Annotated in this window: 53 protein-coding genes and 1 tRNA gene (1 of these 54 cut by a window edge); 34 read left to right on the top strand and 20 right to left on the bottom strand. The window is 60.3% G+C overall.

Annotated elements, in window-relative coordinates; all coding sequences use genetic code 11:
* The 8 genes from M5J09_RS11945 to M5J09_RS11910 form a co-directional block, all read right to left on the bottom strand.
* Nucleotides 1-462 carry the 5' portion of an ABC transporter permease gene (locus M5J09_RS11945; protein ID WP_042533386.1) on the bottom strand. Its footprint begins 297 nt before the window's first position, so the window shows 462 of its 759 coding nt (coding positions 1-462); it begins with the start codon at nt 460-462; its stop codon lies off the left edge, out of view.
* On the bottom strand, nt 459-1364 hold the full coding sequence (locus M5J09_RS11940; RefSeq protein WP_257158008.1) for an ABC transporter permease: 906 nt from the start codon (nt 1362-1364) through the stop codon (nt 459-461). The genes M5J09_RS11945 and M5J09_RS11940 overlap by 4 nt, the downstream gene beginning before the upstream one ends.
* On the bottom strand, nt 1361-2779 hold the full coding sequence (locus M5J09_RS11935) for an ABC transporter substrate-binding protein (RefSeq protein ID WP_257158007.1): 1419 nt from the start codon (nt 2777-2779) through the stop codon (nt 1361-1363). Before M5J09_RS11935 ends, M5J09_RS11940 begins: the two co-directional genes overlap by 4 nt.
* Nucleotides 2776-3537, bottom strand: a complete 762-nt coding sequence (locus M5J09_RS11930; protein WP_306558253.1) for a GntR family transcriptional regulator — start codon at nt 3535-3537, stop codon at nt 2776-2778. The genes M5J09_RS11935 and M5J09_RS11930 overlap by 4 nt, the downstream gene beginning before the upstream one ends.
* An 80-nt stretch (nt 3538-3617) precedes the next feature.
* On the bottom strand, nt 3618-4598 hold the full coding sequence (locus M5J09_RS11925) for an LLM class flavin-dependent oxidoreductase (protein ID WP_257158006.1): 981 nt from the start codon (nt 4596-4598) through the stop codon (nt 3618-3620).
* Nucleotides 4599-4601: 3 nt separating this feature from the next.
* Complete coding sequence (gene brnQ, locus M5J09_RS11920) at nt 4602-5939, bottom strand: branched-chain amino acid transport system II carrier protein (RefSeq protein ID WP_257158005.1); 1338 nt, start codon at nt 5937-5939, stop codon at nt 4602-4604.
* Between the two features lie 38 nt (nt 5940-5977).
* Nucleotides 5978-7075: a MalY/PatB family protein gene (locus M5J09_RS11915; RefSeq protein ID WP_070538586.1), complete on the bottom strand. Its 1098-nt coding sequence runs from the start codon at nt 7073-7075 to the stop codon at nt 5978-5980.
* A gap of 10 nt (nt 7076-7085) precedes the next feature.
* On the bottom strand, nt 7086-8918 hold the full coding sequence (locus tag M5J09_RS11910) for an ABC transporter ATP-binding protein (RefSeq protein ID WP_257158004.1): 1833 nt from the start codon (nt 8916-8918) through the stop codon (nt 7086-7088).
* Between the two features lie 90 nt (nt 8919-9008).
* Here M5J09_RS11910 and M5J09_RS11905 point away from each other — a divergent pair, with 90 nt between their 5' ends.
* Together M5J09_RS11905 and idi are read left to right on the top strand one after the other, a co-directional pair.
* Complete coding sequence (locus M5J09_RS11905) at nt 9009-9545, top strand: hypothetical protein (RefSeq protein ID WP_042531880.1); 537 nt, start codon at nt 9009-9011, stop codon at nt 9543-9545.
* Nucleotides 9542-10066 (top strand): isopentenyl-diphosphate Delta-isomerase, encoded by a 525-nt coding sequence (gene idi, locus M5J09_RS11900; protein WP_257158003.1) that lies wholly within the window; start codon nt 9542-9544, stop codon nt 10064-10066. The genes M5J09_RS11905 and idi overlap by 4 nt, the downstream gene beginning before the upstream one ends.
* Here the strand turns inward: idi and M5J09_RS11895 are convergent.
* A complete protein-coding gene (locus M5J09_RS11895; protein ID WP_257158002.1) occupies nt 10063-11349 on the bottom strand; it encodes a carboxylesterase family protein in 1287 nt (428 codons plus the stop codon). The two genes, idi and M5J09_RS11895, sit on opposite strands and share 4 nt — an antisense overlap.
* Nucleotides 11350-11372: 23 nt before the next feature.
* Between M5J09_RS11895 and M5J09_RS11890 the strand changes: the two genes are divergently transcribed.
* Entirely contained in the window at nt 11373-11537 is a 165-nt protein-coding gene (locus M5J09_RS11890) for a hypothetical protein (protein ID WP_168162221.1), read from the top strand.
* A complete protein-coding gene (locus M5J09_RS11885; RefSeq protein WP_168162220.1) occupies nt 11524-11679 on the top strand; it encodes a hypothetical protein in 156 nt (51 codons plus the stop codon). The genes M5J09_RS11890 and M5J09_RS11885 overlap by 14 nt, the downstream gene beginning before the upstream one ends.
* Nucleotides 11680-11701: 22 nt before the next feature.
* Here the strand turns inward: M5J09_RS11885 and malQ are convergent, their stop codons facing one another.
* The gene (gene malQ, locus M5J09_RS11880; RefSeq protein ID WP_257158001.1) at nt 11702-13792 is read right to left on the bottom strand and encodes a 4-alpha-glucanotransferase; all 2091 of its coding nucleotides are present in this window, start codon (nt 13790-13792) and stop codon (nt 11702-11704) included.
* A gap of 93 nt (nt 13793-13885) precedes the next feature.
* On the opposite strand from malQ, the gene M5J09_RS11875 reads away from it, so the two are divergent.
* Nucleotides 13886-15727 carry a long-chain fatty acid--CoA ligase gene (locus M5J09_RS11875; protein WP_070538581.1) on the top strand — a complete coding sequence of 614 codons (1842 nt, stop codon included), beginning with the start codon at nt 13886-13888 and terminating at the stop codon, nt 15725-15727.
* 188 nt (nt 15728-15915) lie between these two features.
* The gene (locus M5J09_RS11870; RefSeq protein ID WP_257158000.1) at nt 15916-16593 is read left to right on the top strand and encodes a hypothetical protein; all 678 of its coding nucleotides are present in this window, start codon (nt 15916-15918) and stop codon (nt 16591-16593) included.
* Nucleotides 16594-16693: 100 nt separating this feature from the next.
* Here M5J09_RS11870 and M5J09_RS11865 read toward each other — a convergent pair whose 3' ends face one another.
* Entirely contained in the window at nt 16694-17761 is a 1068-nt protein-coding gene (locus M5J09_RS11865) for a CNNM domain-containing protein (RefSeq protein ID WP_257157999.1), read from the bottom strand.
* Nucleotides 17761-19134 carry a hemolysin family protein gene (locus M5J09_RS11860; RefSeq protein ID WP_070538579.1) on the bottom strand — a complete coding sequence of 458 codons (1374 nt, stop codon included), beginning with the start codon at nt 19132-19134 and terminating at the stop codon, nt 17761-17763. The genes M5J09_RS11865 and M5J09_RS11860 overlap by 1 nt, the downstream gene beginning before the upstream one ends.
* A 142-nt stretch (nt 19135-19276) precedes the next feature.
* Between M5J09_RS11860 and hemW the strand changes: the two genes are divergently transcribed.
* The 10 genes from hemW to M5J09_RS11810 all read left to right on the top strand — a co-directional run bounded on the left by hemW (nt 19277) and on the right by M5J09_RS11810 (nt 28877).
* Nucleotides 19277-20413, top strand: a complete 1137-nt coding sequence (hemW, locus tag M5J09_RS11855) for a radical SAM family heme chaperone HemW (RefSeq protein WP_257157998.1) — start codon at nt 19277-19279, stop codon at nt 20411-20413.
* 290 nt (nt 20414-20703) lie between these two features.
* Nucleotides 20704-21738 (top strand): heat-inducible transcriptional repressor HrcA, encoded by a 1035-nt coding sequence (gene hrcA / locus M5J09_RS11850; protein ID WP_257157997.1) that lies wholly within the window; start codon nt 20704-20706, stop codon nt 21736-21738.
* 60 nt (nt 21739-21798) lie between these two features.
* Nucleotides 21799-22944 (top strand): molecular chaperone DnaJ, encoded by a 1146-nt coding sequence (gene dnaJ / locus M5J09_RS11845; RefSeq protein WP_042531861.1) that lies wholly within the window; start codon nt 21799-21801, stop codon nt 22942-22944.
* On the top strand, nt 22944-23684 hold the full coding sequence (locus M5J09_RS11840; protein ID WP_257157996.1) for a 16S rRNA (uracil(1498)-N(3))-methyltransferase: 741 nt from the start codon (nt 22944-22946) through the stop codon (nt 23682-23684). The genes dnaJ and M5J09_RS11840 overlap by 1 nt, the downstream gene beginning before the upstream one ends.
* Nucleotides 23685-23694: 10 nt before the next feature.
* Complete coding sequence (locus M5J09_RS11835; RefSeq protein ID WP_257157995.1) at nt 23695-24660, top strand: PhoH family protein; 966 nt, start codon at nt 23695-23697, stop codon at nt 24658-24660.
* Nucleotides 24657-25232, top strand: a complete 576-nt coding sequence (gene ybeY / locus M5J09_RS11830; protein WP_042531855.1) for an rRNA maturation RNase YbeY — start codon at nt 24657-24659, stop codon at nt 25230-25232. The genes M5J09_RS11835 and ybeY overlap by 4 nt, the downstream gene beginning before the upstream one ends.
* Before the next feature lie 50 nt (nt 25233-25282).
* Entirely contained in the window at nt 25283-26131 is an 849-nt protein-coding gene (pdxY, locus tag M5J09_RS11825; RefSeq protein WP_257157994.1) for a pyridoxal kinase PdxY, read from the top strand.
* 270 nt (nt 26132-26401) lie between these two features.
* Entirely contained in the window at nt 26402-27397 is a 996-nt protein-coding gene (gene era, locus M5J09_RS11820) for a GTPase Era (RefSeq protein WP_371440991.1), read from the top strand.
* Nucleotides 27398-28114, top strand: a complete 717-nt coding sequence (gene recO / locus M5J09_RS11815; RefSeq protein WP_257157993.1) for a DNA repair protein RecO — start codon at nt 27398-27400, stop codon at nt 28112-28114.
* Nucleotides 28115-28124: 10 nt separating this feature from the next.
* Nucleotides 28125-28877 (top strand): isoprenyl transferase, encoded by a 753-nt coding sequence (locus M5J09_RS11810; protein ID WP_257157992.1) that lies wholly within the window; start codon nt 28125-28127, stop codon nt 28875-28877.
* Nucleotides 28878-28962: 85 nt separating this feature from the next.
* Here M5J09_RS11810 and M5J09_RS11805 read toward each other — a convergent pair whose 3' ends face one another.
* Both M5J09_RS11805 and M5J09_RS11800 read right to left on the bottom strand, forming a co-directional pair.
* Nucleotides 28963-29376 carry a Fur family transcriptional regulator gene (locus M5J09_RS11805; protein WP_042531846.1) on the bottom strand — a complete coding sequence of 138 codons (414 nt, stop codon included), beginning with the start codon at nt 29374-29376 and terminating at the stop codon, nt 28963-28965.
* A gap of 37 nt (nt 29377-29413) precedes the next feature.
* Nucleotides 29414-29713, bottom strand: a complete 300-nt coding sequence (locus tag M5J09_RS11800) for a helix-turn-helix transcriptional regulator (RefSeq protein ID WP_042531844.1) — start codon at nt 29711-29713, stop codon at nt 29414-29416.
* 187 nt (nt 29714-29900) lie between these two features.
* Between M5J09_RS11800 and M5J09_RS11795 the strand changes: the two genes are divergently transcribed.
* The 3 genes from M5J09_RS11795 (at nt 29901) to M5J09_RS11785 (ending at nt 32215) form a co-directional block, all read left to right on the top strand.
* Entirely contained in the window at nt 29901-31280 is a 1380-nt protein-coding gene (locus M5J09_RS11795) for a glycine--tRNA ligase (RefSeq protein ID WP_257157991.1), read from the top strand.
* Nucleotides 31280-31798, top strand: coding sequence for a hypothetical protein (locus M5J09_RS11790; protein WP_257157990.1), 519 nt, complete (start codon nt 31280-31282; stop codon nt 31796-31798). Before M5J09_RS11795 ends, M5J09_RS11790 begins: the two co-directional genes overlap by 1 nt.
* Before the next feature lie 144 nt (nt 31799-31942).
* Nucleotides 31943-32215: a hypothetical protein gene (locus M5J09_RS11785; protein WP_257157989.1), complete on the top strand. Its 273-nt coding sequence runs from the start codon at nt 31943-31945 to the stop codon at nt 32213-32215.
* 514 nt (nt 32216-32729) lie between these two features.
* Here the strand turns inward: M5J09_RS11785 and M5J09_RS11780 are convergent.
* Nucleotides 32730-34811, bottom strand: coding sequence for a YgcG family protein (locus M5J09_RS11780; RefSeq protein ID WP_257157988.1), 2082 nt, complete (start codon nt 34809-34811; stop codon nt 32730-32732).
* Nucleotides 34812-34851: 40 nt separating this feature from the next.
* On the opposite strand from M5J09_RS11780, the gene M5J09_RS11775 reads away from it, so the two are divergent.
* Nucleotides 34852-35436 (top strand): YdcF family protein, encoded by a 585-nt coding sequence (locus M5J09_RS11775; RefSeq protein ID WP_257157987.1) that lies wholly within the window; start codon nt 34852-34854, stop codon nt 35434-35436.
* Nucleotides 35437-35447: 11 nt separating this feature from the next.
* A complete protein-coding gene (locus M5J09_RS11770; RefSeq protein ID WP_257157986.1) occupies nt 35448-36722 on the top strand; it encodes a deoxyguanosinetriphosphate triphosphohydrolase in 1275 nt (424 codons plus the stop codon).
* Nucleotides 36723-36728: 6 nt separating this feature from the next.
* On the opposite strand, the gene M5J09_RS11765 is transcribed toward M5J09_RS11770, so the two are convergent.
* A complete protein-coding gene (locus tag M5J09_RS11765; RefSeq protein WP_042531831.1) occupies nt 36729-36962 on the bottom strand; it encodes a hypothetical protein in 234 nt (77 codons plus the stop codon).
* 29 nt (nt 36963-36991) lie between these two features.
* Complete coding sequence (locus M5J09_RS11760; protein WP_257157985.1) at nt 36992-37507, bottom strand: ribonuclease domain-containing protein; 516 nt, start codon at nt 37505-37507, stop codon at nt 36992-36994.
* Nucleotides 37508-37629: 122 nt separating this feature from the next.
* Between M5J09_RS11760 and dnaG the strand changes: the two genes are divergently transcribed.
* A complete protein-coding gene (dnaG, locus tag M5J09_RS11755; RefSeq protein ID WP_257157984.1) occupies nt 37630-39558 on the top strand; it encodes a DNA primase in 1929 nt (642 codons plus the stop codon).
* Nucleotides 39559-39610: 52 nt separating this feature from the next.
* Here dnaG and M5J09_RS11750 read toward each other — a convergent pair whose 3' ends face one another.
* Nucleotides 39611-39895, bottom strand: coding sequence for a hypothetical protein (locus M5J09_RS11750; protein ID WP_257157983.1), 285 nt, complete (start codon nt 39893-39895; stop codon nt 39611-39613).
* A gap of 243 nt (nt 39896-40138) precedes the next feature.
* Between M5J09_RS11750 and M5J09_RS11745 the strand changes: the two genes are divergently transcribed.
* The 4 genes from M5J09_RS11745 (at nt 40139) to M5J09_RS11730 (ending at nt 43578) form a co-directional block, all read left to right on the top strand.
* Nucleotides 40139-40276 (top strand): hypothetical protein, encoded by a 138-nt coding sequence (locus tag M5J09_RS11745; RefSeq protein WP_156126962.1) that lies wholly within the window; start codon nt 40139-40141, stop codon nt 40274-40276.
* A 76-nt stretch (nt 40277-40352) separates the two neighbouring features.
* Nucleotides 40353-41627, top strand: a complete 1275-nt coding sequence (locus tag M5J09_RS11740; protein ID WP_257157982.1) for a phosphatase PAP2 family protein — start codon at nt 40353-40355, stop codon at nt 41625-41627.
* 54 nt (nt 41628-41681) lie between these two features.
* Nucleotides 41682-42839 carry a non-hydrolyzing UDP-N-acetylglucosamine 2-epimerase gene (gene wecB, locus M5J09_RS11735; protein ID WP_257157981.1) on the top strand — a complete coding sequence of 386 codons (1158 nt, stop codon included), beginning with the start codon at nt 41682-41684 and terminating at the stop codon, nt 42837-42839.
* 70 nt (nt 42840-42909) lie between these two features.
* Nucleotides 42910-43578, top strand: coding sequence for a DUF1707 domain-containing protein (locus tag M5J09_RS11730; RefSeq protein ID WP_257157980.1), 669 nt, complete (start codon nt 42910-42912; stop codon nt 43576-43578).
* Nucleotides 43579-43623: 45 nt separating this feature from the next.
* Here the strand turns inward: M5J09_RS11730 and M5J09_RS11725 are convergent, their stop codons facing one another.
* Nucleotides 43624-45024, bottom strand: a complete 1401-nt coding sequence (locus tag M5J09_RS11725; protein WP_257157979.1) for a putative rhamnosyl transferase — start codon at nt 45022-45024, stop codon at nt 43624-43626.
* A gap of 197 nt (nt 45025-45221) precedes the next feature.
* Here M5J09_RS11725 and M5J09_RS11720 point away from each other — a divergent pair.
* Nucleotides 45222-45294: transfer RNA gene (locus M5J09_RS11720), tRNA-Asn, on the top strand.
* Between the two features lie 97 nt (nt 45295-45391).
* On the opposite strand, the gene M5J09_RS11715 is transcribed toward M5J09_RS11720, so the two are convergent.
* Complete coding sequence (locus M5J09_RS11715; RefSeq protein WP_257157978.1) at nt 45392-46279, bottom strand: hypothetical protein; 888 nt, start codon at nt 46277-46279, stop codon at nt 45392-45394.
* Between the two features lie 187 nt (nt 46280-46466).
* Here M5J09_RS11715 and wecC point away from each other — a divergent pair, with 187 nt between their 5' ends.
* The 7 genes from wecC (at nt 46467) to M5J09_RS11680 (ending at nt 56927) form a co-directional block, all read left to right on the top strand.
* Nucleotides 46467-47732, top strand: a complete 1266-nt coding sequence (gene wecC / locus M5J09_RS11710; RefSeq protein WP_257157977.1) for a UDP-N-acetyl-D-mannosamine dehydrogenase — start codon at nt 46467-46469, stop codon at nt 47730-47732.
* Between the two features lie 68 nt (nt 47733-47800).
* The gene (locus M5J09_RS11705) at nt 47801-49108 is read left to right on the top strand and encodes a glycosyltransferase family 4 protein (RefSeq protein WP_257157976.1); all 1308 of its coding nucleotides are present in this window, start codon (nt 47801-47803) and stop codon (nt 49106-49108) included.
* Between the two features lie 602 nt (nt 49109-49710).
* A complete protein-coding gene (locus tag M5J09_RS11700) occupies nt 49711-51801 on the top strand; it encodes a glycosyltransferase (RefSeq protein WP_257157975.1) in 2091 nt (696 codons plus the stop codon).
* Nucleotides 51802-51879: 78 nt separating this feature from the next.
* The gene (locus tag M5J09_RS11695) at nt 51880-52812 is read left to right on the top strand and encodes an ABC transporter permease (RefSeq protein WP_257157974.1); all 933 of its coding nucleotides are present in this window, start codon (nt 51880-51882) and stop codon (nt 52810-52812) included.
* The gene (locus tag M5J09_RS11690) at nt 52796-53749 is read left to right on the top strand and encodes an ABC transporter ATP-binding protein (protein WP_257157973.1); all 954 of its coding nucleotides are present in this window, start codon (nt 52796-52798) and stop codon (nt 53747-53749) included. The genes M5J09_RS11695 and M5J09_RS11690 overlap by 17 nt, the downstream gene beginning before the upstream one ends.
* 72 nt (nt 53750-53821) lie before the next feature.
* Complete coding sequence (locus M5J09_RS11685; RefSeq protein ID WP_257157972.1) at nt 53822-54751, top strand: hypothetical protein; 930 nt, start codon at nt 53822-53824, stop codon at nt 54749-54751.
* A gap of 1 nt (nt 54752) precedes the next feature.
* On the top strand, nt 54753-56927 hold the full coding sequence (locus M5J09_RS11680) for a glycosyltransferase (protein ID WP_257157971.1): 2175 nt from the start codon (nt 54753-54755) through the stop codon (nt 56925-56927).
* Nucleotides 56928-57091: the final 164 nt, after the last annotated feature.

Below are 57091 nucleotides of genomic sequence, written 5' to 3'. Positions count from 1 at the left end.
CGCGGCGATGTAATCCTGCGTCATGATTTGCAGAGTGCCGGAGCGCGTGACGCGGATGAAGGAGGGAATGCCCGCAATACCAATGGCGATGGTGGCCGTGAGCGTGGACGAGCCCCACACCGCGCCGGCGACGATGGCCAGCAGCAACGCCGGGAAAGCTAGGAGGAGATCGGCCGCGGCCATGATGACCCCGCCGCCGCGCATCCCCGCGATGATGCCCAACGGCACACCGATGAGAGCGGCGATAGCCACCGCTACGACACCCACGAGCAGCGTGACCTGCGCGCCCGTGAGGATGCGGGAGAAGGTATCGCGGCCAAAGCGGTCGGTACCCATGAGGTGCTCGAGGCTGGGGCCGGCCAGGCGGTCGGGGGAGATGAGGTTCGGGTCATAGGGCGTCCACACCAGCGAGACAAGAGCCAGCAGGACGGTAAGCCCCACGAGAAGATAACCGGGTTTCATCGGGCCTCCTTGAGGCGCGGATCGATGACGCGGTAGGCCAGGTCCGTGAGCAAGTTGACGGTGAGGGTGAAGGTGACAAAGACCATGATGAGCGTTTGGATTGTGGTGAGGTCGCGGGTGGAGACGGCGTCGAGAAGCATGGAGCCCAAACCTGGGATGACGAAAACATTCTCGATGACCACCGCGCCCACCACGAGCGTGCTCAGCTGCACGCCCGTCACGGTGAGGACGGGCAGCGCCGCGTTGCGCAGGCCGTGGCGGATGAGCGCCCCAGTGCGGGACTCACCCAGGGAGCGCGCGGTGCGGATATAGTCCTTGTCCATCTCCTCCGTGAGGGTGGCGCGGACGTAGCGGGTGAGCATCGCGCCCTGCACCAACGCCAGGGAAATCACCGGTAGAACGAGATGGCTCAATCCCTCACGCGGCAGCTGCCAGCCATTGGCCGGCAGCCAGCCCAGATGTACGGAAAAGACCGCGACGAGGAGGATGCCGACTAAGAAACTCGGCACCGCGATGCCCAGCTGCGTCGCCGCGTTGAGCACCGGGAGGCGGAATCGCGCGAGGAGGATGCCCATGGGGATGGCGCCCAAAAGAGCGAGGGCGATGGCCAGGCCGATGAGCAGCAGGGTTACCTGTGCGCGGTCGAGGACGAGCGGGGTGATGTCCTGCTGGGAGGATAGCGAGATGCCAAAATTGCCCGTGAAAAGGCCCTTCATCCACTCCAGGTACTGCACGAGGAGCGGGCGGTCCAGGCCCATGGAGTGGGTAAGCTTCTCCACGGCCTCGTCGGTGGCGTTAACGCCCAAGGCTACGCGCGCCGGGTTGCCGGGCACAGCCCGCATGAGCAGGAAAATGAGGACGGAGGCCGCGAAGAGCGTGCCGATAAAACGCAGGAACCTCATCGCACGTCTCGCAATTCGATGGCATCTGTAATCTGGTTGGGCTGAAGGCCGGTGAGGCCGTCACGGTAGAGCACAATGTTGGGCATATTCATCAAGGTTAGGGCGGGCATATCGGCCATAATCTGGTCTACGGCCCCGCTCATGTCGTCCTGCTGCAGCAGGGTCCGGGCACGCTCGGAATCATAACCAATGTAATAGTCCGGGTTGCCAAAGATGGTGGGGATATCCCGGGGTTCGACGTGTGCGACGAGGGACATCTGATAGTCCTTGGCCCCCATGACTTGGCTCAGCCACACGGCGGGGAACTCGGCGGTTTCCAGCTGGACGTCGAAGCCGATGTCAGTGAGCTGGGAGTAGAGAAATTCCGAGAGAGTTTGGGCATAGGGCAGGCTCGGCACCGTCAGCGTCAAGGGGGTGCCCACGGCCCCGGCGTCCTCCATGAGCGTGCGGGCACGGGCAGGGTCGAAGGGGTAGTAATCCTGGCCGCTAAACCACGGGTCGCTCGGTGGTACGGGCGCCCCACCGGTGTCGCGGGCGCGGCCCTGCCACAAGATGTCATTGGCTGCCTGCCGGTCAATGCCATAAGCCACAGCGCGGCGCACGCGGGGGTCATCGAAGGGCGCAGCCTGGTTGTTCATAGAGAGCAGCACCTCACCGTTGGTGGTCCCGACGGCGGTGTGAATGGAGTCCTCAAGGGTGTCGAGCAACTCAGGGTTTTGCACGCCCCACACCGCGTCGACCCCTCCGGAGCGCAGCGCGTTGACCGCGGTGAGGGAATCGGGGAAGTAACGGATGGTGATGTCCTCGGCGGCTGGCGTTCCCCAGTAGTCGCTGCGGGCCTCGAGAGCGATGTATTCACCGGGGGAGAACCCCGCCACGGCGAAGGGGCCAGTGCCCACGGCTTCGGTAGGGGTGCGCATGGCACCAATGGCGGTGCCCATCGACCATAGCCAGCCGGCCGATGGCCGGGAGAGCTCGACGATGAGCGTGTGATCGTCGACAGCCGTGGCCTGCTTGACGACGTCCATCTGCGCACTAATGCCGTTGGTCCACTCCGTCTTCACCGCGTTGATGGACCAAGCGGCGGTGTGCGCAGTAAAGGCCTCGCCATTGGAAAAGGAGGCCTCGCGCAAGTGGAAGGTGTAGCGCGTAGGTTCGGCCTCCCAGGATGTGGCTAGGCCCGGAACGATGTCACCCTCCGGAGAGATACGCACGAGGGTTTCGTAGACGTTGCTCATGAGTGCAGCAGGGATGGCTGCACCACCCACGGTGGTGAAGTCCAGGGACGTTGCGGGCGTGGTGGTAGCTAAGGTGAGCGCGGTGGAATCAGCATCCACAATCGCGGTGGAGCCTGCAGAGCATGCGCTTAGCGACGCCACCCCCAGCAGCCCCAACAGAGTCAGTCGGGTTCTCATCCTTCCGAGAGCTTGACTTCAAGCGGGGAGGTAGTGCCACGCACGCTGGTCATGCCGAGCGTGAGGCGGTCACTGAGGTACAGGATTTCGGTGCACTCGACGGGGTGGCCAGAGTGATCGGAGATGTCGAGGTGCAGGCGCCACAGCGGGGTGCCCGTGTCGATGTTGAGGGAACGCGCATCCTCCTCCGTGGCTTGCGCCATGGAGAGCTCGCGGTTGACATTGTCGAACTCGACGCCTTTGGCGCTGAGGTGATCGTGAATGGAGCCGTTGTCCGCATCAAAGTTGAGGATGTGGCTGCCCACCTCCAGCGGGAAATACATGCGCTCGATGGAAATGGGAAAGTCGTTGGCGCTGCGCACGCGGTGCACGAAGACGACCGGGGCACCTTCGTCCACCTGCAGGAAGTTGGCCACCTTCTTCGGGGCGGGGCAGCGAGCGAGCCACAGGGTCTTCGCGCCGGGCTCGAAGCCGCGCTCGCGGAGCCAGTGCGTCACGGAGAAAATCGAGTCGAAAGACTCGGAGGTGAATCGGCCCAACACGACGGAACGCCGGCCGCGGCCGGAGGAAATGAGGCCCTCCGAGCGCAGGGCGGCAACGGCTTGGCGGACGGGCCCACGGGAGGAGGAGAATTGCTCGCAGAGCTCGGCTTCACTGGGCAGGAAGTCACCTGGGGCGAGTTGCTTGCTGCGAATGAGTCCGCGCAGATAGTCAGCAATCTTGCTGTGCTGCTGGGTACCGCGAAGTGACACGGCCATTCTCCTCAATGTTGATACTGTTATAACAGGTCTAATATTAATTCACGCGCATGCAAAAAGTCTTGCACGTTGGGGAAACATTACAACTCCCACGCGTGCGCCAGTGTTTCCATGTTACCCAAGACCTTCTCGTGATTGGTCGACTGCAGTGAAATCATGAGCTCGTCCGCCTGTGCTAGCTCTTGGAACTCTGCAAGGTACTCGCGGACGTGCTCGCCGTTGCCCACGGCGGAGTACTTGAGCATGTCGAGGATCTGCTGGCCCTGGGCGGTGGAGATGATCTGCTCCACGTGGGCGTCAGAAAGCTGCTTGCTCCTGCCCACAAAGGCCTTGACGCGGCGGAAGCACACGCGCTCGAACTCCTCCTCGGCGTTTTCACCTGCGGTGACGTTGACGCCGGCGATGACATAAGGTTCGGGGAAGGACTCGGAAGGCTGGTAGTTCTCGCGGTAGTAGGCGGTGGCGGACTCGAGGTGCTGCGGGGCGAAGTGGGAGGCAAAGGCGTAGGGCAGACCGTACTTGGCTGCCAGTGAGGCGCCGAACATGGAGGAGCCCAAGATATAGATGGGCACATTGGTGCCAGCGCCTGGGATGGCTTGAACGCCCGGGATGATGGATGTGCCGGCGAGGTAGCCCTGCAACTCCCTGATGTCCTCCGGGAAGCGCTCCGCGGCGTGGCCATCGCGACGCAGCGCGCGGCCCAAGGTCTGCATATCGGTACCAGGGGCGCGGCCCAGGCCCAGGTCGATGCGATCGGGGTAGAGCTCGGCCAAGGTGCCGAACTGTTCGGCGATGACATAGGGAGCGTGGTTGGGCAGCATCACGCCGCCTGAGCCGAGGCGGATGCGCTCGGTCTTGGCGCCAATGTGGGCGATGAGAACGGCCGGGGATGAGGAGGTGATGGAGGGCATGTTGTGGTGCTCGGTGTACCACATACGTTTAAACCCCAAGGCTTCCGCGCGCTGTGCCAGCTCGACCGACCTGGCCATTGACTGGGCGGGGGACTCTCCGTCGTAGATGGTGCAGAAATCGAGGATGGACAAGGCGGCGCGCTGCGTCATGAGTTACTCACTTCTTTCTTCAGAGCCTGTAGATACAACATCGATGATAACGCCGATGATGAACGCAAGGAGGGTGGGAACAACCCAGCCCAAGCCCACGTCCTGACCAGGGGAGAAGTCTAGCGGTGCACCAAAGGAGGTAGCCGCAGACCACAGGACGGATACCCACAGTGCAAGTCGGAATGCCCAGTGGAAGGTCACCCAGCGCTTGACCACTGGCTGCAGCAAGGTGAGAGCGATGAGCGAGATGGCCGGCGGGTACAGGAAGATGATGAAGGGCACGGCAATCGACAGCACGGTCTCCAGGCCTTGGAAAGCAAAAGCGATGGACAGCGCTGTAAAGAGGCAGGCCCAGAAGTGGTAGGAGGTCTTCGGAACCAGCATGGCGAAGAACTCTGACGTGGCGGAGATGAGTCCCACCGCGGTGGTCATGCAGGCCAAGATGACGATGGCGGAGAAAACGGCCTGGCCGGTGGTGCCGAGGGTGAGGTTGGAGGCGTCGGCAAGCAAGGCGGCGCCTGAGTCGTAGGAGGAGCCGTTCGGCATGGTCTGGCCAATCCACGCCAAGCCCAAGTAGATCGTGGCGAGCAGAATTCCGGCAATGACCGCGGAGACCACCGTGCCGCGCAGCAACTCAGTGTTCTTGGAAAAACCTTTGGAGCGAAGGGAGTTCACAATGACGATGGAGAAGGCTAAGCCGGCGATGGCGTCCATGGTGTTGTAGCCCTCAAACAGGCCGGTGACGAACGGCGAGGTCGCGTACTCCTCCGTTGGTGTGCCCGGGACGCGTGGGTTGCTCACGGTTGCCACAGTGATCAACACGACGAGCAGGGCGACGAGCGCTGGGGTGAGGAATTTTCCCAAGGTGTCGATGATGTTGTTCGGGCGCCACGCGAGCACCAGAGCGATAAGGAAGAAGACCACGTTGAAGGCGCCGTTGGCGGCAGTACCTTCCCAGCCCAGCAGTGGGGTAATGGCGGTTTCCATCGACACCGCACCCGTGCGCGGCAAGGCGTAGAAAGCGCCGATGGCGAGGTAGGCAATGACGGAGAAGGCAACGCCGAAAACGTTGCCGCCGTGGTTGCCAATATCGCGCACAGACTGCCCGGAGATGGCCACCGCGATGATGGCGAGAACCGGCAACGCCACGCCGGCGGCGAGGAAGCCCAAGGTGGCGGGCCAGAAGTTGGTGCCGGAGGAGACACCGACCTCCGGCGGGAAGATGAGGTTGCCCGCTCCAAAGAACATGGAGAAGAGCATGAGGGAAGCCACGACGATGGTCTTCACGGGAGAACCAGTCGAGGCTGTATGCGGGGAGGCCTGAGCGTCGTTTATGGACATTTTTCCAAGGATAATGCCCATGACGTGAGATGTAAATTCTAGTGGAAGGCCTTCTCCAAGCGGTCGAGTGCTTCTTCCAGCAGCTCACGGGAGGTCGCAAAATTGAGACGCGCGTGGTGCTCGCCGCCCGTACCGAAGGTCACACCCTCATTGAGGGCTACCTTGGCGTGCTCGCGGACCCACGCGGCCGGTTTCGGGTTATCCCCGATGGCTGTCTCTGAGAAGTCGAGCCACAAGAGGTACGTGGCCTCCGGACGGGACGTCTTGAGCCCCGGCACGCGCTTGGGTAGCTCATCCACCAGCCAATCGCGGGTGTCCTTGAGGTACTCCACTTCCTCATCGAGGAAGTCCACGCCCTTGCGGTAGGCGGCCTCCGCCGCCAGCACACCGAGCGTGCCGGTGCCGTCCTTGGCTACTCCGGTGAGGCCATTCCAGCGCTCCACATCGGCGGAGTTGGACAGGATGACCTGCGCGCACTTGAGGCCCGCGGTGTTCCATGCCTTGGACGTGGCGGTGACGGTGATGACGCGATCCGACAGGGAGGCCAGCGGGATGTGGCGGCCCTTGTAGACCAGTGGCGCGTGGATTTCGTCGGAAAGAATGCGTGCATCATACTTATCCGCCAGCGCCACCAGCCCACGCAGCCACTCCTCATCAAAGACAATGCCGAGGGGGTTGTACGGGTGGGAGAGCAGGATGGAGCCGGCGCCGGCCTGGAAAGCACGCTCAATGTCCGCAAGCTCCAGGGAGGTCTCGATCTTCTCGCGACCTGCCGTTTCTGGAAGCTCCAAGAGGGGTGGGTAGGAGGGAACTGGGACCGCAACCGGGCCCTCGGTGAAGTACTGCACGCCGAGCAACAGGCCGCGGACAACGTCCCCGATCCAGAACACGTGCTTCGGGCGCCAGCCATAGCGTGTTTCGTAGAAATCGGCGACGGCCGCATTGAGCTCCGAGGCCTTGGGGGCCGGGGTATAGCCGAAGGACTCGGCGTCAACGGCCTCCTGGATTGCCTCCTTCACCGCGGGTGCGGTGAGAAAATCGGACTCGGCGATCCAGAGAGGGATGACATCCTCGTCGTACACGGTCCACTTGCGCGTCCCGCGGGCGGAGAGTTCTTTCAGACTAGGAAAATGCATGGGCCCCACCCTACTCGGAGGGAGTCTGCACGAATCCGTATTTTTTCAGTCGCTGGCGGTCTGCGGCGGAGGCGGATTGGGTCAGGCGGAGCAACTCGGCATAGATGCCGTCGCTCTGTGCGAGCTCGGCTGGCGAACCGATCTCTGAGATGACACCGCGGTCGAGCGTGACGATGGTGTCCACATCCGCAATGGTGGACAGGCGGTGCGCGATGATGAGCGTGGTGCGATCCTTCATGAGCTCATCCAGCCCTGCTTGCACGGCGCGCTCGGCCTTGGTGTCGAGCGCGGAGGTGGCCTCATCGAGGACCAGGATCGGTGCGTCCTTGAGCATGGCGCGTGCCACGGCCACGCGCTGCTTCTGCCCACCGGAGAGCTTCAGTCCGCGCTCGCCGATGACGGTGTCGTAGCCATCCGGGAATTCCTCGATAAAACCGTGGGCGTTGGCCCGCTTGGCCACGGCGATGATCTCCTCCATCGATGCCCCTGGCTTACCGTAGGCGATGTTCTCCTTGATGGTTCCGGAGAACAAATAGGACTCCTGAAAGACCACGCCCACCGAGGCACGCAGGCGTTCCGCCGTGAGCGTGGCCACGTCCTGTCCAAGCACCGACAGCGTGCCTTCCGTGGGCTGGTACAGGCCCAGCAACAGGTTGACCAACGTGGACTTACCGCCACCGGACTCGCCCACGAGCGCCACCTTGTGCCCTTCCTCGGCGCTAAAGGTGATGCCGTTCACCACCGGCTTGTCCGCCTCGTAGGCAAAGGACACATCGTTGAAAGCAAAGACGGGACCCTCAGCTGGGGCCAACGGTTCGACAGGGGGGAGATCGAGCTCCGGGACGTCGGACGCCGCAGCGGCAGAAACCAGCTGCGGGTTGACCGTGGGCTCCGGGGTTTCCTCCATGACCTTGAAGTAATCCTTGGAGCCGGCAATAGCGCGCTGGCTGATATCCACGATCCAGCTCATCATGAACACTGGCTGCTTGGCCATGTTCACCAGCTGCAGGAGCATGACCATGTCACCGATGGAGAAATGGCCGTCCAGTGTGCGCCAGAAAATGAGTGCGTAGATACCGAAGAAGATGAGCGCCATGGCTACTCCACGCGCGGTGTCCATGGAATGCCACCACCGTGACTGTGGCCTCGTTGTATCCACCACGGTGCGGTAGTGGCCACCGAACGAGGCCAGCTCACGGGCTTCGGCCACGAAGGACTTGGTCACCTTCACTTGGCCAATAACTTCCGCGAAACGGCCATTGGCCAGGTCAATGTTCTCATTCTTGATGGCCTCAAACCTCTGCCAGCGCGATGAGGTCTTTGCCGTGAGCCACATATAGATAGGAAAGAGCGCAGCCAAGAGAATCGCCAGCGGCCAGTAATACACCGCAGTGATGACGAGGACCGCCGCGGCCTGGATGAGCATGACGAAGAAATTATTGGAGAAGGACTGTAGGAACTGCGTTACATTGGCAATCGAGCGATCCAAGCGCGCGATGATGGTGCCCGTGACCTGGTTGTCGTAGTAGCCCTGCGGCACGGACAGCAGCTTGGCAAAGTAGCGCGTCGAGAGAATCTGGCGCAGGCGGGAAACCATCACGTCGCCGATATAGCCCCCGATATTCTTCACTACGTTGCCCAGCGCATCCGCCACGAAAAGGGCGAAAACCCACCACACGATGGTGCGCAAAGCTCCGCCGGTCACGACGGTGTCCGTGGCCTCGCGGAGGATAAATGGGGTCAGCAGCGACAGAATAGCGGTCACTGATGCGGTGATAAGGACGCCGAGATAGAACGGCCACAGAGCGGAGGCACTGCGGACGATGCGGAGAATAGAGTTCATCGCCGGCTGATGATACGCCCTTAATAGGAATATCCAACCCGTGGACTAAGGTAGGGGAGAAACCGTAGTCGTGATGGAAAAGGATTCGCGGTGAAGAACTACCTCCCCCTAGCGTGCGTCCCGCTGTGCTTGGTGGCCTTGTCGGGCTGCAGCATCCTCCAACCGCCGGACGCGGGCCCGCAGGACAACATCGTGGTCTCCAGCTCGGAGCCACCAACGTTTGAGGCTAAAGACGTCGATGTCCGCGAGGTGACCGACAACCTGGCAGAGCCCGCCAAGGACGAGGGCCTCAACGTGGAATATGAGCTGCAGGGACTGTACGCCGGCGGGGGCGGCACCGTGCTGACCGTGAAGATTCACAACCTGGGGGAGCTGCCGCTGCCTGCCGACGCCCTCGCGGAACCCACCCTGGAGCGTGCCGATGGCAACGGCGGGTGGGCCGCGGTTGATCCGGTTCCTTATGACCCTGAGGTCAATGTGTCGCTGCCCGCGCCGGGATTGGACCACCCGCTGGGTGCAGGGGCTTCGACCAACCTTCAGTATGTCTATAACGTTGCCGCCGGCAACCTGTGGAATGCGCGCTTTACCATTGGCAATGTGCGCTTTGTAGGAGACCTTAACCTATGACGGAACTCGTCGTACTGGCCTCACCTGAAGGAGAAGCTATCGGCACGGCGGACAAGGCCGCTGTGCACACCGCGGATACCCCGCTTCATTTTGCGTTCTCCGCGTGGGTCGTGCGCGAGGGCACGATTTTGCTCACCCGCCGCGCCTTGTCCAAGCTGACGTGGCCCGGCGTGTGGACCAACTCCTTTTGCGGGCACCCAGGTCCCGGCGAGGCAACTGGTGACGCCGTCGTGCGCCGTGCCCACTTCGAACTCGGCCTCACCGGCACCCCAGAGCTGGTGTTGCCGGACTTTTCCTACCGCGCGGAGGATTCCTCTGGGGTGGTGGAACATGAGATTTGCCCGGTCTACCTCTTTGAGACCACCGACGAACCGACGCCAAATCCGGATGAGGTCGATTCCTACGCGTGGGCTCCTGCTGGCGATGTCCTCGCCGCCGCACAGGCTACGCCTTTCGCGTTTAGCCCGTGGATGATCGAGGAGCTTGCTCACGCGCCCCTGCGCGAGGCGCTCCTGCGCTAAAGCAGAGCGCCGTCCTTGGCGAACGCCGCGGAAATGTAATCCAAGCTGGAGTGCGCCACGCGGTGTTCCCCATTATCCAGGTTGTACTCCCACACGGCATGCTCGGGGCGGTAGGACTCGAAACCAGGATCGCCAGTGCGCACGTACTCCTGCAGCCACGCGGCCAGCTCGGTTCGACCGAAGAGCGGGCGCAGCTCCTCGCAATGCAGCGCCGGGCCGGAGGAGCGCGTGAATTCCACCATCCACGTCTCACCCGGCGCCTTTTCTGCCACCTCCGCCGTCCACCGGCGGATGATGGCATCACCCACCATGCGGCCAGACGGTCGATCCTTATCCAGGAACCGCGCCACCTGATACCACGGCTTGAAGCCATTGCGCGGGAAACCCAAACGCGGTGCCAAGTACCGCAAAGCAATCCCGCGGAAGGGAGAGCGGTCAATTTTCTGGGTGGCGGGGATGTTATAGAACTCGTCGCGGGTGCTTCCGAGGATGAGGGGGACCTGGGCAAGCTGCGAGCACACCATGGGCGTCGGGCCGAGCGCCATGTCCAAGTTGTACTTCCTGCGGAACTTTTTATAACCGGCGTGGAGCTCCTCCTGGCTCATCGCAGCCAGGGAAGAGCGCGTAATGGGCTTCTTCATTACCTGACGCAGCGTGGCCTTGCGCTCCTCAAAGCTCTCGCGCGGGAAACCGGGGGACAGCGCAACACCACGGCGGAAGGCGCCGCGGTAGTGATCGCGCCGGGTCAGCCACAGCACGGCATTGGCTCCGGCGGACTGGCCCAGAAGAGTGACGTTGGTGGGGTCACCGCCAAAGGATTCAATGTTGCGCTGGATCCATTCCAGGCCCAGCTGCAGGTCCTCAATGGCGCGGTAGCGGTGGGGTTCATCATCGCGGAAACGTGCCAGGCCCGACAGTCCCACGCGGTAGCCCAGCTGCACGTGCACAATGCCCGCCTGCGCGGTCGGCGTGCCTTCTGCGCGGCGGTCCTCGTGGGAACCGTGCTCGTAGCGCCCTCCGTGGACATAGACCAGCACCGGTGCCTGCGAAGATGCATGGTGTTCGCCAGTGGTGAGCGGCTCGGATGGCGCGGTGATGGTGAGCGCGATCTTTTCCGGATGCGGTGTGCGCGCATCCTGATCGCGGCGGGCAGCGGGCTCGGGATCCGCGAAATCTCCTGGGATGTGGGAGTACTCAATGGAATGGAAGTGGGCCACATCATCCGTGAGGTATCCGGTGATGGTGCCTGCGGGGCAGGTGATGTCGAGAGGTGCGCTGCTCATGTCCAACAGGCTACCCTGAGGGCATGGAATGGCTTGTGCAAGCGCCAGTGTGGGCGCAAATGGCGGTGCTTGCCGTCACCGCCGTGCCGGCCGCGACGATTATGGGGTGGCTTCTCATGTGGGTTATTGACCGCGTGTACTCCCGCGTGGAGGCCGTGACTAGGATGGGTGAGCATGACTCCCGATGATCACCGTGAAGGGCTCTGGGACCCCGAGCGCCCAGAGCAGCCCCAGCGTAAGCGGGCCCTCCCCAAATCCCGAGTGAGCGTGACCCTGTGGTTGATGATCGCGCTCATCGTCGTTGTGGCAGTAGCGGGCCTGCTGGTCTAGTCGGCCCGCCCTCAGCCGCGTCTTAGCTCGACCGCGTTGACACTTGGGCTAGGCGCTGGAAAAGCTCCTGCTTCGGCAGATCCTCCAGCAGCACCGGCTCGCCGGCGGTGTTGCACAGCGGAATGCACCAGTTGGGGTACTGGTCCTTCGTCGTTCCCGGAAGGTTCTGTGCGCGCACGTCACCGACCATGTCCACGACATTAGTGATAGTCAGCGCGGACGGCGTGCCGGCGACGTACTCGTGGAGCGCCACGAGGACGTCTTCTGCGTTCTCACGATTATCCAGCATGCCGTAGGCCTGCAGGTTGTCTTTGACCTCGCTTTGCCACTCGCGGTCTTGCTCCATTTCATCCGCGACTGCGGTAGTCAACAGACCCAAGCGTGCGCGCAGCGCGATGTGTTCACCGCGTAGGTACGCCAAGGTGGGCGGCAGATCGTGCGTACCCACGGAGGACATCGCCATCTGGCGGTACTGATCTTGAGGGCGCGGAGTGGGGCCATCATCGGCATGTTCAAACCAGATGATGGTGGTGCCTAGCACACCCATGTCCTGCAGAGCAGTCTGAACCCAGGGCTCGAGGGTGCCTAGGTCCTCGCCCACGAGGACTGCACCGGCGCGTTCGGCCTCGAGCGCCAAGATCCCCAGCATGGCTTCCCAGTCATAGTTCACGTACGTGCCGTTGAGTGGGCTGGAGTGGCGCGGAATCCAGTACAGGCGGAACAGACCGAGAACGTGGTCCACGCGCAGACCACCCGCGTTGCCCAGCATGGTGCGCAGCAGGTTCCGCCACGGGAGGTAGCCGGACTCTGCCAAACGCACCGGGTGCCACGGCGGCTGTGACCAATCCTGGCCCTGCTGGTTGTAATCATCCGGCGGTGCACCTACCGAGCACTGCGGTGCAAGGTATTCCGAGAGGTTGACCGCATCGGCGCCGCTGGGGTGGATGCCCACAGCCATGTCCGTGATAAGGCCAATGGACATCCCAGCATTGAGCGCGCGGCGCTGAGCGGCGTCCAGCTGCTCATCGCAGAGGAATTGCAACCACGAGTAGAACTCCGCCAAATCGGAGACATCGAGGTCAAGTGCGTGGCGGCGGCCGCTGTGGCGCTCCAACTCGGTCTCAGCGCACCACAGGGCAAAGTTGCGCAGGCCGCGGCCCTCGCGGCGCTGGTATTCACCAAAGGCCGCACGGCGCTCCGGTGTCATCTCTTGGTTGAAGAGCTCTTGCAGTACCTGCAGCTTGGCCTCGAAGATGGAGTCGCGGTCAATCTCCTCTGCGGAGTGGTTGCGCTCGCGGAACTCGGAAGCCAGCTCGGCCACATCATCCTGCAGCTCTGGGCTCAGGAGCTTCAGCTCCGGAACATCCTCGACGCGGATGTAAATGGGGTTGATGAAACGGCGGGTGGTGGGCAGGTACGGCGAATCCTCCACTGGCGGGAGCGGTTCACCTGCATGCAACGGGTTAATAAGGAGGAAGTCATAGTGCGGCGCGAGAATCTCTGCAAGCTCGGCCAGGTCGCCGAAATCACCCATGCCCCAGGACTTGTCGGAGCGCACTGAGTACAGCTGCGCCATCGCACCCGCTGCGGGCTGCTCGAGGAAGCGATCCGCTGTGCTCAGGTGGTTCGGCACGACGATGAGCGGGCATTCATACTCGCCAATGCCCGGAGAGGACAGCTTCAGGGTGTGGAAGCCCAACGGCAAGTCTCCAGGAACGTGGAAGGAGGCCTCGCCCCAGATGATCCCGGAGACGTCGGCAGGCGGGGCGTCGTTGTGGTCCTGGTATGTCGGACGCGTCTCGCCATTCTCCAACTCAATGGTGACGGTGACGAGATCACCATCGTGGACGTGAACAGTGAAGGATTTTTCTGCGCCTTCGCGCGCCACGACGCACGGTGGCAATGGGCGGGAAGCGCGATCCAGGTAGTCCTCAAAGAGGGCCTGTGTTAATTCTTCATCGTCAGGTCGGTCAGAGATAGAGACGCCGAGTGCGCGCAGCGTATAGGTAATAGTTTCCTCGCTGACGTACACAGGCTGTCCGTTCTGGGCGGTGTACTCGCAGGCCACTCCGTGGCGCTGGGCGAGCTCTTGAAGCAGATCACGGGTAGTCACATCGCCTAATTGTGCCACGCCCTCCGCACGCACGTGATAATTCCGGTTGGTAGAGTGGGCTGGAATTTAGTTTTTGTGGGAAAGGACACAACTGTGACTTTAAATGAGGCACATACCAAAGCTCAGTTCCAGATTGATGAAGGGGAGACCTGCCTGACGGCCATGATGGCCACGGCGAAGGCCCGCCCACATGGCGTAATGTTTACCCGTCCGGCGAACTACGAGTGGGTCAACGTTACCGCAAAAGAATTCGTCGAGGAGGTCTACGCGGTGGCGAAAGGCCTCATTGCCCTCGGCGTGGAGCAGGGCGACCGCGTTGCTTTGATCTCGACGACGCGTTATGAGTGGTCCCTGCTGGATTACGCTATCTGGGCTGCCGGCGCGATTTCCGTTCCGGTCTACCCATCCTCCTCGCTCTCCCAGGTTCAGTGGATTGTGGAAGATTCCGGCGCTGTCCTGGCGATTACGGAGACGCGCGAGCACTCTGAGCTGGTCAAGCACCTCAAGCTGCGTGAGGACGGAACCCCGCAGCTGCACGGTTCACCTTCCCAGCTGCGCCGCATCTTGGAGATTAACTCTTCTGCCATTGACACCCTGAAGTTTGAGGGCCGCGAGCTTGATGACGCCGCAGTGAACGAACGCATTGAGGCCACCGCTACCGATGACGTGGCCTCGCTGGTCTACACCTCCGGCACCACCGGCCGCCCGAAGGGCTGCATGCTTACCCACCGCAACTGGCTGGCGGAGGCCCGTGGCCTGCTCACCAACCCGATCGGTGCCATCGCCGTACCGGGTTCCCACGTGCTGACATTCTTGCCGCTGGCGCACGTCTTTAGCCGCGCGGTGTCCCTTGCGGTCACCATTGGTGGTGCATCCCAGAACCACTGGGCAGACTTCGGCACCATCACCATTGAGTTCGCGCGCTCTCGTCCGAATCTGATTCTGGGCGTGCCGCGCGTGTTTGAAAAGGTGCGCAACGGCGCTTCCGCCAAGGCGCATGGCTCCTCCGCGTTCAAGGGCGCTATCTTCGATCGCGCGGAAAAGGTAGCCATCGAGTACTCCAAGGCGCTCGACACTCCGGAGGGTCCTGACCGCTTCCTCAAGGCCAAGCACAAGGCCTTTGACAAGCTCGTCTACGGAGCAATCCGTGAGGCCATGGGCGGCGAGGTGAAGTACTGCATTTCCGGCGGTTCGGCCATTTCCCAGGAACTTCTGCATTGGTACCGCGGTATCGGCGTGACCATCTATGAGGGCTATGGACTCACTGAGACCGCCGCGGCGGCCGCCGTGGACTTTGTGGATCAGTCCATCGGTACCGTCGGTCCGCCGCTGGGTGGCACAACGCTGCGCATCAACGATGACGGCGAGATCATGATTAAGGGTGGCGTCGTCTTCAAGGGCTACTGGCAGAACCCGGAGGCCACCGAGGAAGCCCTGAGTGATGGCTGGTACAACACCGGTGACCTTGGTGAGATCGATGAGGATGGCAAGCTCGTCATCACCGGACGCAAGAAGGACCTCATCGTGACCGCGGGCGGCAAGAATGTCTCGCCCGGTCCAATGGAGGATATCCTGCGGTCCCACCCGCTGATTTCCCAGGCCATGGTGGTCGGTGACGGTAAGCCCTTCGTCGGCGTGCTGCTGACTCTCGACGAGGACGCGCTCAAGCGCTGGAAGGCCGAGCGCAACATCTCCGCGGCCAAGGGCATCCGTGAGGTCTCCGCCGATCCGGGCCTACGCGCGGACATCCAGGACGCCATCAACCAGGTTAACGCCACGGTGTCCCACGCGGAAGGTATCAAGAAGTTCGTCATTCTGGACCAGGACCTCACCGAGGAAAGCAATGAGCTCACCCCGACTATGAAGGTCAAGCGCTACGTCGTGGCGCAGCGCTATGCGGCCGACATCGAGCGCCTCTACGCCGGCAAGAAGTAATCCTCAGAACGCGAGCCCACTGACGTGGGCCCAGTGACTCAGACTCCGCCCGGTGGCAGGTGCCGCTGGGCGGAGTCTGTGAATTTCTTCGGAGTGTCGCGCGGTTCGACGCGGGGATCTCTAATAGAGTCAGCGGGGTCAGAAAAACTCTAAACCTCAACTAGAGGTTCCCGCGGAAAGGGCAGCCTATGCACAAAATCGCAGCCGAGCTGCGCCACCGTGAGCTGACCCAAGAAATCTATAACATCGGCGATGAAGTCGTTGATTACATTGAGCACCTCATCGAGGCTATCGAGGACTGGGACGAAGAACTTGCCCTCGATTGCTTGGCTGAACTGGGGGACATCGTCGAGGATGCCCGCGTTGATTCCGGACGCTGCGTCGGGGAGCTCATCGGCCTGCGCCACGCGCTCGTGTCGGGACTAAAATCCGGCACCATATCGGCGGCATCCTCCGGCGATAATGACGTCGAGGAGCCCGCGCAGCTCACCGCCCGCGCGCTCGCTGAAGGCCTGCCCATCTCCGGCCCACCCGTCGTGGTGTCGGAGCTTGCCGAAACCCTGCGCGGGCGCACCGCGGCTGTAGCAGCCTACCTGCGCGAGCTGGTCGAGTACGTGCTGGCGCAAACCGACGCCGTGGCCCGCAACCTCGATGTTATCTCCCTGCCGAACCTGTACAAGCGCGCAGGAGAGTCCTCCCTCATCGCAATGCAGGCTTGGCGCCACACCGTGGTCGAGGCGCACCCCGCTTTCGTGCGCACTATGCGCGGCCACAACCCGCCACCCTTCCTGGAGGAGCGTGCGCGTATCGACGCCGTCGTCGCCCGTGTCCGTGCCAAGCGTCAGAAGGCCGCGACGACCGCATAGAGCACCCCCACAGACTTCCTTGTTGCCAACACACAAGGACAAAGGAAAGCGCCACCGAGATTCCCTCTCTCGGTGGCGCTCTTCTTTATTGCCGGCGGCTTTAGGCCCCCGGATTCTTCGTGGCCGGGGCGGCTTGATCCAGCTGCTCGGTAATCTGCGGCCATAGCTGGCCCATGATGTCATCCCAGGTGAGGATCCACACCGTCTTGTCCTTGGTGGGCTTGCCCACCATGACGAGCTGTTCATTGCGTGCACGCATCTGATCCAGAGTCTTCTGCACGGTGGAGGAGGAGCTAACTGCCAGTGCGGGGCGGGAAAAGTCCAGCACCGGGGTCTCCGGATCCGCGAGCAGGGTGTCACGCACGTGCACGATGCGCGGGATGCGCGATGTACGCGGGTAGACCAGCACGCGCATGATGGATTTGCGCACCACCAGGTCATGTAGCTCGGCCACGGTGGAATCGGAGGACAGCGGCAGAATCTCAGAGCCGTGCTCGCGGGCGAGCTGAGCCGCGGTGGAGGCCTCCAGCTCGATGACGCCGGTGATTTGGTTCGCGGAGTCATCATCAAGCGTGCCCGTCAGGCGCGAGTGCTCCACTAAGTGGCGCAGGGTTTCCGCGTCATAGCCGGCGGCACCGGCGCGGTCCACGGGCTCCTCACCGGTCATGCGAACCAGCTTGTTGGCCATCTTGTTGATCCAGATCAGTAGAGGACGGAAGAGCCAGATGAAGCCGCGGGCGGGCACGGCGATAAGTTGCAGGGCCGTCTCTGGGTGGGCAATGGCCCAGGACTTCGGCGCCATCTCACCAATGACCAGGTGCAGGAAGGTCACGATGAAGAGGGCGAGGATGAAGGAGATGACGTCAGCAATGCCCAGTGGCAGGCCGAGTGCCTCCAGCGGGGCCATAAGCAGGTGATGGACCCACGGCTTGGTCACCGCACCGAGGACGAATGTGGCTGCGGTGATGCCCAGCTGGGCGCCGGCGAGCATGATGGTCAGCTCGTTGAGGGAGCGCAGGCCCGCACGTGAGGCGGAAGAAGATTCCGCGGTCTCCTCCAAGCGGTTGCGGCGAGCGCCCATGAGGGAGAACTCGACGATCACGAAGAACCCGGAGGCCGCGATGATGAGCAGGGTAATGATGAGGTTAAACCACCACGTGTCAGTCATTAGTCATCCTCCTCTTCCGGGAATTCCTCGACGAGTTCCAGAGCCAGAACGGAGGGCACATGGCGGTCGACTTCCTCAACACGCACGTTGAGCGTACGCGTGGGCGCCTCATCACCATCGACCCAATCGTCCGGTTCGGCCTCGAGCTCAATGGAATGCAGCTCGCCTTCCTCTGGCAGCGCGCCGGAGTGCGCGATGAGCAGGCCGGCGACGGTCTCGAAATCGCCCTCCGGCAAATCGTGGCCGATGGCGCGCTCGATTTCGTCGATAGGCGTGTCACCGTCGACGATCCAGTGCGTCTCGTCCTGCTCGGTGATTTCCTCGGTCTCTTCGAGGTCGTGCTCGTCGGTGACATCGCCGAGGATCTCCTCGGCCAAGTCTTCCATGGTCACGATGCCCACGAAGCCGCCGTACTCGTCGATGACGCAGGCGAGTTTCTCGTCAGCGTCGCGAAGCTCTGTGACGACGTCGGGAAGCGGCATGAGCTCCGGCACCACCACGGGTTCCTTCATGATCTCGCGGGCCGGTGTCGCCGGAGGAAGCTCGGTGCCGAGCACATCATAGAGGTGGACTACACCGATGGGATTGTGCTCATCATCGATGATGGGGTAGCGCGTGTGATTCTCCGACATCATCTCCCGAACCTCACCCAACGTGGTTTCCGGCTCGATGACATCCACGCGCGAACGCGGAATCATGGCGTGTTCCACATCGTGCTCGGGGAAGTGCAGCAGACGATCGAGCACGAGGTACGTGTCCTCGTCCAGGTCACCGGCTTCGTGGGAGGCATCCACGATGGACTCCAAGTCATCGGTGGTGGCGGATGAATCGACATCCTCTACCGGCTCGATGCCGAACACCTTGAGAATGGCGTTGGACGAATACTCAAAGAAGTGAATGAGCCAGCCGAAGATGCGCAGGTACCACATCGTCGAGGCGGAGAGCCACAGCGCGGACTTCATGGGGGCCGCGATGGTGTAGTTCTTGGGGAAGAGCTCAGCAAAGAGCATGGTGAGCACCGTCGATACGGCCAGCGCCGTCACGGTACCTACCGCGACGGACACGCCCACCGGTACGCCAACATCACCGAGGAGCTTGCCCAAGCCCTGGCCCACAAGGGGCTCGGCCACATAACCAATGAGCAGGCCCGTAATCGTGATTCCCAGCTGCGCGCCGGAGAGCATAAAGGATGTCTTCTGCGTGATGCCGAGGGCACGCTCCGCAGGTTTGTCACCCTCGGCCGCGCGCTGGCGCAGCTGGGTGCGGTCCACCGACATGAAGGCGAATTCCTGCGCCACAAAATAGGCGTTGGCCACGATAATCAGGCCGATGACGACGAAACCCGCCAGAATCATCAGGATTGCAGATAACACGGCTTACCCCACCGCCTTAGGTAGGCGGCGGGGACATCGACTCGGAGGTTCCACGTACAGGGGGCCTTTCTTTAAGAATCGGGGTGGCAAATCTGCACTATAGACTACCGCTTCAACGGGCGAGTCGGTTATTTTGTTCCCCATGGATCCCTTTGGTCTTTACATTCACGTCCCCTTCTGCGCCTCACGCTGCGGCTACTGCGACTTCAACACGTACACCCCGGGTGAGCTCGGAGGGGATCTGACCAGCGATTATCTCGACGCGTTGGAGAGGGAACTGGAGATGGCCGCCGCTCAGGTTGGCCGCGAAGCCGAAACCGTTTTTATCGGCGGTGGCACGCCGAGCCTGCTTGGCGCGGACGGCCTTGGCCGCGTGTTGTCGAAGGTTCGCACCACCTTCGGCCTTGCTCCGGGCGCGGAGATCACTACGGAGTCCAACCCGGAATCGACCTCGCCGGAGTATTTCACAGGGCTTCTCGACGCCGGATTTACCCGCATCTCGCTGGGCATGCAGTCCGCATCAGCAAGCGTGCTTGCCGTTTTGGAACGCGCGCACACCCCGGGGCGAGCTTTCGATGCCGCGCGTGAGGCTCTTGCCGCGGGCTTCGAGCATGTCAACCTGGACATGATTTATGGCACGCCAACGGAGAAGGACTCCGACGTGGCCCTCACCCTCGAGCGCGCTTTGGACACCGGCGTGGACCACATCAGCGCCTACTCGCTCATCGTGGAGGATGGCACCCGCATGGCACGCAAGGTATCGAAGGGGCTGCTGCCAGCCCCAGATGAGGACGTGCTGGCCAGGCGCTACGAGATGATTTCTTCCACCCTCGAAGCGGAAGGTTTCGAGTGGTACGAGGTCTCCAACTGGGCCAAGCCCGGCGGCGAGTGTGAGCACAACCGTATCTACTGGGTTGACGGCAACTGGTGGGGTGCGGGCCCGGGTGCACATTCGCACCTGGGCAACGAGCGCTTCTTCAACGTCAAGAACCCGCGAACCTACATCAGGGCTGTGGGTGAGGGCCAGCTCCCGATTAAGGAGCGCGAGCAGCTCAGCGAGGCGGACCGCCACACCGAGCGCATCATGCTGGGCTTGCGGCTGCGCGAAGGTATCCCCGCTTCGTGGCTTGCCCCAGCTGCCGAGCCCGTAGCCGAGCGGTTCATTGAGCGCGGCCTGCTCGAGCGCGCCGGTGACCGCCTGCGCGTGACCAAGGCCGGTCGCCTGCTGGCGGATGGCATCATCACCGACTTGCTCGTCGCTGAGGACCGCGCTCGCTAGCTTGTGCTGTCATGAGTAGGTGCCTCAGACCTGCTCGGCAGCTCTCTTACAGTGCTTCGTTGTAAAAGGTCCCTCTAGTCTGGTCCTTTTACCTTGGTCCCTGTGCAGCGAAAAGAGACCATATAGACCGGGAAATGGGCCCCGAAATGGTCCCTTTACGCCGATAAGGGACCAGACTAAGGGGACCACAGTAGAGAGACCATCTGGCATCGCTGGCGGCCTGCCTGAACACCGCGGCGGATTGGCACTGATTCCACCACCATTCCGCCAGAACGGATAACCTTAGAGACATGTCCAGCTCCACCGATGCCCGCCGCCAAGAAGTCCTGCGCGCCATCGTCGCGGACTACATCGCCTCGCAATCGCCCGTCGGCTCGAAGGCTTTGCTCGAGCGCTACCAGCTCGGCGTGTCCTCGGCGACGATCCGCAATGATATGGCCGTGCTCGAAGCCGAAGGGCTCATTGCTCAGGAACATGCCAGCTCCGGGCGCGTGCCCACGCAGAAGGGCTACCGCCAGTTTGTCGATACGCTCCATGACGTCAAGCCTCTCTCGGCAGCAGAACGCCGTGCCATGCTCACCTTCCTCGAAGGAGGGGTGGACTTAGAAGACGTGCTGCGCCGCTCCGTGCAGCTGCTCGCCCAGGTGACCAAGCAGGCGGCAGTCGTGCAGCTGCCAAACCTCAAGGTTTCCCGTGTCAAACACTGCGAGGTTGTCGCACTGTCACCGGTGCGCCTGCTGTTGGTACTCATAACGGATAATGGGCGCGTCGATCAGCGCAATGTGGAGCTCGATGACGTGATCGACCCCGAACAGACCCACCGCCTGCGCGACATCCTCAACACCACTCTGGAGGGCAAGACGCTCACGGATGCCTCGGTGGAGCTCGCCGCGCTTGTCGACGCCTCCCCAGCCGACATCCGCCCTCACGTCCTCAAAGCGGCCACCACCCTTATCGAGACCCTGGTGGAGCAGCCCTCCGATCGCTTGATCATGGCCGGCACCTCCAACCTCACCCGCGTGGCGCTGCCGGAGGGCCTGCCCTCCATCATCGAGGCCCTTGAGGAGCAGGTCGTCGTGCTCAAACTGCTCGCCCGCGTGCCCGACTTGGGCAATGTCTCTGTATCCATCGGCGACGAGAACGAAGCCGATGAGCTGCGCCAAACCTCTGTCGTGGCAACACGCTATGGCTTCGGCACAGGGGCCCAGGCAGCAGCGCTCGGTGGGCTCGGCGTGGTGGGGCCGACTTATATGGACTATTCGGGAACAATCGCCAAGGTGTCTGCCGTTGCACGTTATGTGAGTGAAATCCTCGCGGGCGAGTAAGCTTGCCTGCCGGACTGAATTACTGAGATAGCAACGAGAAATAGAAAAGGATGACAGTACGTGGCTCGTGACTACTACGGCATTCTTGGTGTAGATAAGTCGGCCTCTGATGCCGAGATTAAGAAGGCCTACCGCAAGCTGGCCCGCAAGTACCATCCGGATGTGAACCCGGGCGATGAGGAGGCCGCGGAGAAGTTCCGCGAGGCCTCCGTGGCCCAGGAGGTTCTCCTCGATCCGCAGAAGCGCCAGATTGTTGACATGGGCGGTGACCCCATGGAGGACCGTGCTGCCCAAGGCGGCGGTGGCTTTGGCGGCTTCGGCGGTGGCGGCTTGGGTGACCTCTTTGCCGAGTTCTTTGGCGGCGGCGGTGCCTCCCGCGGCCCACGTTCCCGCGTGCAGCCGGGCGATGACGCTCTCCTGCGCACCACGATCACGCTGGAAGAGGCTTATAGCGGCGTCAAGCAGCAGGTCAAGGTGGATACCGCCGTGCTGTGTGACCGCTGCGAGGGCACGGGCTCGGAGTCCAAGGCCAAGCCGGTTACCTGTGATCACTGCGGCGGCATGGGCCAGGTTCAGGAAGTTCAGCGCAGCATGCTGGGCAACATGATGACCACCCGCGATTGCCCGAAGTGCTACGGCTACGGCGAGGTTGTCACCGATCCGTGTGGACACTGTGGCGGCGATGGCCGCGTGCGTAAGCGCCGCGATATTACGGTCACCATTCCGGCCGGCATCGGTGATGGCATGCGTATCCGCATGGCTTCCCAGGGCGAGGTCGGCCACGGCGGCGGCCCCGCCGGCGATCTGTACGTGGAGGTGCACACCGAGCCGCACCCGGTCTTCGAGCGTAACGCCGATGACCTGCACTTAACCGTCCGTGTGCCGATGGTGGACGCCGCGCTGGGCTCCTCGTGCACCGTCGAGCAGCTCGACGGCGAAGAGCTCACCCTCGATATCAAGCCGGGCACCCAGCCGGGCGAGTCCATCACCCTTCAGGGCAAGGGTATGCCGCGCCTGCGCACCGATGGTTTTGGCAACCTGCATGCCCACGTGGATGTCGTTATCCCGACCGACCTGGACAAGAAGACCCGCGAGGCTCTGGAGAAGGTCCGCAACGCAGGCCACAGCGGCACTGAGGTGCACCGCGCGGGCGACAACCAGGGTGAATCCCTCTTTACCCGCCTCCGAGGCAAGTTCCGCCGCTAATGTCTCTGCCCGTCTTCCTGCATCCGGATCTCTCCCTGGCGGAGGTCGGTCAGCCCGTCGGCCTCGACGGCGCGGAGGGCCGCCACGCGGTCACCGTCAAGCGCATGGGACCAGGGGAGCACCTGGTCCTGATCGATGGGTCCGGGCTCCGCGTCACTGCCACCATTACGGACGTGCAGGGCAAGGACACGCTCGCCGCGCTTGTCGACGACATCGCAACCACCCCCGAACCGTCCCCGCGCGTCGTCGTGGTCCAGGCCATCCCTAAGTCCGAGCGCGCCGAGCTCGCAGTCGATCTGGCTACCCAGGCCGGCGCGGATGAAATCATCGCGTGGCAGGCGGATCGCTGCGTGTCCAAGTGGGACGCGAAAAAGGCTCCGAAAGCGCTGGGCAAATGGGAATCTGCGGCTGTGGCGGCGGCGAAGCAATCGCGCCGCACGCGCATCCCTGTAGTGCGCGGGCCGTTGACCACGCGCCAGCTGTGTGAGGAGATCGCCGGCGTAGGCGCACTCGTCCTCCACGAGGACGCCACCGTGCGGCTTAAAGACCTCGATGACCTCGACGCCTCCGAGACGATCTACCTGCTCGTGGGGCCTGAGGGCGGAATCGGCGAGGAGGAACTCGCCCAGCTCACCGCGGCTGGTGCCACGGCGATTAAGTTGGGGCCGGAGGTGCTGAGGACGGCGTCGGCAAGCATGGTGGCGTTGGCCAGCATCGGCACCCTGACCTCCCGCTGGTAGCCTTTTGGGCGTGCCTATTATCACCACCAAGTTTGATCTCGATTCCGCCTACCTGGCCACCGTGCTGGGTCCGGCGGACGATAATCTGCGCGTGCTGGGAGACCTCGTCGGCGTGGATCTTTTTGCCCGCGGCACGACCGTGACCGCAGCTGGGCCCGACTATGAGGTTGCCCGCGCCCGCAAGGTCCTGGAAGAGCTTGAGGCGATTGCCCGCCGCGGACATCCGGTCAGCACGGATACGGTCAAGCACACGCTCGACCTTGTGGCCGTCGATGCCCCCGAGTCCGTCTCGCAGGCCCTCGCGGCGGACATCGTTTCGCGCCGAGGCAAGTCCGTGCGCCCGAAGACGCTGGGCCAGTCGCGCTATGTGCAGGCTATCGATGAGAACACCATTGTCTTTGGCATTGGCCCTGCCGGTACCGGTAAGACCTACCTGGCCGTGGCGAAGGCCGTGCAGGCACTGCGCGCCAAGCAGGTCAGCCGCATCATCCTCACCCGCCCCGCGGTGGAGGCAGGGGAGAAGCTGGGCTTTTTGCCCGGCACCCTCAACGACAAGATTGACCCTTACCTGCGCCCGCTGTACGACGCCCTGCGGGACATGATTGACCCCGAGATGATTCCGAAGCTCATGGAGGCCGGCATCATCGAGGTCGCGCCCTTGGCGTATATGCGTGGCCGCACGCTGAATGATGCCTTCGTCATCCTCGATGAGGCCCAGAACACGACGCCTGCGCAGATGAAGATGTTTCTCACCCGTCTTGGCTTCGGCTCCACCATTGTGGTCACCGGTGATATTTCCCAGGTGGATCTGCCCGGCGGCCAGGTCTCCGGTCTGCGCCTGGTGCGGCGCATCTTAAAGGGCGTGCCGGATATTCACTTTGCGGAGCTGGGCTCTGCCGACGTGGTGCGCCACCAGCTGGTGGGCCGTATCGTGGATGCCTACGATACCTTTGCTGAGCAGGAGGAAAAGAAATGAGCATCGAATTTATCAACGAGTCCGGCTTTGAGGGCGTGAACGAGGAAATGCTCATCGATGTCTGCTCTTATGCCTTGGGCCGCCTCGACGTTAACCCCGATGCCGAGTGCACGCTGACCGCCGTTGACCTGCAGACCATCGCGGACCTGCACGTGCGCTGGATGGATCTGGAAGGCCCTACCGACGTCATGAGCTTTCCCATGGATGAGCTCACCCCTGGCGCGACAGGCGGACGTCCCGATTCCCCCGATGCCGGCCCGGCCATGCTCGGTGATATCGTGCTCTGCCCCGAGTTCGCCCAGCGCCAGGCCAACGCCGCGGGCCACTCCTTGGGCCACGAGCTGGCCCTGCTCACCGTCCACGGCTGTTTGCACCTGTTGGGCTACGACCACACCACCGCCGCGGAAGAGAAGGAAATGTTCGGCCTGCAGAATGAGCTGCTTGCGGACTGGTACGAGGACCTCGACTCCCGCGGCGTGAGCTACCAGCCCAAGCCCTCTGGCCCGAAGGCCTTCCCAGATGCGGCCGAGCGCGCCAAGCTTGACGAGGAAGTCCCCGGCGGCGGCATCTAAACCCCTCCCGACGTTGAGGAGCTCCGCGGGGCGTAGCACAATGGAGGGTTATGAACATCCTCTCAATCCAGTCCCATGTTGCGTACGGCCACGTTGGTAACTCCGCCGCCGTCTTCCCCCTCCAACGCGCAGGCCACGAAGTGTGGCCCATTCACACGGTGAATTTTTCCAACCACACCGGCTACGGCGACTGGGGCGGGCCGATGATTCCTGCCGAAGACGTCACGGCGATTGTGGACGGCATCGAGAAGCGCGGCGCTTTCCCGCGTATCGACGCCATCCTCTCCGGCTACCAGGGCGGTCCGGACATCGCGGGTGCCATCGTGGATGCGGTCAACCGCATCAAGGCCGTCAACCCTAAGGCCCTGTACGCGTGCGACCCGGTCATGGGCAACGCCAAGTCCGGCTGCTTCGTCTCCGATGAAATCCCGCCGCTGCTGCGCGATAAGGTTGTGCCGGTAGCCGATATCATCACGCCCAACCAGTTCGAGCTGGGCTACCTCACCGACTCCTCCGTGAGCACCCTCGAGGAAACCCTCGCTGCGGTAAAGAAGGCCCAAGAGATCGGCCCGAAGACCGTGCTGGTCACCTCCGTGCAGCGCCCGGACACTAAGGAAGACGAGATTGAGATGCTCGCCGTCGATGGCGAGCGCGCCTTCCTCGTGGCGACCCCGAAGCTGCCAGTGAAGCGCAACGGCTCCGGTGACGTCACCGCGGCTCTCTTCACCGGCCACTACACCGAGACCAACGACGCCAAGGAAGCCCTCAAGCGCACCGCCTCCTCGGTGTACGACCTGCTCCACACCACCTACGAGGCCGATGCCCAGGAGCTCCAGCTCATCGAGGCCCAAGACGTCTTTGCCAACCCGCGCCTGCAGTTCCACGTCGAAGAGCTCTAGCTTCCTGGGCTCTACCTGCGGCCGAACGACCGCCAGCCAGCGGCCGACTAATCGCCACCCTGCGGCAGACTAGAAGGTCCCTTTAGTCTGGTCCCTGTTCGCTGAAAAGGGACCATGTAAAGAGCGAAAACCGGCTCCAGAAGGTCCCTGTGCTCTGAAAAGGGACCAGAGTAAAGGGACCAAACTAAAAGGAGCAAATTAGAAGGACCTTCTGCCGGCAAGTAGCGGGGAGCGGGAATGTAGAAATCGTGAGCTATGATGAAAAGCAATATGAGCACCGATTTTGACGCCGCTTTCGCGGACCTGCCTGAAGATGGCGAGGCCAACGCCGCAGACTATTCGCAGTACACCGACACGCCCGAGGGCTTCCGCTCCGGCTTCGTGTCCTTCGTGGGCCGCCCGAATACCGGCAAGTCCACGCTCACGAACGCGCTGGTAGGCCAGAAGATCGCCATCACCGCGGACCAGCCGGAAACCACCCGCCACCCCATTCGCGGACTCGTGCACCGCGAGGACGCGCAGATAGTTGTTGTTGACACGCCCGGCCTGCACCGCCCGCGCACCCTGCTGGGCGAGCGTCTCAACGAGGTTGTCAAAGACACCTACGCAGACGTTGACGTCATCGGCCTGACCATTCCCGCGGACGAGAAGATTGGCCCCGGCGACCGTTGGATTTTGGAGAACGTGCGCAAGGTCGCGCCGAAGACCCCCATCATTGGCATCGTGACCAAGCTGGATAAGGCCTCCAAGGACCAGGTTGGTGCGCAGCTGCTGGCGCTGCACGCGCTACTCACCGAGGACAACCCGGACGCCGTGGTTATTCCTGTCTCCGCCATCGAGCAAGTGCAGCTTGATGAGCTGACCCAAGTCATCGTCGATCACCTGCCCGAAGGCCCGAAGTTTTACCCGGACGGCCACGTCACCGATGAGGCTCAGGCGGAACGCATCGCTGAGCTGATCCGCGAGGCCGCCCTGGCAGGCCTCAAGAACGAGCTCCCGCACTCCGTGGCCGTTGAGGTCGATGAGATGTTGCCCAGCGAGGAACGCCCCGGCGTCCTCAACGTTCACGCCGTGCTCTACCTCGAGCGCCCGGGTCAGAAACGCATCATTGAGGGCAAGGATGGCCGCCGTTTCCGCCGCATTGTGGGTACTGCCCGCAAGGAAATCATCCAGCTGTTGGGCCAGAATGTGTACCTCGATCTGCGTATCAAGGTGCTGAAGAACTGGCAGTCGGACCCGAAGGCGCTGGGCCGCCTGGGCTTCTAAATGCGGGAAAATTTCCGCGACCGCGCCCTGGTCATCCGCACGTATGATTTCGGGGAAGCGGACCGCATCATCGTGCTCCTCACCCGCAATCACGGGCTCGTGCGGGGCGTCGCCAAGGGCGTGCGCCGAGCCAAGTCGCGTTTTGGCTCGCGCTTGCAGCTCTTTGTCAACCTCGATGTGCAGCTCTATCCCGGCCGCAACCTGTACACCATCTCCCAGGCGGATACCGTGGATTATTTCGGCGCGCGCATCATCGAGGACTATGACCGCTACACCGCGGCCTGCGCGGCCCTCGAATCAGCCGAGCGCCTCGCCGCCGCAGATGCCCCCGGGGACCCCTATCTCTACGAAGCGTGCGTGAAGGTCCTTGACCAACTCCAGCACGGCGATCCGCTTGTGCTTCTCGATTCCTTCCTCCTCCAAGCCATGTCCCACGCCGGATGGGCGCCCAGCCTCTTCGACTGCGCGCAGTGCCAGCGCCCCGGCCCTCACCATGCCTTCCACCCGGCCGTCGGCGGGGCCGCCTGCCACCAATGTCGCCCGCCGGGAGCCGCCGAGGTGGACCCGGAAACCCTGCACCACATGTGGCTCATTGCTCACGGCTACCCGAGCAATCCCACGCATGCCCAAGCCCAGGAGGCACACCGGCTCACCCGCGCTCACCTGCAGTGGCACCTTGAGCGTTCCGTTGGCGCGCTGGGGATCATGGAACAGTAGACTGTAGGGCGTGATTACGCCTGACCCGAACCGAGTCCTCCATCCGCCCGCTATCCCGCAGGAGTTCCTGCCGCGCCACATCGCGCTGGTCATGGACGGTAACGGCCGCTGGGCGGAGGAACGCGGCATGAAGCGCACTGAAGGCCACCGTAGGGGAGAGGCCGTGCTTCTCGACGTCGTCGATGCCTGCCTCGCCCTCGGCGTTCCCTACCTTTCGGCGTATGCCTTCTCCACGGAGAACTGGCGCCGCAGCGCCGAGGAGGTGCGCTTCCTCATGGGCTTTAACCGCGACGTGCTGCGCCGCCAGCGGCACTGGCTCAATGAAAAGGGAGTGCGCGTGGTGTGGGCCGGCCGCCGCCCGCGCCTGTGGCGCTCCGTCATCAAGGAGCTCGAGGCTGCCGAGGAGCTCACCAAGGACAACACCAAGATGACGCTGGTGATGTGCGTGAATTACGGTGGGCGAGCCGAGCTTGTCGACGGCATCCGCGTCCTCGCCGAGCAGGTCTCCCGCGGCGAGCTTGATCCGCGCAGCATCACTGAGAAGACGGTGAGCTCAGTGATGTATGACCCAGATATGCCGGACGTGGATTTGTTCCTGCGCCCCTCGGGTGAGAAGCGCACCTCCAACTTCTTGCTCTGGCAGTCTGCTTATGCAGAAATGATCTACCAGGACAAGCTCTTTCCCGATTTCACGCCGGAGGATCTGTTTGCTGCGGTGGAAGAGTACGTGCGGCGTGACCGCCGCTTTGGAGGAGTGAAGTAGCGCGGCGTGACCGCCGCTTTGGGCGGCGTCACGTAGCGCGCGGTTGTAGGTGGCGTGCCCGTGGTCACGCCCGGCAGCGTTATTTTTAGGCGCGGCAGTCGGCGCAGATGCCGAAGATTTCGGCATCGTGCCCGGTGAGTTCGAAGCCGTGCTCCTTGGCTACCGAGGAGGCCCACTCCTCGATGGGGCCGCCGTCGATTTCCTCGGTACGGCCACACTTGGTGCACACCAGGTGGTGGTGATGAGCATCGGTATCGCAGTGGCGATAGAGAGTTTCGCCGGATGGCATGTGGAGTGCGTCGACTGCATCGATCTCAGACAGAGATTGCAAGGTGCGGTAGACCGTAGTGAGGCCGACCTTTTGGTCGCCTTCAATGAGTGCCTGGTGAATGTCCTTAGCGGATGCGAACTTGTCGAGCTTCCGGAGGACTTCGACCACGGCGGTGCGCTGACGAGTGTTACGCGCACCGAGCTTGGGGATGCTGTCGTGGATGGCCATGGTGTTCAGCTTATCAATACACTTTCACTAAGGGGGTTTAGGTGGTGGCCTGGGCAGCGTCGGCAAGCAGCGGCAGCACCTTCGGGGCCGCCAACGTGTAGCGCACCTCGCGGCCGGAACGCTCGCTGTCTACGATGTTCGCGCGCTTGAGAACGCGCAGGTGCTGGCTAATGAGAGGCTGGGATTTGCCCGTAGCGGAGACGAGTTCGTGGACGTAGTGATCACGCTCAGCGAGACGCTGAATGATATCGATGCGCAGTGGTGAATCTAAAGCGCTGATTACCGTTGCGGCGGCGGTGATATCAAAGGAGAGAGGGGCCAATTGGGTGGTGCTCACGCGGTTCACCTTCAGTCGTATCTATAGAGGTAGAGATAATTAGAGATATAGATACTATAACCTAGAAATACGCCGATGTGTATAAAATGCACCACACTTTCGGGGTGACGGCGCGTTGTGGGAAGGCGCGCGCTAGACTTGTCCGCATTGCAAAAGACTGTCCCCTACCAGAGGAGTCACATTTACCATGGCATCCGTCATTGATACCGTCGTCAGCCTGTGCAAGCGCCGCGGCTTGGTCTACCAGGCAGGTGAAATTTATGGCGGTTCCCGCTCTGCGTGGGACTACGGCCCGCTTGGCGTTGAACTGAAGGAAAACATCAAGCGCCAGTGGTGGCGCCACATGGTGCAGTCGCGCGACGACGTCGTGGGTGTTGACACCTCCGTGATTCAGCCCCGTCAGGTGTGGGTGTCCTCCGGCCACGTCGAGGTCTTTACCGATCCGCTCGTTGAATCCCGCCACACTGGTAAGCGCTACCGCGCTGATCACCTCATTGAGGCCTACGAGGAGAAGCACGGTCACGAGCCGGAGAACGGCCTGGCGGACATTAACGACCCGGAGACCGGCCAGCCCGGTGACTGGACCGAGCCGAAAGCCTTCTCCGGACTGCTCAAGACCTTCCTCGGCCCGGTTGATGACGAGCAGGGCCTGCACTACCTGCGCCCGGAGACCGCCCAGGGCATCTTCGTCAACTTCAAGAATGTCATGACATCTGCGCGTGTGAAGCCGCCGTTCGGCATCGCGAACATCGGTAAGTCCTTCCGCAACGAGATCACCCCCGGTAACTTCATCTTCCGTACGCGTGAGTTCGAGCAGATGGAGATGGAGTTCTTCGTCAAGCCGGGCGAGGACGAAGAGTGGCACCAGTACTGGATCGATGACCGCTACAACTGGTACATCGACCTCGGTATCAAGGAAGAGAACCTGCGCCTCTACGAGCACCCGCAGGAGAAGCTTTCCCACTACTCCAAGCGCACCGTGGACGTGGAGTACGCCTACAACTTCAAGGGCTCTAAGTGGGGCGAGCTGGAAGGCGTGGCCAACCGAACCGACTATGACCTGTCTGTGCATGCGAAGGGCTCCGGCGAGGACCTGTCTTACTTTGACCAGGAGTCCGGCGAGCGCTGGACCCCGTACGTCATCGAGCCGGCCGCTGGTCTTGGCCGCGCCATGATGGCCTTCCTCATCGATGCCTACGACGAGGAAGAAGCCCCGAACGCTAAGGGCGGTACCGATAAGCGCGTGGTCCTGCGCCTTGACCGCCGCCTCGCCCCGGTCAAGGTGGCTGTGCTGCCGCTGTCCAAGAAGGAAGAGCTGTCCACCCCGGCCCGTGAACTCGCCAACAAGCTGCGCGCGAACTGGAATGTCGAGTTTGACACCTCCGGTGCCATCGGCCGCCGCTACCGACGTCAGGACGAGATCGGTACTCCGTTCTGCGTGACCTATGACTTCGACACCCTCGAGGACAACGCGGTCACCGTCCGTGAGCGTGACTCCATGGAGCAGGATCGCGTCAAGCTCGATGAGCTTGAGGCATACCTGGCCACCCGCCTGATCGGCTGCTAATGCACTACACCAGCTGGGATCGCAGCGACAGCAAGAACTCGGTCCTCCTCGTGGAGGAGGGGCCGGGGTCGCTGGGTATGTTCCAGGAGCGCTCGGCCGACGTGGAAGGTGATCACTGGCGTCTCGACGTCACTGATTTGGGTGCTTCCATCACGCTGACTGACGACCGCGTCTACCGCCTCGCCGGCAACCCCAAACGCGATAAGCGCTTGGAGGCCTCGCTGGATGGTCGCACCTTCGCCTTCATCAACGAGGCTGGCGGTGACTGGATCGTGGAGGACAGCTCGGGAGTCAAGGTTGCCCAGTTCTCCTCCAAGAACTCGGGAGTGCGCAAGGCCATCCTCGAGTTCGAAGGAGAGCACAGTGATGATTCCGGTGACCTTGATGATTGGGAAATCGCTGGTCTGAGCTGGTTCACGCGGGTCATCCTTGAGGCACGCACGCAGCGCACCGCCATCCCGATCATTGTGACGTTGCTGCTCATGACCCTCGTCGCCGTCGTCACGGTGTTGATGTAAATGCAGCGCTGGATGTGGCGCGATGGCGTGCTGGTCAACGCCGCGGACGAGGTCATTGCCCGCGTGAGCCCGACGGGCCTGCTGCTGCCCGGATCGGGCACTACGATCGCTTTCGAGCATGTCCCAAGAGCCCGCCGTTTTAGCGTGCGTGGCCCTGCCTTTTCGGCTGAGCAGGCCAGCTTCACGGTGAATAAGCTGCGCGCGGTCTGTCAGGACCGCGAGTACCTGCTCGAGCGCACGAACCCTTTCCGGCGCGAGCGCCGCATCCTCGACGCGTCCGGCACGGAAGTCGCCCGCACCGCTCCGCGCAGCCGCGGCCTTGAGGTTGCCGTGGGCGAGCTGCCCCTGCCGGACGCTGCCTTCACCAGCTACTGCTGCCTGCTTATCGACGGCCCCACCCGCCCCCTGCGCACCTAAATCTCCTCCGCTATCGAACGGACCTGGTCGTTTGGTCCCTCTACCCTGGTCCCTTATTAGTGCACAGGGACCATGTGTTGGCTGATTTCGCGCGATAAGTGGTCCCTTTACGGTGCCAAGGGACCAAACTACAGGGACCAAACTGAAGGGACCTTCCGCAGTCCACCGTCCTATCGGTAGGGGGTGCCACCTGGCATCGGTAAGGGGTTTACCACCCCGCATCGGTAGGGGGTGCGGATTTCCTGTGCGGTTGTCGTACACGGGGGGTCGAGTCAGAAGGCATTAGTCATAAGGTTTCTTTGCCCCCAAACAAACCATCTACAGGCCTCCATTTGGTTCGTTTGACCCCAAGTAAACCTTCTGAGCTAAACCATGTGAGTAGAGCCGTATGACTCGAACCATGTGCATGAAGGAAAGGCTCAGCCGACCGTTGAGGCGGCATAAGGCGTTTTCAGCTGTGAAAACGCCGCCGAGCAGATGCCTTGCGTGAGACGCCAGCGAAGGCCGGGGGCGGCTAGAAGGAGCCGCCGCGGAAGCCACCGCCACCGCCGCCGCTGAATCCTCCGCCTCCGAAGCCTCCGCCGCCGAAGCCGCCACCGAAGCCCCCGCCGAAACCACCGCCGTGGCCGCGGGAGCCGCCGCCGAGGACTTGGCCCAAGACCATGCCGGTGAGGACGTTGCTCGCAACGTCATTGGCTTGGCGGCGCTGCTGCTGGCGGCGGTAAGCATCCAGATCGCTCTTGGCTCGGTTAAGGGAGGTCTGCGCGGCAGCGGCAGCATCGCGGGAGAATGTGAGGGCCGCGCGCAGGTCCGTGGAGGCGGCGCTCTGGGCTTGGGCGTGGAGGCGGGTGGCATCAGCCAGAGCCACGCGCGCTTCAGAACCGATGACGCGCCCGCGGGAGGAGAGCAGGTCCTCAGCTGCCTGGATGGAGGATTCCGCGGAAGCCATCTGCTGGCGGTAAAGGGAGAGCTGGCGCTCACGAGTGGAATTGGTCTCGCGGACGGTGTCGAGTTGCTCGTCGAGTTTGGTATCGATTGCCGTCAGGGCGGTGTACTGGCCCAGCGGGTCAGCCTGACCGTTGCTGCGAGCCTGGTCTACGGCGGCTCGCGCCGTGGAGAGCAAGTCCTCCAGCGCGGACCAATCGGCAGGCGAGCCCTGGGCCTTGCCCTGTTGTTCCAGCTGATGGGCTTCGGTGATTTCGTCCTCGATTTCCTCAATGAGCGCCTGCAGGTTTGCCTTGGCTGAGGCGATGGAGGTCTCGGCGTTCTCTACGCCGGTGAGGAGCCGGTCGGAGATCTCGAGGGCGTGTTCACAATCGCGAATAATACCGACCAACGGTCCTTGCTGGCCGGCCGGCTTGGACTGAAGCTCGCGGCCGCGGTCGAGGAGTTTTTCGGCCTCGGTGAGGGAGACTTCCGCCATCTCTGGGTTATCCGCGATGGAGGAGAGCGCCTCTTCCGAATAGGACCCGCGAAGGGACGACAACGTGGCACTAGCCTGCGGCAGGCGGCCTCGCAGATCGACCGTGCGGCGCGTGAGCTCATCGAGCTTGGATCCGGCATTAATGAGCAGGTCACGCATCTGGGCAAAGTCTGCTGCTTGCTGGTCCAGGGCGTCATCGGCTTGGCCGCAGGAGGAGATGATCTGCACCAGCATCTGCCGGCGCTCGCCCTGGGAGGTGGGCAGGTTGTCATCGAGTTGCTGCTGCAGCTGGAAGGCTTTCTGCAGGGTCAGCATGGAGTGGCTCATGGCGCGGCTAAACGGGCGGGTGCGCTCCGGGCCGAACTCGGCCACCGCGATGTCGAGCTCTTCCTTGCCGCGGCGGATGGATTCATCGGTGGAGACCAACTCTTCTTGCGCAAGCTTGGTAAGAGTAGCCATATCCAACCGGTCCAGCTGTGCGGTGTTGCCCGGCTCAATCTGGCGCGCAGACTCCAAGGCGGCCACGGAGTTCTTTTTCTTTGTGCGTCGGCTCGCGGCCGCAATGCCGCCGCCGGCCAGCACCAGCGCACCCGCGCCACCGGCCAGCCACAGGCCACCGGAGCCATCCGATGAACCCGAGGAACCAGCAGACCCCGAAGAGCCGGAGCCGGAGGAGCCGGAGGAGCCGGAGGAACCTGCGGAACCGGTTGCGGCAGCGTCGACAAGCGCGAGGGCAGAGGGGCCGTACTGGTGACCGTCGACAAGCTTGGCGTACGCCGCGTCATACATGACATCGAGGCGCCCGCGGGGCCAGTCATTACCGGTCTGCACGCCGACGGTGGAATCATCCACACCCACCACATAGGCCGCGGAGTTCGGGCCCTTAGCCTTCACAATGCCGTTGGCGTAGCTCTCCGCGCCCTCCGGCAGGGAGGACGCAAAGACCACGAAAATCACCACGTGGTGCTCCTGTTGCAGAGCCACAATCTTGTCCTCCAACTCGGACTTCTCCGAGCTGGAGAGCACCCCGGCCTCATCCGTCACTTTGTCCGTGAGGGCGGACGCCTCGGGGGCGGCGACAATTAATTCCGCGGCCACAGCAGGGCCGGCAGTGGCGCAGCCCAGCACAAGGGCGGCGAGGGCGGCGCGGCCGATACGAGCAGCAATAGTCATGCGCACCACGATACCTTCCCGACGCTAAGCTAGTAAGGCAGTGAAGTACGTCATTGTTTTAGGAGCCGCGCAATACGACGGCCGCCCCTCCCGCATCCTCGCCGGTCGCGTGCGCTACGCCGCCGAGCAGGCCGCCGCACACAAGCTGCCCATCATCACCGTCGGCGGCAACTTACCCGGCGATAGGTTCACCGAGGCCGGCGTGGCCAAGCGCCTGCTGGAGAACACCGCCCTCGACGTCACCGCCCTCGAAGAGGGGCTTGATACCCGCAGCTCACTCGCGGCCGCGCGCGACAAGCTCGGCGTCACCGAAGCCGTCATCGTCACCGATCCACTCCACCGCCTGCGCACCTTCCTCATCGCCCAGCAGGAAGGAATGAAAGCTAAGGTCTTGGGCACTCCGTATTATCCTTCCCCGCGCTTTTCTATCCCGTGGTGGCGCTACCTCGCGCACGAGACCGGCGGGCTGATTTACCTCGGGCTGCGCACCGCCGTGGGGGAGAAGCGCTCGGCGGGTCTGCGCACGGCCTTTTACCGCATCGAGCGCATCATCCGCCCCAACCAGGCACTGCGCCACAGCGTCATTGGCGCGAGGCAGCCCCAGCAGGGCGACGACACCGCCTAAACTAAACCCCTGTGAGCTACTCCTATTCCGCCGATGACGTTGCCCGCCTCGCCGCCGAGACCCCGAAAGGCTCGGCGTACCGCGAGACCGAAGAGCATCGCGGCGCTTTCTCCCGGGATCGCGCCCGCGTTCTGCACTCCGCGGCCCTGCGCCGCTTGGCGGATAAGACACAGGTCGTCGGCCCCCGCGATGGTGATACGCCGCGCACCCGCCTGACCCACTCTTTGGAGGTCAGCCAAATCGCGCGCAGCATCGGCGCCGGCCTCGGCCTCGACCCGGACCTGTGTGACATGGCTGGGCTTACTCATGACATCGGCCACCCGCCTTACGGTCACAACGGCGAAAACGCCCTCAATGAGGTCGCCCTCGGCGGCTTCGAAGGCAATGCGCAGACTCTGCGCATCCTTACCAAATTGGAACCCAAGGTAGTACTCGATACCCCGGCGGGCCCGCATAGCTATGGCCTCAACCTGACCCGCGCCGCGCTGGACGCTGCCTGCAAATATCCCTGGACCAAGACCAACCCAGACGGCAGCACCAACCGCAAATACGGTGCCTATGATGAGGACGCGGACGTACTAGACTGGCTCCGGCAGGGCCATAGCGATCAGCGCAAGTCCATGGAAGCCCAAGTCATGGACTGGTCCGATGACATCGCCTACTCGGTACATGACGTGGAAGATGGCATCATCTCCCGCCGCATCTCACTCGGCGTCCTCTGGGACCTTGTGGAGCTTGCCCAACTGGCCGACAAGGGCGCCAAGGCCTTCGGCGGCACCGCCGACGAGCTGCTCGAAGCCGCGGACCGGCTGCGCCAGCTGGATGTCATCAACGCAATCGGCAATTTCAGCTACACACTTACCGACTACGCAAAACTGAAAAAGATGACCTCGGAACTGGTTGGCCGCTACGTCGGCGCCACCGTGTCCGCCACGCAGGAAGCCAATGATGGCCCGCTCGGACGCATGAACGGTGACCTCCAGGTCCCGCCAGGGGCTGTGGCAGAGGTGACCCTGCTCAAGACCATCGCCGTCCTCTACGTCATGGATGAGCCCGCCCACCTGGCCCGCCAGGACCGCCAGCGCGAGCGCATCTTCCGCGTCTATGACTACCTCGTGGCCGGAGCCCCCGGTTCCCTCGATGCCACCTTCGCCCTGTGGTGGCGCCAGGCCGAGACCGATCTCGAGCGTGATCGCGCCGTCATTGACCAGATCGCCTCCATGACGGAATCCCGCCTGGAGCGCCTAGCCCAGCGCAGTGCCGAGCTGTTCGGTTTTCTGAGCTAAAATCCCCTAGCGCACCAGCGCCACGCCCTGGTCCTCCAGCACCAGAGAAATCCGCGACAACTCCTCCTGCTCCAGCTCCATGTCCGCGGCGATGATCGCCTGGATGCGCTGCTCGCGCAGGAAATCCGCCAAGTCATCGAGGTTGCGCGGCGCTCCGGCTGCGTTGTCGCGCAGACGGCCAAGCGCCCCAAAGAAGTCCTCGCGGGTGCGGATGGTTTCGGTGATGAGAATGCGGTCCATGTTCTCACAAATCCTTCAACTCTTCAGGCCTACTCAGCGTCCGGGATCGTACAGAAGCTCTCATAGTGGTCATCGGTGTAGTACCAGACATCTGGGTCGGTTTCGCTGCCGCCACCAGTGACAATGCGCTTGGCGCCGCGGTGGCCAAGCCCTGGTGTTTCCACGGTGTATTCGCGGTAATAGTTCTTATCCTGCTGCGGCAGCACGCCCTCATAATTGCCAAAGCGGGCGTTGTCATTGTCCGGATAGTCATAGGGCCCGCCGGCCAGGATGTCCTGCGCGGTTTCCTCCGCCTGCTCGGGCAGGGTGTCCATGGCACAGGTGGGCAGGTCACCCTCGTCGGAGCTGTGCTTGTCGACGTCCCCCCGATCCCCCGACCGCGATTCTCCCGAGGCCTCAGCAGCCTCAGAAGCCGGGCCGGATTGTGCACCGCCGTCGGTTTCTCCGCCGCCAAGATCGATGCCAAAGTAGCCCGCAACGAGGACGAGCACCGCACCGCCAATGAGAGCCGGAAGCGATTTTCTGGAGGGGGAGGACTGGGACATGGCCACCATCATTGCAGGTATAGGCCCAAAAAAGAAATCCCGTCCGCGCATACTGTTTGGCGCGAGTGGCCAGTCCTCAAGGTCTATGGCTCCGTGTCCCGCACGCGGGGTAGTCTGTACGCATGGCACGAGGCAGAATTCCGGACAGCGACATTCAAGCTATCCGTGAACGCGCGCCTATTGAGGAAATCGTGGGTGAATACGTCCAGCTCAAACCCGCCGGCTATGACTCCCTCAAGGGCTTAAGTCCCTTCAAGGATGAGAAGACCCCTTCCTTTCACGTGCGCCCGCAGCGCGGCTACTATCACTGCTTCTCCACCGGCAAGGGCGGAGATGTCTATAGCTTCCTCATGGAAATGGAGCAGGTCTCCTTCCCCGAGGCCGTGGAGGCGGTAGCCCAAAAGATTGGCTACCACATCAATTACCAGGGCGGTTCGACCGGAGCGCGCGATGAAAAGCCCGGCACCCGCCAGCGCCTCATCGCTGCCAACAAGGCCGCCCACGAGTTCTATCGCCAGCAGCTGGAGACCCCGCAGGCAGCCGCGGGCCGCGAGTTCCTTTTGGACCGCGGCTTCTCCAAAGAGATCATTTATGACTTCGAGTGCGGCTATGCGCCCGAGGGTTGGGACACCGCCACCAAGCACTTGCTGCGCATGGGCTTTTCCTTTGAGGAGCTGGACGCCGCCGGCATTTCCAAGATGGGCAAGCGCGGTCCCATTGACCGCTTCCACCGGCGCCTGCTGTGGCCCATCAAGGATCTCTCCGGCAACGTCATTGGTTTCGGTGCCCGCAAGCTTTTCGACGATGACAAGCTGGGCAAATACATGAACACGCCCGAAACCATGCTCTACCGCAAGTCCAAGGTGCTCTTCGGCCTGGATCTGGCCAAGCGCAATATCGCGGAACAGCACCAAGCCGTGGTGGTGGAGGGCTACACGGACGTCATGGCCATGTACGCCGCCGGCGTCAAGACCGCCGTGGCCTCCTGTGGCACCGCCTTCGGTGGCGATCACCTGCAAGTCCTGCGCCGCCTCATGCTCGATGATTCCTACTTCCATGGCGAGCTCATCTACACCTTCGACGGTGATGAGGCCGGCCAGAAGGCCGCCATGCGCGCCTTCGAGGGCGAGCAGAAGTTCACCGGCCAGTCCTTCGTCTCCGTGGCCCCGGATGGCATGGACCCCTGCGATCTGCGCCTCGAGCGCGGCGATGCCGCCGTGCGCGATCTCGTGGCCGACCGCATCCCCATGTTCGAGTTCGTCATCCGCTCCGTCATCGACGAGTTCCGGATCGACACCGCTGAGGGCCGCCTCCAAGCCCTGCGCCGTGCGGTGCCCGTCGTGGCACAGATCCGTGATGCCCCCTTGCAGCGCGAATACGCCCGCCGTCTTGCCGGCTGGGTGGGCTGGCCCGACCCGGAGGAAGTCCTCCACCAGGTCCGCCAGGAGGCTCGCAAGCCCAAGAAACAGGAGCGCCCCCGCTTCGCCAGCCTGGAGGAAACGTCTTCAGCGCCCGCGCAGGCGAATGCCCCGGTGATGCATATTCCCGGCCCCCGCGAGCCGCACCTGTGGCCCCAACGCGAGGCCCTCAAGCTGGCCCTGCAATACCCACAGATTGCCGGCAGCTACTTCGATGGCATTACGGAAGACGCCTACTCCAACGAGGCCTACCGCACCGTACGCCAAGCCATCTCCACCTTGGGTGGAGTGACCACCGGTGCGGGTATGCCCGGCGTGGAATGGTTGGCTGCCGTGGCGGGGGAGATGCTGGACCTTACCGCCCGCAACTTCGTCTCTGAGCTCGCTGTTGAGCCCATCAAGCTAGGGGAGACCGGCAACCCCGACACCGACCTTGAGGCCTATGCCGATTCGGTCCTCTCCCGCCTCCAGGAGGCCCGCGTGGGCGACCAAGTAGCCCAACTCAAAGCCCAACTCGGCCGCATGCGCCCCTCCGATGACGAAGAGGCCTATAACTCGCTCTTCGCGGACCTCGTCGCCCTCGAGCAAGCCCGCCGCGAGCTCAATGACCGCGCTTTCCGCGGCGTGCGTTAGGTAGCACTACATGCTCATCCGTCCGCCCTCGCGCACGCGATAAGCGTGCGCGTTAATCCTCGTCCGGCTCGTAAATGCGGTCCGCTTGTACCCCATCTGCGGCGCCCTTGGTGCCGCGCTTGCCGCGGCTTCCCTTGTTGTAATCCTTGAGCTCGCGCATGCGCGGATCCGGGTCCAGACGGTTGGCCACGGCCTTGCGGGCGGACTTCACCGCAGACTTGGTCACGGGGGAGTTCACGGCCTTTTCGTAGGCGCCCTTAATTTGGTGGTAACGCTTGCGCCCTGCCTTGGTTCCAAAGACGTATCCGGCGGCGGCACCCACAACAAATTGGATCATTGGAAACTAGTCATCCCCTTCTTCAGACGGCCTTAAGGGCCGACGATGGCGTTCACAACAGCATTCACAGTACGTGGTTCACGGTATACGTGCGGGCGGTGCCGCACGCACGTTCCATGCACGTACACGATTGACACACAGCCTACCTGCCTGACGGCGCAGGGGGTAGGGGCCAATGGGGAGTGGGGAATAGATGTGGCCGGAGGACTTCACATGCGGCCTGCGTCACGTTAGGTTAAAAGTGTGGAGACTTCGAAGAGAACGTATGCGGCGTCCGCAGCCGTGGCTATGGCTGCGCTGCTGACCGCCAGCCTGGGCCCTGTTGAGACCCGCGCGGCCTCCTCTGAGGAAACGCGAGAGGTTAGTGCCGCCGAGGACTAACCCCTGCCGTTCGTGAGCCACCGGCGTTAACCTCCCCGTCATTCCGCGGACATCTGCGTGGTGTAAGAACATCCTTATGCCTACACACTCCCGCGCGTTGGCGGCCCCACTTGCCGCCCTGCTGCTGGCCACGTCTGCTCAGCCCGCCGCCCAGGCAGCCGACCTGCCCTTCACCGTCCCCGCACTGATGGATCCGATGACGGGCTCGAGCACCGGTGAGAAACCTGCGCTCCACCACGGCGCCCCCACGCCCCGCCCCTTTACCCCGGACTACCTCGTGGGATTTCCCTCCGATGTGTCCTCCTACCAGTACGGCGTGTACTGGGAGGTGGTGCGGCTTTACGACGACGTGAAGGCCAACCCCGCCGTCATGACGGCGGACCTGGACAAGGCGGTGGCTATCAACAACGCCGCGGCCCACGACGCCACCCTCATCGCCCGTGCGCAACGCGACGCCGCCGCTGATACCGACGGCGTCATGGTCGCCGTGTCGGAGGCCATGGGTCCCGAACTCGGCCGTGCCTTCCGCGATGCCCTGACCGAGCACCGCCTTCCTAAAACCGAATACCTCTTGGGCAACGGCTACTTAGCGCGCGCGGGTGGATTGGCTAGTTCCACGTTTGCGGAGAAGTACTACTTCAAGGCCCAGCGCCCCTTTCAGCAGGCCCCGGATCGCATCATCCGCTACAACGACGGTGCGCGGAACTACTACCTGGATTCCCCGGCCTTCCCCTCCGGCCACACCAACCAGGCTGTGTGGGTCACCACGCTGCTGGCCACCATGCTCCCGGAGGTTGGCCCTCAGCTAGCCCTGCGCGGTGCTGAGGCTGGCAACCACCGTGTGGTCATGGGCGTGCATTCACCCCTCGATGTCATCGGCGGCCGCATGACCGGCTTGGCCGCTGCCGCCGACCGCCTCAACGATCCCCGCATGCGCGATGCCCTCCACCAGGCCGAGGCTGAAATCCGCGCTGAGATCCAGTGGCGCACCGGAAAGGACATCGCCACCCTCGTGGCAGAGCAGAACGCTACCGGCACCAGCTATGCCACGACTCAGCAGGCCGCCGAGCGCTACGCCACGTTCGCCGATTACGACCTGCCCACCGTCTACCACCCAGACGCACCCATGGTCGTGCCCAAGGCCGCACCGGTCCTCCTCGAGGCCGCCCACCCCAACCTCAACTACGAACAGCGCGCCGAGGTCCTCCGCCAGACCGCAACGAAGCCTGGCACCCCACTGGACTGGCAGGGCAGCTCCGGCTCGTGGCAGCGCATTAACCTGGTGAAGGCGTTGGCTGCGCAGGTAAGCGTGGATGAACAAGGAAAGGTGCACGTAGCATCAGCAATGTAGACTTCTGACGAAGCCATATTTCGTGTTAACTCAATTTTCAACATAAGGATGAGCATGTCGAAGCCAAAGGTTATGACTGTATACGGCACCCGCCCCGAGGCCATCAAGGTGGCGCCGGTCATTAAGGAGCTGGAGAAGGACGAGCGCTTTGAGTCCGTAGCTGTCTCCACCGGTCAGCACCGCGAGATGCTGGAGCAGGTCAACACCATGTTCGGCATTGAACCGAAGCTCGATCTCCACCTCATGAAACCAGGCCAGGGCCTTAACGAAATTGTGTCGCGTGCACTTATGGGGCTGGATGAGATTATCGATGAGGAAAAGCCAGACGTTATTATCTCCCAAGGTGACACCTCGACTGCTATGGCAGCTGCCCTCGCTGGCTTCCACCGTGGTGTGAAGATTGTGCACCTCGAGGCTGGCTTGCGCACCGGTGACATTCATTCCCCCTTCCCGGAAGAGGCTAACCGCAAACTCATTGGCCAGGTAGCTGAACTGCACCTCGCACCCACGGCAGGGTCGATGGAGAACCTGCGTCGCGAAAACGTTCGCTCTAAGGACATCGCGGTCACCGGTAACACCGTCATTGATGCTCTGCTAGAGGCCGCCAGCTGGAACACTGAGTTTGAAGATGCAGCACTCCAGGAGGCCGCAGCATCCGAAAAGGGCCTCGTCGTTGTCACCACCCACCGCCGTGAGAACCTCGAAGCCATGAAGGAAATCGGCGGCGCTGTTAAGGATTTGGCTGAGGCCTACCCGGATATCAACTTCGTTCTGCCACTGCACCTCAACCCCAAGGTCCGTGAGGCCGTGCTTCCGGAGGTTGAATCCCTGCCTAACGTCATCATCACGGATCCGCTGCCTTATGACCAGTTCACTAAGCTGCAAGATCGTGCCACCATCATCCTTACGGACTCCGGCGGAGTCCAGGAAGAAGCCCCGGCACTGGGCAAGCCAGTTCTGGTGATGCGCCAAAACACCGAGCGCCCCGAGGCCGTTGTCGCCGGCACAGTGAAGCTCGTAGGCACCAACCGCAGCCTCATCGTTGCGGAGGCGAAGCTGCTCCTTGACGATGCCGCGGCCTACGACGCCATGGCCAATGCCGTCAACCCCTACGGTGACGGCAAGGGTGCAGCGCGTGCTGTGGCAGCCATTGCTGAGCTTCTTGGAGTAGGCGAGCGTCTGCCTGACTTCGCACCAGAGCTCGAGGGCTAATCCGCCGCAGGTGCGGGTTCACACTTCGTTCTCCCGCACTCCATAGCGTGACCCGATATAAAATAGAGGTATGGAATCACGCGACATCAAGTGCACAAACTCCCAGCGCATCACCGCCTCGCAAGTTTTGGCCGATGCCATGTCGGTAGGCCAACTCAGCGTCACCGAGTTCGAGGAACGCTCACAGCTGTGTTCCGATGCGACAACGCGCGGTGAGCTGGTCGACCTCGTTTCTGACGTGCTCGAGGACCCCGAGCAAGTTCTTTTCGGGAGCCACGAGCTTGCGGAGCAGCGCCCCCACGAGCTCAGCGGCGTGAACTCGAACAAAGAGATAGCGCCTATTGTTGAACGCGTCTTGGCTCAAGTCGAACCAGGCGTGCACGGCGCCCAGGCCCTTTCAGTCGGAATCTTTGGTGGTACCACGGTCCGTGGCGCGCCCATAGCGTCTCACCACACCACGGTCGGCATGTTCGGCGGCACAGACATTGACCTACGCGGTGCAGCACTCCAAGAGCATGTCACGACTATTAAGGCGGTCGGCATCTTCGGAGGCGTCGATGTCTGGGTTCCTGAAGGCTTCCGTGTCCGCGTGAGCGGTGTCGGACTCTTCGGCGGCCACGACATCAAGATCGAGGACGGAGCCGTTGACCCCGCAGACCTCCCCGCCAGCGCCCCAGAAATTGTGGTGAACTGCTTCAGCCTCTTCGGTGGCGTGGACGTGCACGTAGTGAAGCGGTAGGAGTTAGCTTAAAGCTGATGGTCTTATTCCTATTAGGGGTGGCTTCTACTTCCGTATCTTCTTATTTAGCTGATCTAAGCGCGCGATGACCTTGTTGGAACGGTCCTCCCCGAGAACGCTGCGCACATTAGCCACGATGCTCGTCCGGTTCTGATAAACACTGTCTATGGCTTGGTCGACTAGACTACGCACGCCTTGGCTGCGTGACGATTCCCATTCCTCGGTGCTAACGAAACGCGCCTTTCCGCCTCGCTGTTGCATGACAATTTCTAAGACCTGAACCCTCTCAGCCCGCTCGCTTTGCGCCAGAATACGGAAGCCGCGAAGGATGTAGCCATGCTCCAGATGAAGACTCACCAAGGTCCGAAAGGTTCCGCTCTCTGTAGGAACATACGTAAAATGCCCGATGCTCGGGTTATTTGAGGCGGCAAAACCCTCGATTAGCTTGTATGAGGGGACGCGTCGACCACGGGAATCCTCAATCCACAGGCTCACAAGGAGTTCATTGTCGAGCTCACACTCTGACTCCCCGTGAATGGCGAAGCTGACGTCCGCGCTGGCTGGCTGCAGAAAATAGTGCTGACCGCTACCAACAGTGCTATCAATGTTTAGCGTCGTACTTGTGCTCTTCATCTGCTCGGCTACCGTGGGAAAGGCCGCCTCAAGGGCAGCGGCATTCGCGAATGGAGGGAAAGCCGCCATGTTCTCCATGAGGCGTGCCATTACCACGCCTGGCTCGTGGCGCATGGCATTGTCCTGGCCCGCGTGTATTGCTCGCAAATATCCCATCTGGGAGGCGTCCAGAATCACGGGAGCATAGCGATCTGATTTATCGTGTGGCCCGCTTTGGGGTTCTACGACGGTGCCGTCTTCCTTCACTGAGCAGACCGACATTAAGCCCATCGAGTTCATAGGTGTGTGTGTCTCGCGCAGGTGGAAAAATTGGCCGTCCACGTAGACCGCCTCAATACCAAGGGGCAGGCTGACGAGCATGCCTTCAAACTCCGGCTTGATATAAGGCGCGGTGGTCCGGAAATAGTGAGCGGACAAGACGTCATCGTCGTCTAGGCGATAGCGACCGAACGTTCCCTCAAAACCAGTTTCCTGAACGTAGCGGCGCACCGCCGTCCACCCGCTATCACCATCAGGAAGCTCATCGAGGTGCAATATGTCGATCCTGTCCGCTGCCTTCTGTAGCTGCTCCTTGAACTTCTGCGGTAAGGACTCTGAGAAGGAGACAATGTGCTTCACCTCGAAGCCTTTGGCGGCTTTCACAAGTGTTGGCACGGTGTGGTTGAGGAAAATGTCCGTCCGCAACGACAGGCGTGCATCGTCGTAAAGGTAGTCGTGGTACTCGTCTACCGAAAATCCAGTCTGTTCATTGCTTGCTCGCCACGACGCCGAATCAGGAACGAAGAGACTAAAGCGAGTGTGTCCAACGAACATGAAGAAACCTCTACCTCTTCCCTGCGAGTGTTACCTGATGACAGTCTAGCTTTGCTTGAAAACAGGACTGGAAGGCGCCACGCTAAACATAACTGAAATGGGTACTGTGCAGGCGATTTGCAATCTTTGGAGAAGGCCTTATATAGTTACATCTCGTTGCACAGGGCAAGGTCACTTGCTCGGCAGCATACGCATAATCCTCCATAGCTCAGTTGGCAGAGCATTCGACTGTTAATCGAAGGGTCACTGGTTCGAGCCCAGTTGGAGGAGCAAAAAAGCCGCCTGCTACCAGGCGGCCTTTTGCTTTCCTGTCCCTGAAGCCAGGCCCTATGGTTAAGACCAAGCCGAGCTTCAGGCGGAAGGCTCTCTAATCGGTGTTAGCGAATATTTCGTCCTCGAAGAGTAGCTCCCAATCGCCGGCTAGTGATGCTGCGTAACCGAGGATGCCAGTGAGAAGCATCTGTGGGGCAGGGGCATGACCCTCGCCCCAATCTCCGAGAATAAGCCTCCACTGTTGCGGGCGTTCAGCCACGGCTTGGGACCATGGCAGATAATGCTGGGTGTAGTGCAGCTCGTCCTTCTCGTTCTGAAGGTAAACCACGTAGTTATCGAAACCCTTGCCATATTCATTAACCAAGTCGAAGGTCATGGTAGTTTCGGAAAGCTTCCGGCTGCTCCAACACTTCTTGCGGTATGCCTTCACCTGCGGCTCAAGGTAGCGCCCGATATGGGTTTGGGGGTTCGAAACCACGGCCAATGAACCGGGAAAGCGGTGCGAATAATAAAGTGCGGCAAATCCGCCGGCTGACGCCCCAAAAAAGATTGCCTTCTCGCCGAGGTTCTCGATAGGCACATCAGGGTGAAAGTTAGTGAAAATATGAGTCAGGCACGAAGTGAGGTCTTCCTGAAATGGGCGCGACTCATCCCCTGTGAACCACCCAATACTCGCGCCTCGATCAAGCGAGGGATCTGAGATATAAACCACGTTGGCATCAACGCCTTCGACTAGCTGTCTCCCAATGAAAACCGGGAGAGTGGTCCTAGTTGGATCGATAGCCGCGTGAAAACACACCACCGTGGTATCGGCGCCGCGATCCTCGACTAGCACATCCATGAATGCAGCGCCGTAGCGAATCGAAATCGCCTTGGGCTCTTCGGAGGAGCTAACTGGCATGGGTGAGTTAAGAAATTCCTCTACAGAATCGAAAAAAGTCGTTGAAGTGCCGTAGCGTGCGTAGTTTCTCCTCAGGGCCATAGTCCGTCAGTTTATCGTGTAGAGGAGGCGGGCAGCACTTCTGTTGACAGTGGATTGGGGGTCTGGGGAAACTAAAGGCAGGGAACATTAGACCTGCAATAAATTATTCTAATAGCGAGACTGTTGCGGCTGCGCAATGTCTTCGCGTGCTACCGTTGTCTAAGCACAGTAGTGAGAAAGGTAAGAGATGACGCCTCAGGGAAATGCTGCCAATAGCTTTGACAAAGTTTGCGTTGTAGGCCTCGGATATATCGGTCTGCCTACGGCAGCTTTTATCGCCTCAAAGGGCGTCAAAGTCGTCGGTGTTGACGTAAATGAACGTTTCGTCAAGCTTATTAATGAAGGCAAAGTGCCCTTCTTTGAGCCTGGTTTCGAAGAACTTCTGGCCAAGGTGGTGGGAGAAGGAAACCTTGTCGCGCAGGCTGAGCAGGTCGAAGCTGACGCTTACATTGTTTGTGTGCCGACACCTTTCCAGGACGATCACAAGGTAGATACCAAGTACATACGTGCTGCTTCAGAGGCGCTTGCACCGCACCTTCGCGCCGGTGCGCTTGTTGTTCTGGAGTCGACCTCCCCTCCGGGCACTACTGAGGATATGGCGAACCACCTCATTGAGCTTCGACCTGATCTGTCCCTTAACGAGGAAGATGACAACGCCATTTTCGTAGCTCACTGCCCAGAGCGAGTTCTCCCTGGCCAGATCATGGAGGAAATGGAGAATAATGATCGCGTTATCGGTGGTTTGACCCCCAAGGGCACCGAGCTTGCTCGTGATCTGTACGCAACCTTCTGTACAGCAGAACTCCTTATGACCAACGCCACGACCGCAGAGATGGCAAAGCTTACGGAAAACTCCTTCCGTGACGTCAACATTGCGTTCGCTAATGAGCTATCCCTGATTTGCGACCGACTGGGGATTGATGTCTGGGAGCTCATTGAGCTAGCGAACCACCACCCGCGCGTGAACATCCTGCAACCGGGGCCAGGCGTTGGCGGTCACTGCATCGCGGTTGACCCGTGGTTCATTGTGTCGGCGGCGCCAGAGGAGGCCAAGCTCATTAAGCTGGCACGAGATGTCAACAATGGCAAGCCGGAGTGGGTTATTGAGCAAGTAGTCAAGGCTCTTGAAGGCAAGGAGAAGCCGGTTGTGGCGGCTCTTGGTATTGCTTTTAAGAACGACATCGATGATCTGCGTGAATCGCCTTCCTTGGAAATCGTGAAGCGCCTCGGTGTGGATAACCCAGAGCTCGATATCCGGGTCGTTGAGCCGAATGTTGATGAGCTTCCCGCTGTTCTTTCGAACATTTCTAACCTGACAAAGCAGGACACGAAGGAAGCTATTGCGGCTGCTGACGTAGTCCTCCTCCTCGTAAACCACAAGGAGTTTGTTAACCTCGATCAGTCTGTGCTGGAAGGCAAGACTGTTATTGATACGAAGGGTATTTGGCGCTAAAGAGACATCTCGCGCGGTCTAGTTGTAGGACCGCGCAGGAAGTCGCCAATTAGGAAGAACGGCGTAGGATGCGGATTCTAGTCCTCTCCCAGTATTGGGCCCCCGAGAACGGCGTGCCGCAGCGGCGGTGGTCGTGGCTGACAAAGATCCTCGTCGAGGCTGGTCATGAGGTGGCTGTTATTGCACCTCCGCCGCACTACCAGCGTCAAATACGTTTGAGGGAGTGGCTGTCTAAAGATGCCATTTTTGGTTGCCGCCGGGCTGAGTTAGGAAACTCAGGTGAGAAGATCTTACGCTCCGGGTTTTTCCCTGCTGGATCTACGCTGACGCGCCGGATTTTAAACCAAGCCTCTGTGGCCTCTTCGATGTTGGCAATGCAGGTGACGCACCGGAAGCAAATTCAGGAAATTTCGCCGGATCTGATTGTTGGCACTGTCCCAGCTCTCCCAACATCGGTAGTCACCATGCTAGTCGCACGGCTTCATGGAGTTCCCTACATTGTGGATCTTCGCGATGCATGGCCAGAGCTTCTACGTGAGAAAGACGACTGGAACTCTGGGACAGGTAAGCGTTCCATTCGTGAGATAGTCTTGAGCAAAGGCCCTTTCCAAGTTTTGACGGCTCTTACTGAGAAGGCCATGATGCGGGCGTTGACCCATGCCAATGGAATTATCACGACCTCCAAGGACCTAGCAACGCACTTGGGCACCACATTGCCTGCGAAGCGGGACGGTCGTAGGCGCGTTATCCGCACCGTCCGTAATGTGTTTCCGCCAAAAACCAAGTATGTAGCTGCGGATATGAGCAGAATACAGCGGGATGAACTACATGTCCTCTACGCCGGCACGGTGGGGCGTGCCCAACGCATCGATAATGCAGTTAGAGCGGTAAATATTGCTCAGGAACGCGGTTATAAGGTGCGGTTACGCATCGTCGGCGACGGCGCTGCGTGGCTTGCTGTTAGAGACTTGATTCAAGAAACAGGGGCTGACGCCTCCATCGAGCACCGTTATCCCGCAGAGCGACTAGAAGAGTTTTATGACTGGGCAGACACGGCGTTGGTTCATCTCACCTCATGGGAGCCACTAACTCGCACGGTGCCTTCAAAGACCTATGAGTTGATGTCGGTTGGCCTCCACATTAGTGGTGTAGTGCAAGGAGAAGCAGCCGCATTGGTTGAGAAACTTGAGGCTGGGCATGTTGTGGAACCTGATAATCCAGAAGCTCTGGCAAACATGTGGATAAGCCTCATGGAGGACCGCTCGAAGCTTCACGTATCCGCGCGTGGACGTGAATGGGTTGCCAAACAACGTGATGAAGCCGTTCCGCACATCATTCGGGAGATCGTAACGAGCGTTGTTTCGGAAAAGAACTAGCTGGGCAAGGACAACGTGCCGATGAGAATTGGATCGCTTGATGATTACAAGCCCGCCGATACCGACTATGCAGTGCTCTTGTGCTCTTCAGAGCAGCTCCAGCCCTTACCCGCTAGCCATGGGACAGTGGTGTTTTGTTTCAGCGAGGAGGAGCTCGATCACGCGGTTAATATGCCGGCGGTGCTTGCCGACGTTCCCGCTGCCCAAGCAACTCCTATTCTCGCTCGGCTCATCCGGAATAGGGAAGTAGTCGAATACTGGGCGCCGCGCTCAGCGGCGGACAACCTCTATGACCTAGTTGATAGCGATGACGTAGTGAGCGAAAATCTAGGCGTCGCAGGATTGCACTTTTCCGAAAGGTGGATTCATCTCAGAGTAGAGGAATCAGCTGGTACGTCTCGGCCCCCCGATGATTTTCTTCGGGGACTTTCCGCGCCTCTTTCGGCGTCCAATGTCGGTCCGCGCGACCAGGGTCCGGCCCCCGATGCCCCGACGCTCCGAACACTAGTGATTTCACGCGTTGCGACCTTGGCTAAGCCAGTTAAGCAATATCTACCAAGCTCTGCGGTGGTGTCGCTGTACAAAATGTTGGAGAAGATAAGATGAGCACCAATCTTCCAGGAATCAGTGTCATCATTCCCTCTTATGCGCATGATTCAACCAACGCAGCAAGCTCTGGTCTCATTGCGGCGCTCGCTTCGCTTTCGAATCAAACCTTAAGCACCGATCTCTTCGAGGTCTTAGTCGTCTTCAACGGGCCAGCGGCACTAGACATAGAACTAGATCTGGAAGATCAATTCTCGCAGCTCGATTTACGAGTACTTCGGACCGCATCACCCGGCGTCGGCCGCGCCCGCAACCTTGGTATTGCAAGTGCTGGTCGCCATTTCGTTACTTTTCTCGATGATGATGACGCCCTTCAACCTCGATTCCTTGAGACGGGGTTAGAGCATGCTCGCAATGGCGTTTGTGTGCTTCTGCCGATCCTCGATAAGGGGCATGATGGGTCCCTTCAAGAGAATTCGCTCAACGCGCGTATATCAACACTTCGCGGAACCACCGTTCCAGTAGCGAGAGCGCCGTGGGCACTCGGATTTAACGCCTGCAAGGTATTCCCCACGGAGCTGGCCCAACACTATAGCTATGAGGAATCGCTGCGTTCGGGTGAGGACGTCGCCTACTTTGCACACTTCCTTGAAGAATCAGGACTCGTGTTCAACGTTCCAGCAGTACCAAGTAACTCATCGTATTTGAGAACCATCCGACGCGATTCTGTGTCGCGCCAAGTTGAGAGCTTTGATTTCAACGTAGCGCAGCGGCTCGAATGTATTGCACAGCTCCGAGAGATTCGTGAGGTTGACTCTAAGCAGCAGGCCCTTCAGAAGCTTGAGGATGCCCAATTCGGATTTATCGCGAATTACCTAGGCGCCCATCCCACAGATGTTCAGCGGGCCATCGACACTGCCGTAGATGTTGGTGTTCCTGGTTTGCGCTGGGGCGGTTTGCGTACCGAAAAAGCGAATCGACTAGTGTTCTCCTATTGTTTCCCGCCCTTCGCAGACACTTCGGCCAACGTGACAGCAAAAGTGATTCGGAATGATGCGGAGCTTGTTGACGTCTTCTATGCAAATATGGGGCGCGTGCGCGGTCACGATGATTCGACAAAGCTCATCGTGGATCCCTATCTTGTTCACGCTGAAGAACTCGATGTCGTCGCTTCTTTTGCACACTGGGGTGCTATCTGTTCTTATGCACGACAAGCCGCGAAGAAAGCCGCCAAGCGCGCGAGGGCCTACGGTCCCTATAAATCGATGTATTCGCGCGCTCTTTGGTCTGGTTCTCATGTGGCTGCGGCTCTTTTTAAAGACAACCACCCTGAGACACGATGGGAGGCGGAGTTCTCTGACCCACTCTGCATTGGCGTAGACGGAAAGTCTCGGCCAGGAAAGCTCACTACGGGAGTGACCACTCACAAGCTTAAGACGATGGTCACGCGATCTGAATGGTCAAACATCTCGTATACCACTCACTTTGAGCTGACTGAATTAGTAACACTGCTGTACGCCGACGAAGTCATCTTCACTAATTCCAACCAGCGACAAGTCATGCTGGAGCGTTATCCCACCAACCTCCAAGAGTTCGTGCGTGCTAAGTCGACGATTCGGCACCACGCAGAGCCGACAAAAGAGATGTATCAGCTCGTGGAGGCAAACTATGCCCTCGATGCAGATCGCATCAATATCGGTTACTTTGGCAACTTCTATGCCAACCGCGGAATCGGTGACGTTCTCACCGCGCTCCAAGACCATCCGGTGCGTAACCAGTTCCGCCTTCATATCTTCACCGCGGCGCCCGAACAGCTTCGTCGTCAACTGTGGAATCATCCCGCAGCGGAATGCCTCTGCATCAACGGGTATATGCCGTACCTCGAATTCCTTAACGTTTCCACTCATTTCGACGCTCTTGTTGTCAATGACACCAACACAGCGGGGACAGCATTGAGCCTTAACCCATTCCTTCCCTCGAAGTATGCTGACTACGTTGGTAGTGGGGCAGCTGTGTGGGGAGTCATCGTAGAGGGCTCGCCTCTTTCAAGGCTTCCACTTGACTTCACTTCGAAGGCGGGTGACGTTGAACAAGCCCGTGGTGTTCTCGGCGAACTTCTTAGACAGACTGAGTACAATTCCCTGTAGCAATTCTCGGCGTTCTCATCGAAGCTTGTGACTTATATGGACGTTCGAACACAATAGATCTGGAAGGGCTGATTCATATTGGCACGCCACAAATGGCGCGGTTCCAAGACTTCACAGCGAGGAGTCGAAGAACTCAATGCCCAGGTAGCGCGGCATGAAGGCCGCGTACAGATAGTCAATCCTGAAGGTCTCCATCCGCTGGCTACCCGCCCCACCCTTGGAGAGTACATTTCGAAATTGGTGGCCCGCCGGCATTTTATCGTCGCAGATGCACGCGCCAAGGCACTGCGCACAACACGGGATTATCGTCTATGGCAACTTTGGCTGGTGCTAAACCCACTGTTTGATGTCGCGCTCTATGGCTTTCTTTTCGGCCTGCTCCTGAAGACCTCTCGTGGTATCGAGAACTTCATTGGTTTTCTTTTCATCGGGATTATCTTCATGTCTATGATGACGGGGCTCATGAACTCTGGCATCAGTCTCATGCAGTCCTCGCGCTCGATGATTCGGGCATTTCAGTTTCCAAGGGCATCAATTCCTTTCTCCACCGCATTGCGTTCACTAATAGATAACGTATTGCCAGCGTGTGTGGCGCTCATAGCGGCTTTTCTTTTTCAGTGGGGATCGTGGCCATCGTGGACTGTAGTTTTTGTGATACCGCTATTCCTTTTAATCCATGTTTTTGGCTGCGGACTAATGATGATCACAGCTCGTCTCACTGCACAGATCCCAGAGGCAAAGACGATTCTTGGGCTCGTGACTCGAGGTCTTTTCTTTTTATCAGGTGTGATGTTTTCCGTGGATCGATTTGCAGAGCATTCAGCGGTTCATCAGATAATGTCGGCTAACCCCTGCTACATCTTTCTCACCGCTGTCCGAGACTGCTCTATATACCGCACCGCGCCGAGCCTTGCGACGTGGGGAGAGCTCTTAGCATGGAGCGTAGGTGCCTTTGTGATTGGTTTTATCTTCTTTTGGAGAGCGGAGGACAAGTATGTTCGACTCGTCTAAGTTGCCGGCAGAACCCGGGGAATATCTTGAAGCGAAGAGAAAAGTTGAGAAAGTCCAGGGGCCGGAAACCTCAGCATCGTTTGAGGGAACTGAAACTGAGCCTGATATCAACTATGTCGAGCGGGCAAATGTCATTGTGGACAACGTGTCTAAGCGATACATCATTAGCCAGGGGCGTTCCTCTGATGCCAGTATGACGCGGCTAGGGCGTGGGAAGACAGTAGTTGACGCGATCGTCGGTGCCTCTCTGATCGCTTTGCCGGGCGAGTCGATCGGAATTATTGGGTTAAACGGATCTGGTAAATCGACACTCCTTAACATGATTGCGGGTGGTATTGCTCCGAGTGCGGGGCGCATTCTGACTCGTTCACAACCTACACTTATGGGAGTCTCGCCAGCCCTCCAACCAGATCTGTCGGGAGAACACAACATTTACCTAGGATGTCTTGCTCTGGGCATGAGCCGATCGGATGCTAAGGCTCAAATCAATGAGATAGCGCGGTGGACGGAACTCGGTGACGCCATCAAACGCCCGATGAAAACGTATTCGTCAGGCATGTCGGCTCGCTTATCTTTCGCCATATCTACTGCGGTGCGGCCGGATATCCTCATGATTGATGAAGCGCTTTCCACGGGTGACGCAGCCTTTGGCGCCAAAGCCAGCGGTCGAATGCAGGAACTCTTGGAACGTGCCGGCAATCTGTTTCTTGTTTCACATGCGATTAAAGAAATAGAAAAGAATTGTGTCCGCACGATCTGGATCTCGGAGGGTCGAATTATCGCTGATGGTCCGACTGATATCGTGGCACCACAATATCATGAGTGGGCTCGGCTCATGGGCAGGGAGGACAAAGGACCTGCGGCTCAATATCTTGCCGAAATCAAGAAAGAATACAGCGATCCGATGATTATTTTGGATATACCCGTAGATGGGTAGCGAGGCGTTGTCCACAGTAATTGAAGTTGAAACTGTAGCAAGAAAGAACTCTATCCAAGAGGAATAGTATCGATGAAGCTTGATTCCTTTCAGCGGGGCAGATCCCTAACTATTATCGCTGCGATGGCGGCGTCGTTCTTAATGGCGAGCATCGCTGTTGGCGGCAATTTTGTCGGGCGAGCTCTTTCGGTAGGGGCTATCGCAATGGGGATTGTATTTCTCGCAGCCTTTATCTCTTCGCAAAAGAAGGCCGAGGGCATTTCAAAAGATGCACGGCGCCGTGCTGTAAAGATTGAAGAAAAGCTCTCCAGGCTGGAAGCTCACTTCGAGGATCAAACGCGAGAAAGGGAGACAGCTTCTCTCCGAGAACTCAGTGGCGCTATGAACCCTGGAACCGGGGAAGGCACATTAAATAGCCCTAGTATCTTTGCACCAAACACTATCCCCGCCGCGCGAATACTCGCACGCCCCACAGCGCACTCTGCAGGTCGGCTTGCTGCTGAGCAAGTAATGGAACGAGATGGCTTTGTAGCGCTCAGCGCGATGATGACCGCTGAGGCCGAGTTGTGGACTCGGGAAATCAGTCTTATTGGATCTGTTGATTTGGAAGCCGCTCTCAGTGAGGCTGGACGAGTTCACCGGCTTGCGGGGCCTCACCTATTGGGAAGCGAAAACCAGGGGACGAGCTACCTCATCATTGATGAGCAAGAATTCTGGAAGGGCTCTTGGGAAGGTTTGTTATCAGCACAAAAAACTGGACTCTATCTAAGACTTATCGAGTACATTGCTGATGCCCAGAACCAAGGGATAGTCGTGATAGTTCGAGCAAGTAATTTGACGAGCCATTTTACAAATGACTTGCGGGAACGAGCCAACATCGTTCTTAATACGTTATCGCCTAACTGGGCGTGGTCAGAAGATCTAAAATCACCAATACTTGAGGCATTGAAAAATATAGATGCGGCCCCAGCACACCAGAGCATTGTAAAGGGAGAAAACTAAGATGAGTGCCGTAGTAATCTATGGGGATACGAATGCCAACATTATCGATGGTTCTTCAATATGGCTGATGTCGGTATGTGAAGTACTTTCAGGTGTCTTCGACGAGGTCCACTTGCTGCTAAAAGCGGTTCCTGAAAACGATACACTCCTTCAAGCCATCCGTCCCATCAGGAATATTGAGGTGCATGCCCCTTCGGCCGAAACCGAGGATCGAGGGCTGGACGCAGAATCCGCAGCAGAACTCGCCCAAGAACTAGTGGCGAAATCTGGCGCTGAAGCTGTTGTTGTACGAGGATTGGAGGCCGCATTTGAATTCACGTCAAAGGAGAAGCTTAGTCCAATTGTTTGGGCATACGTCACAGATCTTCCCTTCCCTCCTTCTAAGCTTTCTGACACAAATCTGAATCGATTACATCACATTGCTGCGCACTCTAAGAGAATATTCGCGCAAACCGAAGCGGCCCGCTCCTACTGGGAAGGCCTCGTCCCACAGGCAGCTGGAAAAGTAGTTCTCATTCCACCGATGATTCCTCGGTATGCGTATGGGAAGGTCGAAGAAGAAGGCGAACGAAACCAACAAGATTTGCGGCTTATTTATGCAGGAAAACTAGCCAAGGAATGGCGAACCTTAGAAATGCTGGAGCTCCCACGTGCGCTCGGTAAACGTGGTGTGAACGCGACGCTTGAAGTGGTGGGAGCGAAGTTTAATAGAGCTAGGAACGACCCTACATGGGTGAACAGGATGAGAGCAGCCCTAGAAGAAGCTGACCGAGATTCATCGAGCGGCGTCTCTTGGCTTGGGGGACTACCTCGCCACGAGTCAGTTTCTAGGATCAAGAGGGCAGATATCGGTCTTGGCTGGCGTTCTAGAGAGCTTGATTCTAGTTTGGAACTATCGACTAAAGCACTTGAATACGCTTCGGCGGGAACAGTTCCGGTTGTCAATCTCACCGAGGACCATAAATCCCTCTTTGGCGCCGCCTACCCTTTTTTTGTGAGTGCAGAGGCCACGGTTGAGGAGATTGCGGACACGATCATCGCGGGATTACCAAAGATTAAAAAGTCCCGAGCGGAAGTGCGTTCAGTGGCTGAGCATTTTTCTATGGAAAATGCGCAAAAGCGATTGAGCGAATCTTTCAAGCGTGCTGGGCTGTTGGGGCATAGAAGCCGCGCCAGATCTGCTGAGCCCCTTCGGTTGGTCGTTGCCTCCCATGATTTGAAGTTTATGGGTGAGCTTATGGATTATTTGGAAACTAGTCCTGAGTTTGAGGTTCGTATTGATAAATGGGCGACCCTCCACCAGCACGATGAATCAGAAAGCGAAAACCTCGCCGCGTGGGCAGACGTTGTCTTTTGTGAATGGGCTGGACCAGCTCTTGCCTGGTACTCTCAGCACCTGCCTCAGGGCGTGTCACTGGTGTCACGCTTGCACAGGTTTGAGCTCAATGGTCCTTGGATGTGCAAGATCAAATGGGAAAACGTCAGCCGTCTTGTCTTTGTCTCTGAATGGATAAAGAGCCAGGCAATTCAAAAATTTAATCTTACCGATGTGGAAACACTCGTTATTCCCAATGTGCTTGATATCAATGATTTCAACCGGCCTAAAGGCGACAATGCCCAATTTACGCTCGGTCTCGTTGGTATGGTCCCGTTCTTAAAGCGCCCCGACCGCGCATTAGACTTGCTGGAGCAGTTACTCGATGTTGACGACCGTTACGTATTGCGAATTAAGGGGCGGATGCCTTGGGAATACCCTCACGTATGGTCTGACCCAATTGAAAAGCAACTTTACCTCGATTTTTTCGAGCGGATAGCTATGGATAGAGCGCTAAAAGACCGTGTAGTGTTTGATGGCTTTAGCGCAGATGTCGCATCGTGGTTCCGGAGTATTGGCTTTATTCTTTCCTCTAGTGAACTTGAGAGTTTTCATCTCGCCCCAGCTGAGGGAATGGCTAGTGGTGCTGTCCCAGTCTTTTGGGAGCGGGAAGGCGTGCAAGAGGTGTTTGGTCGATATGCAGATCAGGCAAGTTTATGTGAAAACACTACACGTATTTTAGAACTCCGAGAGGCTTCTGACTTCGAAGTAGCCAGCAATCGTTCACGGGATTTTGCTCAGCAATGGGACGTTTCTGCGGTTCTTCCTCAATGGCACACTCTTTTCAGTGAATTGTCCTAAGGAGGGGGTGTTCCCCTATATAGTTTGTCAACCTCGCGGGTGGTGTTGCGACCGGCTATTTGGTAGCAGTGTCGTGACTATCTGGTAGCGCTTCAGTGAGTATCTGGTAGCAGTTCAGCGCGCTCGGGGTGATACTTCCGGTAGCCGCACCACTCGGGTGCGGC

Source organism: Corynebacterium sp. BF-R-2, from assembly GCF_024586525.1.
Taxonomy (GTDB): Bacteria; Actinomycetota; Actinomycetes; order Mycobacteriales; family Mycobacteriaceae; genus Corynebacterium; species Corynebacterium singulare.
Note: the sequence above shows the minus strand (reverse complement) of the source record. Positions and strands in the feature narration are given on the sequence as shown.

Bases quoted from the DNA above. Each gene is read 5' to 3' on its own strand.
- M5J09_RS11940 (WP_257158008.1), bottom strand. From the start codon at position 1,364: ATGAGGTTCCTGCGTTTTATCGGCACGCTCTTCGCGGCCTCCGTCCTC.
- M5J09_RS11935 (WP_257158007.1), bottom strand. From the start codon at position 2,779: ATGAGAACCCGACTGACTCTGTTGGGGCTGCTGGGGGTGGCGTCGCTA.
- M5J09_RS11930 (WP_306558253.1), bottom strand. From the start codon at position 3,537: ATGGCCGTGTCACTTCGCGGTACCCAGCAGCACAGCAAGATTGCTGAC.
- M5J09_RS11925 (WP_257158006.1), bottom strand. From the start codon at position 4,598: ATGACGCAGCGCGCCGCCTTGTCCATCCTCGATTTCTGCACCATCTAC.
- brnQ (WP_257158005.1), bottom strand. From the start codon at position 5,939: ATGTCCATAAACGACGCTCAGGCCTCCCCGCATACAGCCTCGACTGGT.
- M5J09_RS11915 (WP_070538586.1), bottom strand. From the start codon at position 7,075: ATGCATTTTCCTAGTCTGAAAGAACTCTCCGCCCGCGGGACGCGCAAG.
- M5J09_RS11910 (WP_257158004.1), bottom strand. From the start codon at position 8,918: ATGAACTCTATTCTCCGCATCGTCCGCAGTGCCTCCGCTCTGTGGCCG.
- idi (WP_257158003.1), top strand. From the start codon at position 9,542: ATGACGGAACTCGTCGTACTGGCCTCACCTGAAGGAGAAGCTATCGGC.
- M5J09_RS11895 (WP_257158002.1), bottom strand. From the start codon at position 11,349: ATGAGCAGCGCACCTCTCGACATCACCTGCCCCGCAGGCACCATCACC.
- M5J09_RS11890 (WP_168162221.1), top strand. From the start codon at position 11,373: ATGGAATGGCTTGTGCAAGCGCCAGTGTGGGCGCAAATGGCGGTGCTT.
- M5J09_RS11885 (WP_168162220.1), top strand. From the start codon at position 11,524: ATGACTCCCGATGATCACCGTGAAGGGCTCTGGGACCCCGAGCGCCCA.
- M5J09_RS11870 (WP_257158000.1), top strand. From the start codon at position 15,916: ATGCACAAAATCGCAGCCGAGCTGCGCCACCGTGAGCTGACCCAAGAA.
- M5J09_RS11865 (WP_257157999.1), bottom strand. From the start codon at position 17,761: ATGACTGACACGTGGTGGTTTAACCTCATCATTACCCTGCTCATCATC.
- hemW (WP_257157998.1), top strand. From the start codon at position 19,277: ATGGATCCCTTTGGTCTTTACATTCACGTCCCCTTCTGCGCCTCACGC.
- hrcA (WP_257157997.1), top strand. From the start codon at position 20,704: ATGTCCAGCTCCACCGATGCCCGCCGCCAAGAAGTCCTGCGCGCCATC.
- M5J09_RS11840 (WP_257157996.1), top strand. From the start codon at position 22,944: ATGTCTCTGCCCGTCTTCCTGCATCCGGATCTCTCCCTGGCGGAGGTC.
- ybeY (WP_042531855.1), top strand. From the start codon at position 24,657: ATGAGCATCGAATTTATCAACGAGTCCGGCTTTGAGGGCGTGAACGAG.
- pdxY (WP_257157994.1), top strand. From the start codon at position 25,283: ATGAACATCCTCTCAATCCAGTCCCATGTTGCGTACGGCCACGTTGGT.
- era (WP_371440991.1), top strand. From the start codon at position 26,402: ATGAGCACCGATTTTGACGCCGCTTTCGCGGACCTGCCTGAAGATGGC.
- recO (WP_257157993.1), top strand. From the start codon at position 27,398: ATGCGGGAAAATTTCCGCGACCGCGCCCTGGTCATCCGCACGTATGAT.
- M5J09_RS11805 (WP_042531846.1), bottom strand. From the start codon at position 29,376: ATGGCCATCCACGACAGCATCCCCAAGCTCGGTGCGCGTAACACTCGT.
- M5J09_RS11795 (WP_257157991.1), top strand. From the start codon at position 29,901: ATGGCATCCGTCATTGATACCGTCGTCAGCCTGTGCAAGCGCCGCGGC.
- M5J09_RS11790 (WP_257157990.1), top strand. From the start codon at position 31,280: ATGCACTACACCAGCTGGGATCGCAGCGACAGCAAGAACTCGGTCCTC.
- M5J09_RS11780 (WP_257157988.1), bottom strand. From the start codon at position 34,811: ATGACTATTGCTGCTCGTATCGGCCGCGCCGCCCTCGCCGCCCTTGTG.
- M5J09_RS11765 (WP_042531831.1), bottom strand. From the start codon at position 36,962: ATGGACCGCATTCTCATCACCGAAACCATCCGCACCCGCGAGGACTTC.
- M5J09_RS11760 (WP_257157985.1), bottom strand. From the start codon at position 37,507: ATGTCCCAGTCCTCCCCCTCCAGAAAATCGCTTCCGGCTCTCATTGGC.
- dnaG (WP_257157984.1), top strand. From the start codon at position 37,630: ATGGCACGAGGCAGAATTCCGGACAGCGACATTCAAGCTATCCGTGAA.
- M5J09_RS11750 (WP_257157983.1), bottom strand. From the start codon at position 39,895: ATGATCCAATTTGTTGTGGGTGCCGCCGCCGGATACGTCTTTGGAACC.
- M5J09_RS11740 (WP_257157982.1), top strand. From the start codon at position 40,353: ATGCCTACACACTCCCGCGCGTTGGCGGCCCCACTTGCCGCCCTGCTG.
- wecB (WP_257157981.1), top strand. From the start codon at position 41,682: ATGTCGAAGCCAAAGGTTATGACTGTATACGGCACCCGCCCCGAGGCC.
- M5J09_RS11730 (WP_257157980.1), top strand. From the start codon at position 42,910: ATGGAATCACGCGACATCAAGTGCACAAACTCCCAGCGCATCACCGCC.
- M5J09_RS11725 (WP_257157979.1), bottom strand. From the start codon at position 45,024: ATGTTCGTTGGACACACTCGCTTTAGTCTCTTCGTTCCTGATTCGGCG.
- M5J09_RS11715 (WP_257157978.1), bottom strand. From the start codon at position 46,279: ATGGCCCTGAGGAGAAACTACGCACGCTACGGCACTTCAACGACTTTT.
- wecC (WP_257157977.1), top strand. From the start codon at position 46,467: ATGACGCCTCAGGGAAATGCTGCCAATAGCTTTGACAAAGTTTGCGTT.
- M5J09_RS11705 (WP_257157976.1), top strand. From the start codon at position 47,801: ATGCGGATTCTAGTCCTCTCCCAGTATTGGGCCCCCGAGAACGGCGTG.
- M5J09_RS11700 (WP_257157975.1), top strand. From the start codon at position 49,711: ATGAGCACCAATCTTCCAGGAATCAGTGTCATCATTCCCTCTTATGCG.
- M5J09_RS11690 (WP_257157973.1), top strand. From the start codon at position 52,796: ATGTTCGACTCGTCTAAGTTGCCGGCAGAACCCGGGGAATATCTTGAA.
- M5J09_RS11685 (WP_257157972.1), top strand. From the start codon at position 53,822: ATGAAGCTTGATTCCTTTCAGCGGGGCAGATCCCTAACTATTATCGCT.
- M5J09_RS11680 (WP_257157971.1), top strand. From the start codon at position 54,753: ATGAGTGCCGTAGTAATCTATGGGGATACGAATGCCAACATTATCGAT.